The 49,046-nt window shown below is 56.1% G+C and carries 37 protein-coding genes and 8 pseudogenes (1 of these 45 only partly in view); 20 read left to right on the forward strand and 25 right to left on the reverse strand.

Features of this window, described 5'->3' with window-relative positions:
- Positions 1–821, forward strand: partial view of an ammonium transporter gene (locus tag ACR0JI_RS13535; RefSeq protein WP_480494493.1) — the 3' portion only. Its footprint begins 505 nt before the window's first position; only the last 821 of its 1,326 coding nucleotides appear in the window; the start codon falls outside the window, past its left edge; the stop codon is at positions 819–821.
- A 72-nt stretch (positions 822–893) separates the two neighbouring features.
- On the opposite strand, the gene ACR0JI_RS13540 is transcribed toward ACR0JI_RS13535, so the two are convergent.
- The 4 genes from ACR0JI_RS13540 to ACR0JI_RS13555 all read right to left on the reverse strand — a co-directional run bounded on the left by ACR0JI_RS13540 (position 894) and on the right by ACR0JI_RS13555 (position 3,855).
- Positions 894–2,078 (reverse strand): amino acid aminotransferase, encoded by a 1,185-nt coding sequence (locus ACR0JI_RS13540; protein ID WP_480474685.1) that lies wholly within the window; start codon positions 2,076–2,078, stop codon positions 894–896.
- A complete protein-coding gene (gene sseA, locus ACR0JI_RS13545) occupies positions 2,078–2,932 on the reverse strand; it encodes a 3-mercaptopyruvate sulfurtransferase (RefSeq protein ID WP_480494491.1) in 855 nt (284 codons plus the stop codon). Before sseA ends, ACR0JI_RS13540 begins: the two co-directional genes overlap by 1 nt.
- Positions 2,933–3,025: 93 nt before the next feature.
- On the reverse strand, positions 3,026–3,295 hold the full coding sequence (locus tag ACR0JI_RS13550) for a CBU_0592 family membrane protein (protein ID WP_480474683.1): 270 nt from the start codon (positions 3,293–3,295) through the stop codon (positions 3,026–3,028).
- The gene (locus ACR0JI_RS13555) at positions 3,292–3,855 is read right to left on the reverse strand and encodes a helix-turn-helix domain-containing protein (protein ID WP_480474682.1); all 564 of its coding nucleotides are present in this window, start codon (positions 3,853–3,855) and stop codon (positions 3,292–3,294) included. Before ACR0JI_RS13555 ends, ACR0JI_RS13550 begins: the two co-directional genes overlap by 4 nt.
- Before the next feature lie 108 nt (positions 3,856–3,963).
- Between ACR0JI_RS13555 and ilvD the strand changes: the two genes are divergently transcribed.
- Entirely contained in the window at positions 3,964–5,796 is a 1,833-nt protein-coding gene (gene ilvD, locus ACR0JI_RS13560; RefSeq protein WP_480494489.1) for a dihydroxy-acid dehydratase, read from the forward strand.
- A gap of 128 nt (positions 5,797–5,924) precedes the next feature.
- Here the strand turns inward: ilvD and ACR0JI_RS13565 are convergent, their stop codons facing one another.
- Complete coding sequence (locus ACR0JI_RS13565; RefSeq protein WP_480494487.1) at positions 5,925–6,743, reverse strand: sulfotransferase family protein; 819 nt, start codon at positions 6,741–6,743, stop codon at positions 5,925–5,927.
- Positions 6,744–6,886: 143 nt separating this feature from the next.
- Here ACR0JI_RS13565 and ACR0JI_RS13570 point away from each other — a divergent pair, with 143 nt between their 5' ends.
- The gene (locus ACR0JI_RS13570) at positions 6,887–8,464 is read left to right on the forward strand and encodes a DUF5928 domain-containing protein (RefSeq protein ID WP_480494485.1); all 1,578 of its coding nucleotides are present in this window, start codon (positions 6,887–6,889) and stop codon (positions 8,462–8,464) included.
- Between the two features lie 318 nt (positions 8,465–8,782).
- Entirely contained in the window at positions 8,783–12,382 is a 3,600-nt protein-coding gene (locus ACR0JI_RS13575) for a flavoprotein (protein ID WP_480494483.1), read from the forward strand.
- Here ACR0JI_RS13575 and ACR0JI_RS13580 read toward each other — a convergent pair.
- The 3 genes from ACR0JI_RS13580 to ACR0JI_RS13590 form a co-directional block, all read right to left on the reverse strand.
- Positions 12,379–13,542, reverse strand: coding sequence for a hypothetical protein (locus ACR0JI_RS13580; RefSeq protein ID WP_480494481.1), 1,164 nt, complete (start codon positions 13,540–13,542; stop codon positions 12,379–12,381). The genes ACR0JI_RS13575 and ACR0JI_RS13580 overlap by 4 nt on opposite strands.
- Before the next feature lie 20 nt (positions 13,543–13,562).
- Entirely contained in the window at positions 13,563–16,838 is a 3,276-nt protein-coding gene (locus ACR0JI_RS13585) for an ATP-binding protein (protein ID WP_480494479.1), read from the reverse strand.
- A gap of 96 nt (positions 16,839–16,934) precedes the next feature.
- On the reverse strand, positions 16,935–17,840 hold the full coding sequence (locus tag ACR0JI_RS13590) for a LysR family transcriptional regulator (RefSeq protein WP_480474676.1): 906 nt from the start codon (positions 17,838–17,840) through the stop codon (positions 16,935–16,937).
- 103 nt (positions 17,841–17,943) lie between these two features.
- Between ACR0JI_RS13590 and ACR0JI_RS13595 the strand changes: the two genes are divergently transcribed.
- From ACR0JI_RS13595 to ACR0JI_RS13615, 5 genes are read left to right on the forward strand one after another with little or no spacing between them, the layout of a single operon-like run.
- On the forward strand, positions 17,944–19,386 hold the full coding sequence (locus tag ACR0JI_RS13595; RefSeq protein ID WP_480474675.1) for an aldehyde dehydrogenase family protein: 1,443 nt from the start codon (positions 17,944–17,946) through the stop codon (positions 19,384–19,386).
- Positions 19,386–20,360: a membrane dipeptidase gene (locus tag ACR0JI_RS13600; RefSeq protein ID WP_480474674.1), complete on the forward strand. Its 975-nt coding sequence runs from the start codon at positions 19,386–19,388 to the stop codon at positions 20,358–20,360. The genes ACR0JI_RS13595 and ACR0JI_RS13600 overlap by 1 nt, the downstream gene beginning before the upstream one ends.
- A 4-nt stretch (positions 20,361–20,364) precedes the next feature.
- Positions 20,365–22,053 carry a hypothetical protein gene (locus ACR0JI_RS13605; RefSeq protein ID WP_480474673.1) on the forward strand — a complete coding sequence of 563 codons (1,689 nt, stop codon included), beginning with the start codon at positions 20,365–20,367 and terminating at the stop codon, positions 22,051–22,053.
- Positions 22,050–22,679, forward strand: a complete 630-nt coding sequence (locus ACR0JI_RS13610; RefSeq protein ID WP_480474671.1) for a DUF3726 domain-containing protein — start codon at positions 22,050–22,052, stop codon at positions 22,677–22,679. The genes ACR0JI_RS13605 and ACR0JI_RS13610 overlap by 4 nt, the downstream gene beginning before the upstream one ends.
- A gap of 11 nt (positions 22,680–22,690) precedes the next feature.
- Positions 22,691–23,710, forward strand: coding sequence for an Ldh family oxidoreductase (locus tag ACR0JI_RS13615; RefSeq protein ID WP_480494477.1), 1,020 nt, complete (start codon positions 22,691–22,693; stop codon positions 23,708–23,710).
- 41 nt (positions 23,711–23,751) lie between these two features.
- Here the strand turns inward: ACR0JI_RS13615 and ACR0JI_RS13620 are convergent, their stop codons facing one another.
- Positions 23,752–25,059, reverse strand: a complete 1,308-nt coding sequence (locus tag ACR0JI_RS13620; RefSeq protein WP_480494475.1) for an aminotransferase class I/II-fold pyridoxal phosphate-dependent enzyme — start codon at positions 25,057–25,059, stop codon at positions 23,752–23,754.
- A 141-nt stretch (positions 25,060–25,200) separates the two neighbouring features.
- Here ACR0JI_RS13620 and ACR0JI_RS13625 point away from each other — a divergent pair, with 141 nt between their 5' ends.
- Positions 25,201–26,034 (forward strand): LysR family transcriptional regulator, encoded by an 834-nt coding sequence (locus tag ACR0JI_RS13625; RefSeq protein ID WP_480879862.1) that lies wholly within the window; start codon positions 25,201–25,203, stop codon positions 26,032–26,034.
- 409 nt (positions 26,035–26,443) lie between these two features.
- On the opposite strand, the gene ACR0JI_RS13630 is transcribed toward ACR0JI_RS13625, so the two are convergent.
- From ACR0JI_RS13630 to ACR0JI_RS13665, 8 genes are all read right to left on the reverse strand, one after another.
- Complete coding sequence (locus tag ACR0JI_RS13630; RefSeq protein ID WP_480494473.1) at positions 26,444–27,961, reverse strand: aldehyde dehydrogenase family protein; 1,518 nt, start codon at positions 27,959–27,961, stop codon at positions 26,444–26,446.
- Positions 27,962–27,995: 34 nt separating this feature from the next.
- Positions 27,996–28,340 carry a cupin domain-containing protein gene (locus ACR0JI_RS13635; RefSeq protein ID WP_480474664.1) on the reverse strand — a complete coding sequence of 115 codons (345 nt, stop codon included), beginning with the start codon at positions 28,338–28,340 and terminating at the stop codon, positions 27,996–27,998.
- On the reverse strand, positions 28,337–28,702 hold the full coding sequence (locus tag ACR0JI_RS13640; protein WP_480494471.1) for a cupin domain-containing protein: 366 nt from the start codon (positions 28,700–28,702) through the stop codon (positions 28,337–28,339). Before ACR0JI_RS13640 ends, ACR0JI_RS13635 begins: the two co-directional genes overlap by 4 nt.
- Positions 28,699–29,985, reverse strand: coding sequence for a glycosyltransferase (locus ACR0JI_RS13645; protein ID WP_480494470.1), 1,287 nt, complete (start codon positions 29,983–29,985; stop codon positions 28,699–28,701). The genes ACR0JI_RS13640 and ACR0JI_RS13645 overlap by 4 nt, the downstream gene beginning before the upstream one ends.
- A 24-nt stretch (positions 29,986–30,009) precedes the next feature.
- A complete protein-coding gene (locus ACR0JI_RS13650) occupies positions 30,010–31,023 on the reverse strand; it encodes an ABC transporter ATP-binding protein (protein ID WP_480474658.1) in 1,014 nt (337 codons plus the stop codon).
- A 44-nt stretch (positions 31,024–31,067) separates the two neighbouring features.
- Positions 31,068–31,850 carry an ABC transporter permease gene (locus tag ACR0JI_RS13655; RefSeq protein ID WP_480474656.1) on the reverse strand — a complete coding sequence of 261 codons (783 nt, stop codon included), beginning with the start codon at positions 31,848–31,850 and terminating at the stop codon, positions 31,068–31,070.
- Positions 31,850–32,704 (reverse strand): ABC transporter permease, encoded by an 855-nt coding sequence (locus tag ACR0JI_RS13660; RefSeq protein ID WP_480474654.1) that lies wholly within the window; start codon positions 32,702–32,704, stop codon positions 31,850–31,852. The genes ACR0JI_RS13655 and ACR0JI_RS13660 overlap by 1 nt, the downstream gene beginning before the upstream one ends.
- 78 nt (positions 32,705–32,782) lie before the next feature.
- Entirely contained in the window at positions 32,783–33,853 is a 1,071-nt protein-coding gene (locus tag ACR0JI_RS13665) for a polyamine ABC transporter substrate-binding protein (protein ID WP_480474652.1), read from the reverse strand.
- A gap of 178 nt (positions 33,854–34,031) precedes the next feature.
- On the opposite strand from ACR0JI_RS13665, the gene ACR0JI_RS13670 reads away from it, so the two are divergent.
- The 6 genes and pseudogenes from ACR0JI_RS13670 to ACR0JI_RS13695 all read left to right on the forward strand — a co-directional run bounded on the left by ACR0JI_RS13670 (position 34,032) and on the right by ACR0JI_RS13695 (position 39,154).
- Entirely contained in the window at positions 34,032–34,955 is a 924-nt protein-coding gene (locus ACR0JI_RS13670) for a GntR family transcriptional regulator (protein ID WP_480474650.1), read from the forward strand.
- Positions 34,956–34,962: 7 nt separating this feature from the next.
- Positions 34,963–36,252 carry a nucleotide disphospho-sugar-binding domain-containing protein gene (locus tag ACR0JI_RS13675; protein ID WP_480474648.1) on the forward strand — a complete coding sequence of 430 codons (1,290 nt, stop codon included), beginning with the start codon at positions 34,963–34,965 and terminating at the stop codon, positions 36,250–36,252.
- 178 nt (positions 36,253–36,430) lie between these two features.
- Positions 36,431–36,592: pseudogene (locus tag ACR0JI_RS13680) on the forward strand (IS5/IS1182 family transposase); the annotation flags it as partial.
- A 52-nt stretch (positions 36,593–36,644) separates the two neighbouring features.
- Positions 36,645–37,295, forward strand: a pseudogene (locus ACR0JI_RS13685) (IS3 family transposase); the annotation flags it as partial.
- Positions 37,296–37,411: 116 nt separating this feature from the next.
- Positions 37,412–38,496, forward strand: a pseudogene (locus ACR0JI_RS13690) (Mu transposase domain-containing protein).
- Positions 38,480–39,154, forward strand: a pseudogene (locus tag ACR0JI_RS13695) (ATP-binding protein). The pseudogenes ACR0JI_RS13690 and ACR0JI_RS13695 overlap by 17 nt, the downstream one beginning before the upstream one ends.
- A gap of 115 nt (positions 39,155–39,269) precedes the next feature.
- Here ACR0JI_RS13695 and ACR0JI_RS13700 read toward each other — a convergent pair.
- From ACR0JI_RS13700 to ACR0JI_RS13710, 3 genes and pseudogenes are all read right to left on the reverse strand, one after another.
- A pseudogene (locus ACR0JI_RS13700) lies at positions 39,270–39,431 on the reverse strand (transposase); the annotation flags it as partial.
- A 168-nt stretch (positions 39,432–39,599) separates the two neighbouring features.
- Positions 39,600–41,627, reverse strand: coding sequence for an oxidoreductase (locus ACR0JI_RS13705; RefSeq protein WP_480494468.1), 2,028 nt, complete (start codon positions 41,625–41,627; stop codon positions 39,600–39,602).
- A gap of 266 nt (positions 41,628–41,893) precedes the next feature.
- A pseudogene (locus tag ACR0JI_RS13710) lies at positions 41,894–42,508 on the reverse strand (DMT family transporter); the annotation flags it as partial.
- An 85-nt stretch (positions 42,509–42,593) separates the two neighbouring features.
- Between ACR0JI_RS13710 and ACR0JI_RS13715 the strand changes: the two are divergent.
- Positions 42,594–43,944: pseudogene (locus tag ACR0JI_RS13715) on the forward strand (IS3 family transposase).
- A 62-nt stretch (positions 43,945–44,006) separates the two neighbouring features.
- Here ACR0JI_RS13715 and ACR0JI_RS13720 read toward each other — a convergent pair.
- The 5 genes and pseudogenes from ACR0JI_RS13720 to ACR0JI_RS13740 all read right to left on the reverse strand — a co-directional run.
- Positions 44,007–44,459: pseudogene (locus tag ACR0JI_RS13720) on the reverse strand (IS6 family transposase); the annotation flags it as partial.
- A gap of 241 nt (positions 44,460–44,700) precedes the next feature.
- Positions 44,701–45,192 (reverse strand): VOC family protein, encoded by a 492-nt coding sequence (locus tag ACR0JI_RS13725; RefSeq protein ID WP_480474644.1) that lies wholly within the window; start codon positions 45,190–45,192, stop codon positions 44,701–44,703.
- 9 nt (positions 45,193–45,201) lie between these two features.
- A complete protein-coding gene (locus tag ACR0JI_RS13730; RefSeq protein ID WP_480474642.1) occupies positions 45,202–45,552 on the reverse strand; it encodes a nuclear transport factor 2 family protein in 351 nt (116 codons plus the stop codon).
- Between the two features lie 30 nt (positions 45,553–45,582).
- Positions 45,583–45,891, reverse strand: coding sequence for a putative quinol monooxygenase (locus ACR0JI_RS13735; RefSeq protein ID WP_480474640.1), 309 nt, complete (start codon positions 45,889–45,891; stop codon positions 45,583–45,585).
- A gap of 77 nt (positions 45,892–45,968) precedes the next feature.
- Positions 45,969–46,826 carry a helix-turn-helix domain-containing protein gene (locus ACR0JI_RS13740; protein WP_480474638.1) on the reverse strand — a complete coding sequence of 286 codons (858 nt, stop codon included), beginning with the start codon at positions 46,824–46,826 and terminating at the stop codon, positions 45,969–45,971.
- A gap of 99 nt (positions 46,827–46,925) precedes the next feature.
- On the opposite strand from ACR0JI_RS13740, the gene ACR0JI_RS13745 reads away from it, so the two are divergent.
- From ACR0JI_RS13745 to ACR0JI_RS13755, 3 genes are all read left to right on the forward strand, one after another.
- On the forward strand, positions 46,926–47,507 hold the full coding sequence (locus ACR0JI_RS13745) for a TetR/AcrR family transcriptional regulator (protein ID WP_480474636.1): 582 nt from the start codon (positions 46,926–46,928) through the stop codon (positions 47,505–47,507).
- Between the two features lie 107 nt (positions 47,508–47,614).
- The gene (locus ACR0JI_RS13750; protein ID WP_480494465.1) at positions 47,615–48,160 is read left to right on the forward strand and encodes a thioredoxin family protein; all 546 of its coding nucleotides are present in this window, start codon (positions 47,615–47,617) and stop codon (positions 48,158–48,160) included.
- 17 nt (positions 48,161–48,177) lie between these two features.
- Positions 48,178–48,858 carry a glutathione S-transferase family protein gene (locus ACR0JI_RS13755; protein ID WP_480474632.1) on the forward strand — a complete coding sequence of 227 codons (681 nt, stop codon included), beginning with the start codon at positions 48,178–48,180 and terminating at the stop codon, positions 48,856–48,858.
- The last annotated feature ends 188 nt before the right edge of the window (positions 48,859–49,046 follow it).

Consider the following 49,046-nt stretch of genomic DNA (forward strand, 5'->3'; position numbering starts at 1 on the left):
TCGTCATCGTGCTGACAGGCATCATGTACCCGATTTCCGGTTCGTGGAAATGGGGTGGCGGCTGGCTGGATGCCAAGGGCTTCTCGGACTTTGCCGGTTCGACCATCGTACACTCGGTCGGTGGCTGGGCTGCGCTTGCAGGGGCCCTTATCCTAGGCCCGCGGATCGGCAAGTACAAAGATGGCAAAGTTCACCCGATGCCCGGCTCCAACCTGGCGCTGGCAACCCTGGGGACGTTCATCCTGTGGCTGGGCTGGTTCGGGTTCAACGGCGGCTCGCAACTGGCGATGGGAACCGTGGGCGATGTATCGGACGTGTCACGCATCTTCGCCAACACCAACATGGCGGCTGCTTCGGGCTCGGTTGCAGCGCTGGTCCTGACCCAGGTTCTGTACAAGAAGCCCGACCTGACGATGGTGCTGAACGGCGCACTGGCGGGTCTGGTCTCGATCACGGCCGAACCGCTGGCCCCGACCCTGTTCGGTGCCCTGTGGATCGGTGCCGTGGGTGGTATCATCGTGGTCTTCGCGGTCCCGATGCTGGACAAGTTCAAGATCGATGATGTTGTCGGTGCCATCCCGGTTCACCTGTTCTGTGGCATCTGGGGTACCATCGCCGTCGTCTTCTACGGTGACGCGAGTCTGGGCGCGCAGCTACTGGGCATCGCCGCATACGGCGTTTTCACCTTTGTCGGCGCACTGTTCCTGTGGACGATACTGAAATCCACCGTCGGCATCCGTGTCAGCGAAGAGGATGAGATCAACGGCCTCGACATGGCTGAACTGGGAATGGAAGCATATCCCGAATTCTCGAAAGGCTAAGCCTTGCCTTCACCTGACAAAAAAACCCGGGCGTTCGCGCCCGGGTTTTCGTTTCGAATGTCGCGTCGGCATCTAAACCCCGACATCCACAATTGCTTTGGCCAAAATCGGCACAGTCACTGCGTTCAGCCCGGCAATGTTCAGTCGACTGTCACCGACCATGTAGATACCGTGTTCAACGCGCAGTTTCTCGACCAGTTCCGGTGCCGCCCCAAGGCGTGAGAACATGCCGCGGTGCTGGGCGATGAACCCAAACCGGTCGGATCCGGCCAGACGCTGCAACTCGTCAGCCAGTTGCTGGCGCAGGCCCAGCATGGAGAGGCGAACCTCTTCCAGCTCAGTTGCCCAGTCTGCCCGCAACGCCTCATCCATAAGAATGGTCGTCACCACGCGCGCGCCGTGGTCCGGCGGGAAGGAGTAGTTCTGGCGATTCAAAAACGCCAGCGTGGCCTGATTCAATGCGGTTTCAGCCGCGTTGTCACTGACGGCCATCAGCAACCCGGTGCGCTCACGATAGACGCCGAAATTCTTCGAACATGACGCCGCAATCAGGCATTCCTTGACCGATGAGGCCACCAGCCGCACGCCTTGCGCATCCTCTTCCAGACCGTCACCGAAACCCTGATAGGCAATGTCGATCATCGCAACGAGGCCCAGCGCATTGATCAGGTTCACGACCTCCTGCCATTGCACCATGTTCAGATTGGCACCGGTCGGATTATGGCAGCAGCCATGCAGCAAAACCACGTCACCCGCTTTGGCGGTTTTCAGGTCTGCGATCAGCCCGTCGAAATCGACGCCCCGGGTCTCTTCATCGAAGTAACGATACTGAACCGTTTCCATCCCCAGATAATTCAGGATCGACAGGTGGTTGGGCCAGGTCGGGTTCGACACAAACACGCGTGCCGAAGAGTTCGCCATCCGGATCAACTCGAACGCCTGACGGCAGGCGCCGGTGCCTCCGGGTGTCGCCACTGCGGCGATGTTGCCGCGCGGCACCGAAGTACCCAAAATCAATCCGATCATCGCATCCGCATATGCCGGATCACCGGCCAGACCGGTATAGGCCTTGGTTTCCTGTTCTTCCCAGATGCGCTGTTCGGCGGCTTTCACCGCGCGCATCACCGGCGTCACGCCTTCGGCATTCTTGTAGACACCAACACCCAGATCGATCTTCTGATCACGCGGGTCTTCGCGGTACATCTGCATCAGCGCCAGAATCTTGTCGGCGGGCTGCGGTTTCAGGTTCTCGAACATCAGTTCTCTCCGGTTGCGACGGGCAGGGTCGGGAAGGCACCCCATTCAGCCCAGGAGCCGTCATAAAGCGAGTGGTCTTTCTTGCCCATGCGTTCCAACGCAAGGCTGAGAATGGCGGCCGTGACACCTGAACCGCAAGAGGTGATAGCCGGTTTAGACAGATCGACGCCTGCAGCCTCGAATATGGCGCGGCAGTCCTCGGGCGACTTCATTGTTCCATTGGCGTTCAACAACTGCCCAAAGGGCACATTGCGCGAGCCCGGAATGTGGCCCGAACGCAGCCCTTCGCGCGGCTCGGGTGCGGTTCCGGCAAACCGGTCGGCCGAGCGGGCATCGATAATTTCGTGATCTGCCAGTTTGGCGGCGGCGGAAACTTGCGTGACATCCCGGACAAGCTGGTTTTGCACGCGAACAGTCATGTGACGGTCGCGAATGACCGGAGGCAGATCCTCGATCTCGCGCCCCTCGGCCTGCCATTTTGGCAAACCCCCATCCAGAACCGCGATGTTTTCCTGACCCATCAGACGAAACAGCCACCAAACGCGCGCTGCGGACATCAGCCCGGCACCATCATAAACCACAACCTGATGACCATCACCGACACCCATGGCCCGCAGGCGTGACATGAATTTTTCGACCGGTGGCGCCATATGAGGCAAGTCGGAACGGTGGTCTGATATCTCATCAATATCAAAGAACCGTGCTCCGGGGATATGCCTGGCATCATATTCGGCCTTGGCATCACGGTTTTGCGCCGGCAAATACCACGACCCGTCCAGAATCCGCAGATCCGGGTCTTTCATATGCGCGGCCAGCCATTCGGTGGATACGAGGGTTTTTGGATCGTCCTGCATCAAAGCCTCCCCTAAGCGAGCTTGGGGTTTCCCTATACCCCGTGGCATGGGCGTTCAAGGCTGGATAGCGCTAGCGCTTGTTGACCTCAGGAATTATCGCGCCTTGCGCAGGCGGAAATGCTGGATGATGCCGATGACACTGATCAAAATCCAGAACCCTTCGATCAACATCGAGGCCAGATTGAAATTCTCAAGCAGCGAAAAGACGATCAGGACAGACCCCAGCAGGTTGATCATCGGAAAGGCCAGATCATCGGAATTCATCATCCGCATCTGCGTTGCGAAATACGCGGCCACCACGATCAGCGCCCCGAATGAGCCGAAGGCATCCACGATGGTAAGAGTGTCAAAAATGGCAGTCATGAAGGTGCCTTACCGATTTCAGGAGTTTCTGTGTGTTGGGAATAGTGATGCATATTCAGAAACGCAGCCCCTTGCGAACCAGCACGATACCCGTGCGGCAGGTCCGCAGCAAAGCGCAACCCCTGCCCGGCCTGCAACGGCACCCATTCCTCGCCACGCAGGATTTCCAAAGTGCCGCTGAGGACAAATACTTCCTCGGTCACCCCGGCGGCATGAGCCGGGGATTCGTGGCTTTGGTTCGCGGCAAGGTTCACATGAAAGGTCTCGGCACCCAGCGCGGGATCGAAGGGAAAGACAATCTTGACCTCGATACTGCCGGGAAAGGTTACAGTCTGAAAGACCGATGGATCGCCCAGAGTCGTGTCGATCAACCCGCTGAGCGGTATCTGAAAGCCCTTGGCGATTTTCCAAAGCGTCGCGATCGTTGGGCTTGATTCGCCGCGTTCAATCTGGCCCAGCATGGCTTTGCTGACACCGGTCATCTCGGCGACTCTGGACAGGCTCAACCCCGAGGCTGCCCGCACATCCCGTAATTTCAGCGTAATGTCGTCCATAGCCATACCCGCGCTCTGCGATTTACCTTGTACGTTATAACGCACATGTGCTACGTGCGCTATAACGTACGAACCCCGAATTATGCAACCCGAGGCAACAGGGAAAACAGCATCATGCCATTGTACCGATCCAGAACCTCTACCCATGGCCGCAATATGGCTGGCGCACGCGGCCTTTGGCGGGCCACAGGTATGGGTGATGACGATTTCGGCAAACCTATCATCGCCATCGTCAACTCGTTCACCCAGTTTGTGCCGGGTCACGTGCATCTGAAGGACCTGGGCCAGATGGTCGCGCGCGAGGTCGAAGCCGCAGGTGGTGTGGCGAAAGAGTTCAACACGATCGCTGTGGATGACGGCATCGCCATGGGCCATGACGGGATGCTGTATTCGCTGCCCTCACGCGAAGTGATAGCCGATTCGGTCGAATATATGGTCAACGCCCATTGTGCGGACGCGATGGTCTGCATTTCGAACTGCGACAAGATTACCCCGGGTATGCTGATGGCCGCCATGCGTCTGAACATCCCCGCCATTTTCGTCTCGGGCGGTCCGATGGAGGCCGGCAAGATCGATATTGCCGATCTGGAAGCCAAGAAGATTGACCTTGTGGACGCGATGGTCGCCGCCGCAGATGACAAGTTCACTGACGAACAGGTTCAGCACATCGAAGAAAACGCTTGCCCCACTTGTGGCTCATGCTCGGGCATGTTCACCGCGAACTCGATGAATTGTCTGGCCGAGGCGCTGGGACTGGCCCTGCCGGGCAATGGGTCGACTCTGGCGACACACGCAGACCGCAAAGAGCTGTTCCTTGAGGCTGGCCGCCGGATCGTCGAGATCACCAAGCGCCATTACGATCTGGACGAAAAAGGCTTTCTGCCCCGTGAGATTGCCACCTTTGATGCATTCGAAAATGCCATGAGCCTCGATATCGCCATGGGTGGATCAACCAACACGGTGCTGCACCTGCTGGCCATCGCGCATGAGGGTGAAGTTGACTTCACCATGGCCGATATGGACCGCCTCAGCCGTCGTGTTCCCTGCCTCTGCAAAGTCGCGCCCAATATCGAGAATGTGCATATGGAAGACGTCCACCGTGCCGGTGGTATCTTCTCGATTCTGGGTGAGCTCAGCCGCGCGGGCCTGCTGCACAACGAATGCAGCACAGTGCATTCGGCCACGATGGGCGAGGCGATTGCCAACTGGGACATCACCATCGCCAACAACCCCAAGGCACAGGAACTGTTCAAGGCCGCCCCCGGCGGTGTGCGTACCACACAGGCATTCAGCCAGTCGAACCGGTTCAAGGAACTGGACACCGATCGCCAAGGCGGCGTGATCCGGTCCAAGGAACACGCATTCAGTCAGGATGGCGGTCTGGCGGTTCTGTTCGGCAACATTGCCCGCGACGGCTGTATCGTGAAAACCGCTGGTGTGGATGCCAATATCCTGCAATTCACCGGCTCGGCCTACGTATGCGAAAGCCAGGATCAGGCTGTTAGCGACATTCTCACCGGCAAGGTGAAAGAGGGCGACGTGGTGGTGATCCGCTATGAAGGCCCGCGTGGCGGTCCGGGGATGCAGGAAATGCTGTACCCAACGTCTTACCTGAAGTCGAAGGGTCTTGGCAAAGCCTGCGCCCTGCTGACCGACGGGCGGTTTTCGGGCGGCACTTCCGGTCTGTCGATCGGCCATGTCTCGCCCGAGGCGGCCGAAGGCGGAGAGATTGGTCTGGTACAGAATGGCGACACGATTGAAATCGACATCCCCAACCGCTCGATCAATCTGGCCGTCTCAGATGAAGAGCTTGCGGCCCGGCGCGAAGCACAGGACGCAAAGGGCTGGGTGCCTGCTGCGCCGCGTAAACGCAAGGTGTCTACTGCGCTGAAGGCCTATGCGAAACTGACCACCAGCGCGGCAAAAGGAGCCGTGCGTCAGGTCTAAACTGATAGATTACCGGTCTGCTGACGCGGCAGACCGGTAAGTCGATCATGCACAGGCGCACCCGGGCGCAACCAGATTAAATGTTTCGCAAGAAACGTTGACGATGGACGGGTCATCCTGCCTAAGGATCAATCGCCCAGTTTGGCGTGAATTTCATCCAGATCGATTTCGCCAATCGGCATCTTGTTGGCCGGGTTTTCGAAATCGTATTTGAACAGCTCAAAATCCTGCTTGTAGATCTCATAGACCAGATGCATCGACAGGTCGTCGAAATAGTCTTCAACCGGATGCGCGCGCTTGGGTCCGTGGCCTTCGGATTCGTTGAACCGGGGTATTTCGGACAGCGAAACAGAATGCTTCTGCTTGGTATTGTCCAAGACACCCTGCATCCCGTCGTTGAACGCTTCGGTCCAGAAGATCCGATCATAACGACCACCGTTCACGATGAAGGTCGACACGTGACCAGACATGGCTGACCAGTGAATGTCCGGGTCCATCGGACGCCGCCAGCGGATGGTATCACGCGCAAACAGCAGGAACCGGCGAAAGCTGGCGATCTGGTCAAACTCTCCCTTTCCATCGTCTCCGCCGACCTCGATCCCGTAATTGTAGATCAGCGTCGGCACCAGATTGCCACGATACCGTTTGCCGTTGCGCTGGATCCCGCAGATCTTGTCGAAAAACGAGCTCAGAATACGCGTGTATGGGTTGCGCACACAGGTAAAGGAATACGAGGCATGATCGCGCACATTTTTGGAAATCAGATCCTGGCTCTGATCAAAGGCCCATTTGTGCATGCCATCCTTGGCGTCATGGATGTCACCGTCAAAGAACTGGCCGTGATCCGAATAATACATGATCTGCCCAATGGTCGAGCAGGCGCATTTGGGCACGACGCGGTACACCATGCTTTCGCTCTCGGTCATCCAGGTACCGGGAAAACCCATCTGCTGTGCCTCCTACGCTGGTCTGGTCTCAAACCGATATGCCAGCTTTTGATAACAAGGAACCAAAATTATTCTGTTTATTCAATCGCTCATCCTCAGTATCACGGTTGAAACCGGGCAGAAACGGAAATTACCTAACCTCGATGGCGAAGATTGCCTATATATTGCTATGCCATAAAGACCCTGATGCAATCATTGCACAGGCCGAACAGCTGACCGCTGCGGGCGATTGCATGGCCATCCACTTTGACGCCCGTGCCAGCGCCGAAGGCTACGGGCGCATTCGTTCCGCGCTGGATCAAAATCCGAACGTGACCTTTGCTAAAAGGCGCATCAAATGCGGCTGGGGAGAATGGTCGCTGGTGCAGGCCACGCTGAACGCCTTGCAGGCCGCCGTCGAAACCTTCCCCCGCGCCACGCATTTTTACATGCTGTCCGGTGATTGCATGGCGATCAAAACGGCAGAATACACCCATCGGTTTCTGGATGATCACGACAAGGATTTCATCGAAAGCCACGACTTTTTCGAAAGCGACTGGATCAAGACCGGCATGAAAGAAGACCGGCTGATCTATCGCCATTATTTCAATGAACGCACCCAGCCAAAACTGTTCTACACCGCCTATGAAACGCAGAGGCGTTTTGGGCTGACGCGGCAGATTCCCGAAGACCTTCAGGTTATGATCGGCAGCCAATGGTGGTGTCTTCGCCGCCGAACGGTCGAGATGATTCTGGACTTCCTGCGACAGCGCAGGGACGTGATCCGGTTTTTTGCAACCACCTGGATACCCGATGAAACCTTCTTTCAAACGCTGGTACGCCACCTGATCCCGAAGGGTGAAATCGAAAACCGTACACCGACATTTCTGATGTTTTCGGATTATGGAATGCCCGTCACGTTCTACAACGATCACTATGACATGCTTCTGGGTCAGAACTATTTGTTTGCCCGCAAGATCAGCCCAGAGGCGCATGAGCTGAAAGAGCGTCTCGGCTCACTTTATGCGAGTGAGGGCATCGACTTTCCCATCTCGAACGAGGGGCGTAGCCTTTATGCGTTTCTGGCTGGCCGGGGGCGCATCGGGCGCCGGTTCAGGCAACGCTTCTGGGAGGCTGGAAGTGTTCTGGGCCCCGACCGAGAGCTGTTTGTGATCGTGTGCAAAAAGTGGCATGTCGCCAAAAGGCTGGTCGATCAGATCGCGTCTGAAACAGATATCCCCTGCGTCGAATACCTGTTTAACGAAGAGGATACCCAACTGCCTGATCTGGGCGGTATTGAAACGACGCTGACCAAGCGCTCGCGCCATCGGCGGGCCGTTGTACGAATGCTTTTCGAAAGTTTCGGATCAGACCAGTTGGTTCTGTGCCTCGACCCGGCCAATCTGGACGTTGTTCAGGATTTCAGCGGTGATCAGGCCAAAACCCATGTGCTTGAGATCGAATGCGAATACTCGGACGAATACCTGATTGGCCACGCGCGGCGCGTCGGATTGGCGGGTGACAACAGCCCGGTTGAGACTGTTTCCCATCTGCTGCCGACACTTCGCAACGACCTGAGTTACGAGTCCCAACAAATCCGCGCCGCCGGTTTGGACAATTACCTGCGACTGCGGGAAACCGCCCAGCGCGCCGAAAACATAGCTGTCATATCCGAATTTCTTGGGGTGGACAAAGAAAAGGCCGACGCGGTGATGCGGCTGGACTACCTGTTCGCCGACTAAACGGAAAGTCAGCCTGACATCCGACAGCTTTTCGGCCCCCTTTGCTGCATTGGGTGCACCGCATATTTGCCTGTCGGAAAGGACAGCCTAAAACCCAACATCACTGCCATCGTGATTTTTATTCAAAAATCGGATACTGTACAGCCAATTGGGCCAATTTGCTTATACTTTTTCTCTTTGGCAGGCCGGCCCTGGCCAGTGAAAGGCAAAAACAGACGCGTCCTTAATTCTGAATGACGGGTATCTGCGCATCGAAAACCCGAAAGCCCCTGCTGGCCGCAATTAGACATTTGAAACGCAACTCCGGGGGGAACAGTTGTGCTTATAGATCAAATTGAAACATCCAGATCATATATCCCAAATGACGCAGACTGGAACCTGATATACAAGGTTCTGCCGGGCGAGGCCAAGATTGCCGACCCGTCAGTCATCAACCGTCATTTCGAATGTATCGAGGTGACCGACAACACGGTTCTGCCAGCAAGCGGCATGTATGTTGTTCTGCGCGGTGTGGTTCAGCTGCGGCAGAACGGTAATCCTTTGGCCAGCGCGGATGTCGGTGACTATTTCTATGAAGAGCACCTTCAGATATCAGACATTCCCGTCAGCCTCGAAGCGCTCGTGCTGGACGGATCGCGAGTGGCTTTTCTGTCCAGCGAGAACTGGCGTCAGATACCAGAGGAAATCCGGCAACCCTGCTTCGCCACGATGTTCGGCGATCTGGTCAGTGTTCAATTGCAGAACTTCCAGCAGCCGATCAATTGTTGCAGCGTGACGGCTGCCGCCCTCAGCATGTCCGCGTTGGGCTTCAGTTGCGAAGTGAACGACATTTTCCGTGAATGCGCGCTGCCTTCGTCTTTCGTCGTCAATGACGGTATCTCACTGGGTGAGCTGTTTGACGTCGCCTGTACCTACATTCATTCGCAGGGCTTGCGGGACAGTGTTCAGGTTCAGGCCTATTTCATGGACGAGGACACGACAAACGTGCAGTTGTTGCTGGATGCGATTGACGAATCCAACCGGCTGGGTGGTGACAATGATATTCTTGTGGCAAATTTTCAGGTCGGCGTCGCCCATGGCAAAGCGAATATGCCGGGCGGGCATTTTGCCGTAATCGCCAAGTGCAACCCAAGCACTGGGCTGGTGCACATGATGGACGTACATCCTGAGAAATACGGCAAGCTTTGGGTTACAACCGCAGACCGGCTTTGGAAGGCGATGTCGGACCGTGACGGAACCTCGATGCGGTCGCGTGGCATTTTGCGCTTCTCGGCGCGTGCCGCGGTCAAGACGCATCTGAAGACATTCAAGCAACGATGCAACTATGTCGACAGCACGCTCTATCTGGCAAAAGACCCCAAGAAACGGCGCAACCTGTTCCGCCGCGCCACTCCGAACATGAACTCCTTAGGTGTGTTGGTGGAAAGCCTGGCCATTCACGGCGATGACAAGGTGGACGAAGACGAGCTGCTGCGGGCCACCGAAGCCTCTTTCACGGATGTTGTCTCACGGGTGGCCACGGCCGCGGACATGCACAACATGGCCCAGAAATATCTGAACGCGGCTGAAAACATACACCTGAGCAGTTCACTTCGCAGTTTCGGAACGCGCGAGGACACATCGATCCTTACCCCCGAAGACTGGTTCAAGATGCAACTACAGGGCCTGGACGCCAACACGGACCGTCACCTGATGATCAATATCGACTTTAATCGGGTAACCGGGATCGAAGCCATCCGCCCGCCGGTAAACGTTTACCGGGAAACCGCGTTGCTCGAAGAATTCTGGTGCCTGTGTATCGCATATGATGAAGCAACCGACCTTGTGACGATCGTCGACATGAGCCCCGCAACGTCACAGGTCTGGCAAGCCCCTCGTGGCAACATCTTCCGCGGCTTGCGCGATCTGGAGGACCCGGCTTTGCTGGTGATCGAAACAGTTGAGCCGCCCGAAGATCCCGGCGATGTCGCCAGCATTATCCGGAACAACCCCATGGTTCTGTTTTATGAAGATGAAGACCCGTGGTCCTACATGCTCAGAAGTGTTCTTTCGAACATCGGTGCGACCAGCGTAAAGCAGGTGGATGTGGGCGGTCGCGACCCCAACGCGATAAAGATGCGACGTCAGCTGATATCTTTAGGTGAAAAACCCAAAGTTCCCTACCTGTTTTTCCAAGGCCAGTGCATCAGCAAAGGCGAAAAGCTGGAAGACATTGTGGACATGATCAAGGTAGGTCACCTTCAGGACCGCATGATCGAAGCGGGTCTTCCGGTTTCCAAGCTTGAAGAGACACCCAGCCTGAATAAGAACATGTTCGGCTATCCCAAAGGTGTGATGAACGAGGTAAGCAGCGGCAAACGCAACGTGCTGCTTTGTGCCTGCGGGTCATCGGCGGCAGACAAGATACCAGAACTTGTTGAACGCATCGTCGACGCCGGACACAATGTCAAACTGATCCCTTCTACTTCGGCTGAAAAGTTTTTTCGGGACTTCGGCGCTGAACGGATCGACGCCAAGATCACCCATAACGACTATTACCGCGACGATGATGAATGGAATTTCCGTTACATGGAATTCGACATGCCAGTGCGTGCGTCACATCTGGCGCTTTGTGACTGGGCCGATTGCGTGATCGTCGCTCCCATCACCTGCAACACCATGGGAAAGGTGGCAAACGGGATCGCCGATAACCTTCTGACCTCTGTCTTTGTGGCGTGGCAGTACCAGAAGAAGCCCGTGATCCTGTGCCCGGCCTGTAACACGAATATGTGGAACAACATCACCACCCAGAACAATGTCGCAAGGCTGAAGACACTGGGCATCGATTTCATAGGCCCTCGGGAGGGCCGCCTGTCCAACGGCCGGATGGGGATTGGTATGATGGCCACGCCCGACCAGATCATGGAAGCACTGGGCGAGGCATTCGAAGAACTGGACGACCAGAAATACCGCGTGTGCAAATGGGCCCGAGAGGCTGCCGCCGCTGATGATATCAATGAATGGAAACGTGTGTTCCGCGCCATCGATGAAGGTGTCGTGGGCATCAATATCGTGGACGAGGCCCACGGCGATTCATTGCTGCATTATGCGGCCGGTGGCGAAGGCGAATTGAACGAAGGCGGTCACGATCTGGGCAAGCCAGACTATGAAGCGGCACAGGATTTGATTGACCGCGATATCGACGTCAATATCGTCAACGACCACGGTTTCACGGCATTGCATGTGGCTGTGATGAACAAAGCCCCAAGGATGGTCGACATCCTGTTGCGCGCCAAAGGCATGGATGCAACCTCATGCATTGAATTTGTTCAGGGCATGGATATCCCGCCCGAAATCCGGACCATGCTGGATGCTTGGGCGCAGGATCACAACCTTAAGATAAAAGATGCGGAACAGGGCCGTGACGAAACCTTTGTTGCCATCCAGGAACCCACCTATCTGTATTTCACATACGGCTCCCTGAAACAGGGGTTCCCGAACCATGAGGCACACAACCGGGTTTTGAATGACTTTGTCGGGCCTGCCCGCACGCGGCAACCAATGCCCCTGATCGTTCCAAATGAACCGTTCTGCGACAATCCGAACTGTGGCTTCCTGCACCGAATGGCAACCCTTGTCGATCAGCAGGGCATGGGCAAACAAGTAAGCGGAGAGGTTTATCGGGTGACGGAATCGGGCCTGCACGAACTGGACAAACTGGAAGGCTATCATGGTCCGGGCTCACCCAAGAACGTCTATATCCGCAAAAAGATCAACGTGATTGTGGACGGGGTGATGAAACCCGCTTACGCCTATGTGATCGCCGATCCTGAAAAATACCTGCAAGACTGGCGTGACGGCAAATCCGAAGTCATTAGCGACTACACGCTGGATATGGCGCAGGGTGAACCCAAGCCCGGATTTGCGCCGGCCATCTAGTTTTCCGCTGCGCTGACTTGTGGCGGTTTCGGGCTTTCCATGGAGCTAAGGTTATAGGCCGTAATCACCACCATACAAAGCAGCACGAACGGCCAGAACCCGGCCTTGGGAATAAGGTTGTCCCGATAGTGGATGATCCGCAACGACGACTCTACGTCAGACGCAAACAGGTATGTATTGACCGAAACTGCCAGCAGCATGAAGTACATAAGGAAAAAGAACGACTCCATGTAGATCACGGGAGAGCCCGCGAACCCTTCGCGCAGCTGCACATGGGCCAGCAGGATCACGAAAAACAGAACCGAGCATGTTCCAATCACACTGGAGGTGCTGAAGTCATGCCGATCGGCCAGCCCCTCGCGGCGCGTGACGGTCATCAGCGCCCCAAACAGCAGCATTGTCACGACAAGCAGCGGGACCATGTGCACGATGAACGCGTTTGCGAAATTGCGTTTGATGACAAAGTTATAATGCAGCTCGGGCATGTTGGTTTGATAGGCGTTCTGAGCGATGCCCAACGTCGTATCCAGGCTTGACAACTTATAGTCGAAATAGGTGTTCTCACGTTCCCACGTACCCATCACGATCTGACTGTCGATGCCGAAAATATCATCCGGGCCGGTCGCGGAATAAGCCTCAAAGTCAGGAACCAGCGCAACATTGATGTCAAAAGATGCGGGCCAGAAGCGCACCCAGACCGTTTTGTGATCAAAGGGGTAGCGGGTGTAGTCAAAACTCTGCCGAAGGGTTTGTTCAAAGTACCACCCGATCAGCAGGCCATCCTTTTGCGGTAGCCGATAGGCCTCTTCGATCAGACCATTTGCTGTATCGACCGCTTCGGGCAGAAGGAAACCGATCTCTCCCTCGGCTGGGCGGATCCTGTCATGTTCACCGTCGATGTAGTGCTGCCAGATGTAGCCAGTGACCTGAACATCGCTGGCACCAAGAAAGCTGAACGATTTGATGAAGATCCCCGTTTTGACGCGGTAATCTGGTGCCGAGTCCAGCTCACCGAGAAAGGCATCCACTGATGCCTGATCCGGAAGCTGCGTTGGGTCGCCTTCAAAATGGTTCAAGTCGATCCAAAGCCTGAGCAACAGACCGGCCAGCCCAAGGGTCAGCAAGCCAGAAATCAGCCACACCTTTCTTTCAACGCTCATTCAGCCTCCTGCCTTGTCGCCTAATCAGCCAGAAACCCCACTGAACCCAGAAGGGATTGCGTGATACCCATAGCGGTAAACTGCGTTGTCAGATCGGCATACCCCCCGTGTTGTTTGGGCAGAGTGTTCTGCTGTCCGCTTTCAGCCAGCAGGCGTGTTTGACGAATGGACAGATCGACCATTGGCAAAGGCTCGGAGGTCGTGAAGGCTGCAAGCCCGTCCGCATATTCAAGTGCTGCGTCCCAATCGCCGCGCGCCAGCATGACGGCGCAGGCGTCCGAGTAAAAATGCAAGTGACTGTGCCCCACACATCCCTCGGCAATGATTTCAGACCCCAGGTTCAACAAGCGCGTTTGCTCATCAGGGTTTGTCTCGGCCATTGCCAGAGCCGACAGAGCTTTGGGCCCTACAAAGTTCCGCCCATGTTCAAGCGCGATTTCAACCGCGCGACGACCGGCCGTACGCGCGCGGTCTGACTGTCCGGCATAAACCTGTGTTCGCGCCAGATGTTCAAGGGCCTGCGCTTCGAGTCTTTTTGCCCCGACGCGTTCCGCAATTTCAGCTGAAACACTGAAAGCGTCCAGCGCCTGATCAAGGTTGCCCAGAAAGGTCTCGGCCACGCCCAGGCAGGTCTGTGCAACGCATTCCGGAACAAAGGCAAAGTACTTTTGCGAGACTTCAATAGCCTCGATGGCATCCGCCTTGCCCTGTGCGACCTCCCCGGTGTAGCTGCGCGCCACGCTTAGATTGTGCAGATTGGCAGCCAGATCGCGGACCAGCCCTTTTTCGCGCGCCCGCTCAACAGCCTGCGTATAAAAGCCTGTCGCTGTCTTCATGGTGGCTTTCATGAAGTTTGCATCACCAAATCCGCTTAGCGCCCCAACCTCGAGGCGGGCAGATCCAAGTTTGCGGGCAAGCGTCAGGGCGCGTTCATTGGCGCTTAGCGCTTCCTTGTCCCGACCCAGAGGGAAAAAGACATTACCGCGCACATAATTGATCTGCGCCACATCCCGCTCTGACCCGCAACGCTCGGCGGCGGTTTCAGCCATATCGAGTGCCTCCAGCGCGTCCTGATACAGGCTGGCTTGCCGCGCAGCCTGCGCCAGCCCGATATGCGCACGGCTGATTTGCTCATCAGTTTCGGCAACACGGGCAGCTTCCCGAAATTCACGCAGTGCGTCGCCGGACAGACCCTGAAGCCTGTGCGTTTCAGCCCGTGCGCAAAGCAGATCGAACCGGACACCTGCAGGGGACGGCAGTTCCAGGGCACGTTCGATCAATGGGCTGGCATCGTCGAACCTGAAGGCCTGGATCAGTTTGTCCGCCGCTTCCAGATACGCCTGTGCAGCGTTATTCGCCCCGGCCCGATCCAAATGTTGTGCGCACAAGGTCGCATCGCGATCCTCGAACCACTTGGCGGCCTGCCTATGCAGGCGCGCACGCTCGGATTTGACCAACGTTGCATAGGATCCATCCCGGATCAGCGCATGGGCAAACATGAGGTCAGGCCCTGCCTCTCGGACTAGCGCGGATCGGATCAGGCTGGTCGTATCCAGATGCCCTTCACCCAGAATGAAGTTCAGCACTTCTGCCGAGAACCGTTGCCCCAGTACCGATGCTGCCTGAATGGCGGCGCGGCTGGTTCGATCCAGTGCATCCAGTCGGGACTGAACGATCCCCTGAATACTGCCGGGCACGCTTTGTTGGGTAAGTACATCTGTATTGCGCAACAACTGTTCAAGAAACAGCGGATTGCCCCCGGCGCGTTTGACACAGGTTTCCAGCAACTCGGGGTCGATGGCCGTGAATTCTTCGACCAACAATCTGGCCTGTTCCTCGCCCATCGGCGCCAGTTCCATCTTGGACACCGGCGCGCCATCGGTTGCCATTTGCCAGTCCCGGTCAATCGGGTCGCCTTCAGCCCGGCTGGTCATCATCAACACGCAAGGGATATTCCGCGTCGCCGCCGCAATATGAGAGCAGGTCACCAGGATCTCGGGCGAGGCCCAGTGGATGTCCTCGATCTGAATCAGTAGAGGGGCTTCCCGGCTGCTGGCCGACAGCAACTCTTCAATGACCTGCCGCCTTCCGCGCAAGCGGGTCTTGTTGTCCATCACCGCAAACACCTCGGCCAGACCGGAGTCCTGCTCCAGCTCAAGCAGCGCGTTGAGGTGTGCGGCGTTCGCGGGGCTGACCCAGCCCCTGGCGATTGCGTCCCTGGCTGCTGCGGCACCCGTTTTTGCACCATCCGACGGGTCAAGACCCAGAATGCTGCGGGCGACCATCTGAATGGCCGAATGCCCTTCGCGCGCGCCGAAATCCATCACGACACCGTTGTGGATCGTGTAGGACTGGCCGGATGCCAGTTCAGCGACTTGCTCGGACAAATGGGTTTTCCCGATCCCGGGCTCACCCAGAATCACATGGACTTCGCCCTTGCCGTGGCGTTTGCATCGGTCAAATGTGGCCGAGAACACCGACAACTCCCGCTCGCGCCCGATGAACTTATGACGCCGTGTGCGAATGTTCCGGGCCAATCGATCCAGACGCCAAATTTCAACGGGATCATTCAGCCCTTTGATGGCCTTCACACCAAGGGATTCGCCAACGAATAGCGGTCCCAACGCGCGCTGAATGTCATGTGAAACCAGAGTCTCGCCGCCTGCGGAAATATCCGTCAGACGGGACGCCAGATTTACCCCATCCCCTGTGACAGTGTATTCTGTATGCGACTGACTTCCGGTCGTACTGGCAATGACCTGACCTGACGCAATACCGATGTGGCAGGAAAGCGGTGGTGACAAAGTCGGTAGAACTGCATGTATCTCGGCGGCAGCACGCGCCGCCCTTTCGGTGTCATTGGTATGTGAAATCGGCGCTCCGAAAACGGCCATAACCGCATCGCCGATATGCTTGTCTATACGACCACCATACTTTTCGACGACATTGTCCACTTTGCTGAAGAATTGATTCAGCAGCGCATGCAGATCTTCTGCATCCAGCTCACTGGATAGTTTCGTGAATGCGGTAAGATCGGCAAACATCACTGTAACCTGTCGGCGCGCGGGCTCGAGCTGTGCAGCAGGTTCAGGCTCTGCTGATGTTTGGCTGGTATCAATCTGTTCGATGGCGCGCAGCAGCCGCCGCCGATCACCGACGGCCGTCACCCCAATTTCGATCAAATCCTCGGCCGTCAAATCAGGCAGGATGGAGAAATCGATTTTGTTGTCTGCGAAGGCCTGCGCGTACTCGTTTAATCCAATTGCGCTCAGCCAGCCCCTAAGGTCCTGAGACATGTTGCCCCTCTGAAGTCCCCCGCTTCATCCTGGACCCTAGCATGTGAGCCGCTTCGAGTCTGCTAGAACCTAATTAATTTGTGTTTTTGAGCAGGGTTAATCCAAAACTGGCTCCTGCACCAAGCCAGTGTTTCCGAAACCGCTCGACAGGATATACGAACAGCAGGCCTGGGTGATCTCGCGGAAGCGGGCTCTTTCCCGACGGTAAAGATATACCTCTCGCTTGTCCGGCAAATCTGAAATCGGGCGAAAGGCGACCGCGTCCGGGATGAATTGCGCGACGGTCTGCGGCAGGACCGTGATCCACTGGCCTGCCCTGACCGTTGTGATCAGCGAGTGCGTGTTGTGAATAGTAACCTCGGCCCGGTCGAGAATTTTTTTGAACGAGGATGATTCAATTATGTCGCACAAGGCGTTTCGCACGAAGGGTGCCGCCATCAGGTCACGGATTTCGGGCGGTTTGGCCTGTGTCATAAGCGGATGATCAGAAGCTGCAACGAGTCCGAACTGATCCTGAAACAGAGGCTCGGTACTGACCCCGTTCAGGGGATGATGGCCGGATGCAATGCCGATATCCGCCTTATCCCCGGCAACGGCATCCAGAACCTGTTGCGAATCCCCGTCTCGCAACTCGATCTTCAATCCGGGAAAGCGTGATGCCATATGTCCCAGCAAGGCGGGAAAGACCAAAGCTCCCACAGACGGTACGGATACGATACGGATCAACCCATGTTCCGCCTGCGCCGCCATTTCTATGTTCAGAACAGTCTGATCAAAATCGCGCACCTGTTTGAGCGCAAGGTCCAGAACCTGCTGACCCAGCGGCGACAGGTGATTTTTCCGTTCACCTTCAAACAGTTTCTTGCCCAGATGATCTTCAAACTGTTTCAGCATCATTGAGACGGCGGATTGTGTCCGACCCAGACGGCTGGCAGCCTCGGCAAGGTTTCCGGTTTGGGCCACGGTACAAAAACACCGCAGCATCTCGACTTTCATCGCCATACTTCAAACTTTCTGAAGTTTACTAAAGTTATTTGAGTTTGACTGATGTTAGTTGAAAGTTCCATCCTTACCCAAATCGAAATTTGCGAATTTGGGGCCTGACGTGACCAAACTGAACCTGATTGCCGGCGAATGGCTGGCGGGCGAAAGCGAAATTGAAAACCGCAATCCTTCGGATTTAAGCGATCTGGTTGGCATGTTCACACAGGCCAGCGCCGATCAGCTTGAGGCGACTCTGGATCAGGCGCGCGTCGCGCAGACCGAATGGGCTGCCTACGGGTTGGAGCGCAAACAGGCCGTCCTGAACGCCATCGGCAACGAGTTGATGGCCCGCGCCGAAGAACTGGGTACATTGCTGAGCCGCGAGGAAGGCAAGCCGCTGGCCGAAGGCAAGGGTGAGGTTTACCGGGCCGGTCAGTTCTTCACTTATTACGCCGCCGAGTGTCTGCGCCAGATCGGTGAAAACGCCGATTCCGTACGCCCCGATATCGAAGTGGATGTGCGCCGCGAAGCCGTTGGCGTTGTCGCAATCATCAGCCCGTGGAACTTCCCCACTGCAACGGCCTCGTGGAAGATTGCCCCGGCGCTGTGCTATGGCAACGCGGTTGTGTGGAAACCCGCCAACATCACCCCCGCCTCGGCTGTGGCCCTGACTGAAATCATCGAACGGCAGGATATCCCGAAAGGTCTGTTCAGCCTTGTGATGGGCTCGGGCCGTTCGGTTGGGCAACGTCTGGTGGAAAGCCCCAAGGTCAATGCGATTTCCTTCACCGGATCGGTGCCCGTAGGCAAAGGTATCGCCGCCGCAGCAATCCAGAACCTGACCAAAGTGCAAATGGAGATGGGGTCCAAAAACGCGCTGGCCGTGATGGACGACGCCGATCTGGATCTGGCGGTGACGCTGGCTCTGGGCGGGGCCTTTGGTGGCACCGGTCAGAAATGCACCGCCTCGTCGCGTCTTGTGGTTCACGCGGGCATCCATGATGCCTTTGTCGAGAAACTGGTTGCCGGTGCGCAGGCAATGAAAGTGGGTCACGCGCTGGAAGCGGGCGTGCAGATGGGTCCCGTCGTCAGTCAGCAGCAATTGAATGAAAACCTCACCTATGTCGACCTGGGCAAATCCGAAGGGGCCGAGCTGGCCTGTGGCGGTCAGCGCCTGGAGATGCCCCATGACGGGTTCTACATGTCGCCGGGCGTGTTCCTGAACACCACCAACGACATGCGCATCAATCGCGAAGAAATGTTCGCACCGCTTACATCCGTCATCAAGGTCGGCAGCTATGACGAGGCGCTGAGCGTGGTCAACGACACCAATTTTGGCCTGACCTCAGGCATCGTGACCAAATCACTGGCCCGCGCCACCCATTTCCGCCGCAACGCGCGCACCGGCGTGGTGACGGTTAACCTGCCCACCGCTGGCACCGATTACCACGTACCATTCGGTGGCCGGGGCGACAGCTCGTACGGACCGCGCGAACAAGGCAAGGCGGCAGCCGAGTTCTATACAACCGTCAAAACCGCCTATATCAGCGCAGGCCCGGTCTGATGCGGATCGACGGCCTGCAATATACCAACTGGTCGGAGAAGATCTTCCGCCAGCTGCGCGAAGGGGGCGTGGACGCGATCCATGTCACCATCTCCTATCATGAGAACTTTCGCGAAACGGTTCTGAATTTCGAGAAATGGAACCGTTGGTTCGAGCAGTACCCAGATCTGATCATGAAGGGCCGGTGGGCCAGCGATATAGACTCAGCCCGTAAAACGGGCCGGACCGCAGTGTTTTTCGGGTTTCAGAACCCGTCGCCCATTGAAGACGATATCGGGCTGGTTGAAATTCTGCACGATTTGGGCGCGCGGTTCATGCAACTGACCTATAACAACCAATCCCTGCTTGCGACCGGTTGTTATGAGGCCGAAGACACCGGCATAACCAGAATGGGCAAGCAGGTGATCAAAGAGATGAACCGCGTGGGCCTTGTGGTGGATATGAGCCATTCGGCAGACCGGTCCACAATCGAAGCGGCTGAGATTTCGGACCGGCCCATCGCAATCACACATGCCAATCCGCACGAATGGTCCCCGGCCCTGCGCAACAAGCGAGATGATGTCATCCGCGCCGTGACTGAAAACGGTGGGATGCTGGGTTTTTCGGTCTACCCTCACCACCTGAAGGACAAGTCCGACTGCACTCTGGAGAGCTTTTGCGCGATGATCGCCCGCACTGCGGACAAATATGGGGCCGAACATCTGGGGATCGGCACTGACCTGTGCCAGGATCAGCCTGACAGCATCGTTGAATGGATGCGTGTGGGGCGGTGGACAAAAGAAATCGACTATGGCGAAGGCTCGGCCTCGGCCCCGGGGTTTCCACCAATGCCGGGCTGGTTTCAGGACAACCGAGACTTTGGAAACATCGAACAAGGGTTACGCGCGACCGGCCTGAACGATGACGAAGTGGCCGGGATCATGGGCAGGAACTGGTATCGGTTCTTTGCCGAGAACTTCGTCCCACAAAGGTAACCAAATGGAACCACACGCGCAGACAGAGATCGCCAGACGTGACCCCGCTATGGTCATGCGACTGTCACGACTGGGATCACTACACCAATGTCGGCTCAGCTTTATGCGGCAACTGACACGCCGCATGGCCGATGAAAACTGGAGATTTTCGCGCCCTGCATTTGAAATTGACGACAAAGGTGTCGGGCATGCGGTCTATACCGCGCAAGGCCCCGATCGCGCCTATTCGCTGGTCGCCTTTGCCCATGACCTGCCTGCCGATCAACGGTCAGACCGGGTTATTGCCGAAGCGTGGGACGCCACCTTTGCGCTGTTCGATGGCATCCCCACGCCAGAAGACATTGATCGCCTGTCCCTGAACGTACCGCTGCAAGAGGCAGGGCGTGTCAGCGAAACCGAATTGTCACTGTCACGCGCCAACCGTTCCGTGCGACTCTGGGCTCATGTGGTGGATCGTCTGGCTGCGGGCCAGCAACCGGACCTGGAACAGATTTATCAGGTCGGCTATCTGATGAGGACCACGGCTGTTTACGGGTCGGGCAAATTCGGCGCTGCGGATCGTGAGAAAACGGCGGACCGGAATGAGGTCAGTGGTCCCTTCCAGATCGAAATGCTGTCAGTCTATCTGACCCGAGTTTTTGTACGCGATCTGGTGCAATACATGGCGCAGGTCAAAGGCGGGGATCAGACCTCTGCGCTTAATCCTGAAATCGCACGCTGGCTGGGCATCGGAAATTCCACAGGACTGGGAATGGCGCCGTTCATCGTGAACCATCCCGTTCTGTTCAACAACTGGATCATGGCGCGGGAAGAGGCCATCTCGCGCGTGCGGTCAATTGAGACAGCAACCGAAAAAGACGCGCGTGTCTTTCGCGACGTTTTCGCGCGCAGCAAACAGTCAATCACGTGGTGGCAATCTAAACACCCGATACAGGTTGAAAAACTCGCTGCGCTAAAGGACGACCTGAATTCAATCAGCGCATTTCTGGCTACGGACGACCTGACACAAGACCATCCGTGGGATCGAATGATCCGATGGTCGGAAACTGCGCTCAGCGAAGAAGGCCAGGAGTTGCTGGCCTCGCTGATCCTTGAGCCTTACGGAGATGTCGTGGACGGGCTGTCCAGCTGCATGGCGGACACAAATGCGGCTGCACAGGTGATTGATGGAGCGATGCGGGTATCCGATGTGCGCGACTTGATCCGCCAAAGCTTTGACTGGGCGCTGGACCTTGATTGGAGTGATCCGAAAAACTGCGCGCGGGCCTGGTACGTTTCCGAAGAGAAACTGGAACCCCGACTGGGTGAACGGTTTGAAGAACCGATTGCAGACTATGAACAACCGCTCGCGCCCGCGCGTGATGCGGCACTGGCTTTCAAGGCTTTGCAAGAGTGGCCGGATGATGCGCCGATAGCAGAGTTTCTTATGCGCCACCCTGAGCACCGCCACACCTTACGCCGCGCACAAATCAGCCGTGTCGCGCCATATGGTGAGATCCATGACAACACAATCGGCGCGAATGTGATGCCCATCGATATGTTGCGCGCAAAACTATCCTTCTTTGGCGCAACGCATTTCGACCCTCGTTCAGATCGCTGGGTCCGCATCTGCATGTATGCCGGCGCCCCCTACCCCGATGAGCTAAATACCGCGAACGCAGATTTGTGGGTTTATCCGGAGGTTGCGCAATGACCTTTTCATTGAACGAAGTCGAAGCAACAGCCAAACGCGCAACCCGTGGCGCCGGATATGCCTGGGGCGTGGCGGAAGAGGCTGCGAAAGCCACCCGGTGGCTAAGCGCCCAAGGGTTCGACGGGCCCGCCATTCTGGCCCAACTGCTTAAACGTGAATATGCGCCCTGTCTGGAACGCCACATTCCTGTGCTTCAGAACGGAGTATGGGTTGGCCAACAAGACCTGTGCCCCCTGATGACCGGAGCTGCGATATCGGATTCACCGACCGTCCTGTCCCAAGGCACCATTTCGATTTCAAATCTCGCGGCACCGCTGCTGTTGCTGCCCTTTGTCGCTGCGGGGGCCAAAAAACTGGGAACGACAGTAAAAGTCACCTTTGACGGGTATGCTGCGATAACTGATGGTGTTCATTTAAGCTGCGCAGACTGCAATTTAGACCGCGCTGATCATGTTGAGATAACTGAGGGCGGCCACATTCAAAACAGTCGTCCTCTGCAAAGCCGTGCCGCTCCAAATGCAGAGGTGTGGCGGATCCTCAACTCCATGGCGCACCGTACATATGCCCCTGCAACCGAAGAATCCCGACTGCTTGGCGCTGGTTCCGGCCTGTCGGACAATGACTGAAGGATCATCAGATGACCGAGACCCAAACCTTGTCGCTTGCCGAAATCGAAAAGCTGTCCTTCACCGCGTTGGTTGCCGCTGGCACAAGTGAAGAAAACGCGCGCCCTCTGGCCGTGGCCACGGCGGCAACCGAAGCGGATGGGGTGGCCAGCCACGGCCTGGCTTATATCCCGATTTACTGTGAACATGTACAATGCGGGAAGGTCGACGGTCAGGCAGTACCGACGCTGGAAACCCCGCGCCCCGGCCTTATCCGTGTAGACGCTGCGACCGGGTTCGCACATGCAGCCATTGACCTGGGCTTCGAAGCATTGATCACGGCGGCACGCGAACAGGGCATCGCGGCCCTTGCGATCACCAACAGCTACAATTGCGGTGTGTTGGGTTATCACACGTATCGACTGGCACAGGCGGGTCTGGTTGGTCTTGGATTCACCAATGCACCTGCATCCATTGCACCTTCGGGCGGATCGAAGCCCGTTGTCGGCACCAACCCGTTCTCTGTTGCGGTACCGGGTACAGACGGACTACCCGCGTTGCTGATCGACCAGAGCGCCAGCACCATCGCCAAAAGCGAAGTGATGAAACACGCCAGAGAAGGCAAAGCCATTCCGGTCGGCTGGGCGCTGGACCCGGATGGAAACCCGACAACAGACCCGAATGTCGGTCTGAAAGGAAGCATGGCCCCATCCGGCGGATACAAAGGTGTGGGTATCGCTTTGCTGACTGAAATCATGGCGGCAGCTTTGACGGGGTCTACACTTGGGCTGCATGCCTCTCCGTTCTCGGGGACGGTCGGGGGTCCACCGAAAACCGGGCAGTTCTTCATCGCTATTGACCCTGCGGTTTCGTCAAATGGACTGTTTTCAAACGCAATTTCGGACTTGGTCGCGTCGATCAGAAATCAGGACGGCGCGCACCTGCCCGGAGATGGGCGCCGTGCATGTCGCCTTGCGGCAGGTCAAAAAGGTGTCGCCGTCAACTCTGCTACATTGGCCAGAATTGAGGCGATTATTCAGGAAAACAGTTAAGAGCAGCCACCAGACCGGGCGATTGTGGTGGCCGCTTGCGCCTAGTTCACGAAATGCAGCGTGTCGAATTCACTGCGCCAGGCAGAGACTTCCAAAGCAACAGGCTCGCCGTCCAGACCTCGCCTGATCAAATCGGCGAGGCGCTCGGCATCTTGAGAGGTCATGCCCCAGCGAACCAATTCAGGAGTGCCGATCCGCAACCCATTCAAGTCCCCTTCAACCGGCTTGACAGGCAATCCGATGCCGCACGCAAGGAACCCGCTTTCGCGAAGTTTCTTTGATGCGGCCTGCCCTCCGCCATAGGGATCTGCCAGAACTGCGAATTGATGCGAATTGGTGAAGCCTTCCGCACCCGCATAAACGCGAACGCCCCGCGCATCCAACGCGGCGGCAAGTGCTTTTGACAGTGCAATCATCTCGTTTGCGTACACCTGGCCAAAATCTATCCAATCCAGCATCGTAACCGCAAGCGCGGCCGTTTTGGCGGCATCGAAATTGGCCGTCATCCCGGGAAAAGCAATGGCATCCAATGCTTTGGCGATGTCGACATCATTCGACACGATCAATCCACCTGCTGGTCCACCAAGGCTTTTATAGGTGCTCATGGTCATGAAATGCGCGCCCTCATTCAACGGGTTCGACCATGCACGCCCCGCGATTATCCCGCACTGATGCGCGGCATCGAACATGACTTTCGCGCCAACTTCGTCCGCAATGGCCCGCACCTCGGCAACAGGGTGTTCAAAAAGGTTCAGACTTCCACCGATCGTAATCAGCTTGGCGCGCTCAACCCGCGCCAGATCGCGCAGCTGGTCCAGATCGACGGTGTAACCTTTTGTGTTAACCGGGGCCTCGATCGTGCGTAGCCCGAACAGCCCTGCACAGCCCGCAGTATGATGGGTCACATGGCCGCCGATCGTTGCAGGCGGAGCGATGATTGTATCCCCTGGCTTACAGGTCGCCATGAAACCATAAAGATTTGCAATTGCGCCCGACGGCACGCGAACCTCTGCAAACCGGGCATCAAAGACCTCTGCGCAAAGCTCGGCCGCGATGACTTCGATTTCTTCGATTGCTTCCAGCCCCATTTCATATTTGTCACCGGGATAGCCCAGCGATGGCCGGGATCCGATACCCGACGACAAAAGCGCCTCGGCCTTGGGGTTCATGACATTTGTCGCGGGGTTGAGGTTGAAACACTCTTTCTCGTGAATGCGGCGGTTTTTCTCTGCCAGATGCGCGATCCGGCCCAGTAGGTCGCCGGACGATGCTGATGCTGTCTTTGTTGAGATACTGTGAACCAGCGTTTCGCTTGCGGCGGGCACCCAGTCTCTATGTGCAAGTGTCATCTGACATCCTCCTTTTTCTTCCACTGTGGCCGCTGCTGCGTGACTTCGCAAAGCAGAATTGTTATTTCTTGGCGTAGAAAAACTAAGGCTATGATGATGAGCGTTTCCCCAAAGCGCCCCAAAGGGCCCCCACTGAACGCAATGCGCGCTTTCGAGGCGGCGGCGCGCCACATCAGCTTTGTCGCCGCGGCCGAAGAGTTGAACGTCACACCGGGCGCCATCTCGCAACACATCAAAACGCTGGAAGGCTGGGCCGGTGCACCCCTTTTCCGACGCAACGCACAAGGCGTAGAACTCACGCCCGAGGGGCAATCGCTGGTTGCTGGATTTACTCGGGCTTTTGACCAATTGGCCGACGCGACCCAGGCGCTGCGCAACCTTAAACCCAATGCAGATTTTCATATCGCTGCCTTGCCGGCCATTGCTCAACTCTGGCTCCCCAAAAGGCTACGCCAGATCCGATCTCATTTTCCCGACATCAGTTTTTCCGTCACAGCGCTGGAAGCGCCGCCGAGCCTTGGGCGCGAACTGTTCGACCTGTCAATCTTCTTCGCTCCACCGAACGACACGGCAAATCAGGTGATTGTTTGCCCGGACGAGATCGTGCCGGTTTGTGCCCCGACGCTTAAGGACCAAATATGCCGCGCAAACGGTTTTCGGGATTTACCGTTGCTGCACGATCTGGTGTGGAGTGAAGATTGGACCAAATGGGCCCAGCACTCTGGCTATGACCTGCATAATGCCAAAGGTGGTGCTCAATTCTCCCTCTACAGTCTGGCCGTAGAGGAAGCCAAGGCGGGCGCAGGAATACTGATGGGACACCTGTGCCTGATCGAAGACGCCCTGGCCACGGGCGAGCTGATCGTTGCGCATACCAAGTCGTTTCAAACCAACCGAGGACTGGTGATTCAATTGCCACAACGCACGCGCAGGAGACTGGAAACGGACCAGATTGTCGCCTGGTTGTCCAGTTGACCGAAGCCATTGACTTTCGGTTTATGAGGCTGACGAGATGAGGACGTTAAGCAATTGATCGAGTGGATCAATTGTAGTCTGAACTGCCTGTGTAGAGATTATTCGACCTGGTTGCGGGAGCCGGATTTGGCCTATGTCGAACGTCAGAGGAACTATTAATCTAACGGACCAACTGTACACATTCCCGGTTGTTTAGATAGATGACCTTATTGGGACGGATGGAAGACCCACAGTAGAAAAGCGCTGAAGATGTCTTGCGGATTTTCCAGCCATTGGCCCGCTTGTGCCGGAGGGCCGCGGACTGCCCGAACCGGACATTCTAAAATAGACTTTGTAGTTCCGGTTGGCGCGACTATCCTGCCGTTAGCTCATCATCCTTTGTAGAGTCGATCACGTCGCACCGATCACCCTAACCGGTGTGCTTTCTCCCGCCTTGTACGTCATCTGAATAGAACCAGTCATCGGGATATGGATACCACCAGTCCGCCTCTTTCGCCTTCGGGTCGATCACGACCATCTTGGATCGCCTGAATGCCTCGAGCCCCTGAAGGCCTAGCGTGCGTCCAAGTCCGGAATTCTTGATGCCGCCAAAAGGCAAGGCATCGTTGTCCACCAGCGGGTTGTTGACCCAAACCATCCCCACCTGTAGTTCATTCACCCCCTGAAATGCCTCCTCCAAGTCGCTGGTAAACAGGCATCCGCCAAGGCCGAACTGCGACGCGTTTGCCAGTTCAAGTGCTTGGTCAAAGTCGCTAACCCGAATGACCGAAGCGACCGGCCCAAAGACCTCTTCCTGAGTTAGCAACATGTCCGCCGTCACGCCGGTCAGGATCGTTGGTTCGAAAAACCAACCTGGCCCTGCATCATCCGGGATACAGCCTCCTACTTCAACCACCGCGCCTTTCTCCATTGCATCGCGCACCAGCCGCACGACCTTATCTCGCGCTTCCTTGGAGGCCAGAGGTCCAATTTCCGCCACCCCCATGCCGTCGCCGATGCGCAGTTTCCGGGTTCTGGCCACGAACTCGTCGACAAAATCGTCATATACATCATCGACCACAAAAACCCGTTCAGACGATGTGCAAACCTGACCCGACTGCAAAAAGGCAGCAGTCACTGCTCCGGCAGCAGCGACCGCGATGTCGGCGTGTTTACTGACGATAAGTGGATCGCTCCCGCCAGCCTCGATAATTGCCGGTTTTAGACTCTCTGCTGCGGCCACCGCGACTGCACGACCTGTCGGCACGGACCCTGTAAAGGCGACCACATGGGTTTTGGGGCTGGCAATCAACTGTTTACCCACGTCTGCCCCGCCCGGCACGCAAGCAATAAGATCTTGTGGCAGCGCCTGAAAAAACTCCATGAACGCCATCGTGCACAAAGTTCCTGCGGGTGAGGCTTTCAACACAACACCGTTACCTGCCGCAAGTGATGCGGCCATCGACCAGCAGCCAAGAATGAGGGGGAAATTATATGGAACCACATGCACGGACACGCCGTAGGGCTCGTATGTCTGATACTGAAAAGATCCAGTTTGCATGGTGCCCGCGATCTTGCCCGCGTCATTGCGCGCCATCTCGGCATAGTACCGGAAAACCGGCGGGATATTCGCAATCTCGCCGATCGATTCAGGGTAAGGTTTGCCCGTTTCCAATGTCATCAAACGGGCGACCTCAGTCATGTCGCCGCTTTCGATCTCGTTGGCGATCTGATGCAATACCCGCGCGCGAGACTTGCAGTCCGTTGCAGACCATTTCCTTTGCGCCGCATTGACCCGATCCAGAACCTGGTCCACGATCTGCGGCGACGGTTCACCAAAAACCCCGACGGGCTGCAAGGTAGACGGGTTGACCAGCGTGGTCCCACTACCCTCCAATAGGACATGCCGAGGGTTTAGGTAGTAGCTGGATTTGAACGGGTCACGCATTGGGCAGCCCCCTTGTTTAACAGGCATTGCGCCGTTAGCGGATCATGTACACTTTCTTGACCGTCTCGTGGACAGTGCATACGCCTTTCCAGTCCTGCGGAAAAAAGGCCGCCGTATCGGGCGTAATCTCAATTACCTCTCCGTTTTCATGGACATAGGTACAGCGGCCTTCCAGAAAGTGGCAGAACTCGTCCTTGGTGACGTGACATTCCCACTTACCGGGAGTGCAGACCCAAAGGCCGCATTCGGACCGGCCGTCAGGCCCCTTGTGGATCAGCTTTCCCGACGTGCGGGATTGCCCTTCAATCATCGTCGGGATTACCCCCCAATCGACAAGGTCAGTCTGCTGGAGCGGGTTTTGCATACTTGGCGTGGTCATGATTCAGGTTCGCGATCCGTTAGGTAGTAAGTGTTGCGCAATGCTTCCACGACCGTGCATTCCCCTACCCAACCGGCGGGGAATAGTACGGCCGTTCCGGGCGTAACTTCGATGCTTTCGCCTGCATCCGACTGATACACCGCGCGGCCCTGCACAAAATAGCAAAACTCGTCACGCGGGATCGTTAGGCGCCAACGGCCTGGAGTACAGACCCATGCGCCGATCTCCGGCCGATTGTCCGGGCCTTTGTGAACCAGCAAGCCCGATGAATGCGACTGGCCTTCAATCATGTCCGGCTGTAACCCCCAGTCCGTAAGGTCGGTGCGGGTCGAGATTTCGGAAAGATGCGGGGCGCTGCTCATTCCGCGGCTTTCAGGATGTCGTCGAGAATGCCAGCTGCCTTGGTCGGGCCATGCCGTGACTGCATGTGAGCAGAGGTTGCCGCCATCTTCGCCTGCATTCCTGGATCGTTGATACATTTGTCGAGGGCAAAAGCCAATTCATCATCGGTCCAGTCGTATCGGTGAAACCCGAACCCGTGGCCTGTTTCCTGAACACGAGTGGCGTTATCGTGGCCGTCCCAGACATAGGGCATGATGATTGCTGCTTTGCCGAAATACAGGCACTCGGTGAACGAGTTGTTACCGCCATGATGTATCACCGCGTCAACCTGCGGAATTACCGAAGGCTGGGGATACCAGCTCTGTATGTGCACGTTGTCGGGAATGTCTGTGTATTCGTCCATGTAATCCCCGACATTTACGAGCGCCCGGTAGGGCAACTTGGAAATGGTCGAAATGATCCTCTTTAGCAGGTCGGTGTCACCTGCACCAAGCGACCCGAAAGATATATAGAGAAGTGGTTTGTCATTGTTGGACTTAAACGTTGGCACCTCAAAGGGTTCTTCTTCGCGTACGCAACCTTCGAGATACTGGAACCTGTTCGGGTCCAGTGGGTTCTGCCGTTCGTACTTTGCCGGCTCGGGATAAAGCAGAAGGTTCATTGTGGGCGACGCTTCGAAAAACTCTCCGATCGGATAGGCGTCTTCGTTGCATCTGGCCAGGAACGCATTGTAGTCGTCGTGGATCGGCTTGATCACCTCGTGGAACTTTGCCTCATAGGCCTCCATGCCCTCGCGGTCATCCACCCGGCAGCCCGATAAGTGCGGCGGCACAATCGGGTCTGGGATTTCGTTTTCGGAACATGAGATGATCCGCACCCACGGTACGCCGAACTGCTTGATGGCTGGGAACATAATGACATTATCCACGCAGATCATATCTGGTTTGATTTTTGCCAGTACCTCGGGCAGATCTTTTTGCGCCCATTTTGCGCTGTCGACGATCGCCTCCCAGCAATCCTTTACGTAGTTATCGATCTGGTCAATCGGGCTTTTGCGAAAATTTGGGATGTGACCGTTGATGAAATCTTCCCAGAACTTTGCCATCACCTCGGGTTCCATCGGCTCGGACAGGGCAACAGGATGCGCCTCAAACCCATAACCTTCATATACCTCGACAAAGCCGGGATCGCTTAGAAATACGGCCTTATGGCCCAGTTTCTCGCAGGCCTGCGCGATGCCAACCGAATTCAGCGCAGGGCCAAAGGCAGCTTCGGGGAAGAAGGCGATGGTTTTCTGTGACATTGTAGGTCTCCGGTTAGATTTGGCTTAGCAGTTGGGCAGGATGCGGGAATGTTTGGCGTCCCATACGCAGTGGACATCCTTACCCGGCTGGATACTTTCACGGTCGGCTTGGCTAGCGGGCACACGGGCGGAAAGGATGCTCCTCCCGCCGCGAACGCGTACATGCACACCCAGGTCTGACCCGTGATAGGCGACTTCTTCGACAATGCCGGGAAGGCAGTTGCGTTCATCTTGAGGGGCGGTCTGCATCAGGCTTACCCGTTCCGGGCGCACAGCAATTGTGGCAGCACCGCGCAGCTCGGAAACACCCCTCAGCATTCCCACCCCGTCGACATCGACACCGCCGTCGACGGCGTTTCCATCCAGAAAGTTCATCACGCCGATAAAATCTGCAACAAAGCGCGATCCGGGTTGTTCGTAGAGCTCGTGAGGAGTACCGACCTGCGCCAGCTTACCGTCATGCAAGACCGCGATCCGGTCGGCCATAACCAGGGCCTCTTCCTGGTCATGGGTCACAATCAGAAATGTAATCCCTACCTCGTGCTGCAACCGTTTGAGCTCCAGCTGCATCTCTTCTCGCAGTTTCTTGTCCAGAGCTGAAAGGGGCTCATCCAGCAACAGGACCTTTGGCCTTTTGATCAACGCGCGCGCCAAAGCAACCCGCTGTCGCTGCCCACCGGAAAGCTGATCCGGCTTGCGCCCGGCGAAGCCCGAAAGTTTCGCACTTTCGAGAACCTCGGCCACTCGCGTTGCAATTTCGTCCTTGGGCAATTTCTCCATTTCTAACCCATAGGCGATGTTTTTTTCGACGCTCATGTGCGGAAACAAGGCATAGGACTGGAACATCAGGTTCAGGGGCCGCCTGCTGGGGCGTATATTTGTCACATCCTGCCCGGCAACGATTACCTGTCCTTCCTGTGGTGTTTCGAACCCGGCCAGCGTCCGCAGCAGTGTGGTCTTGCCGCAACCCGATGGGCCCAGAAGTGCAAAAAATTCGTTGTCGCGAATATCCAGCGAAACGTTGTCAATCGCAGTCACCAAACCGTATCTCTTGGTTATATTCCTGAGTTGAATCGCTTGGCTCATCGGCTGAAAACCTCTTTGTCGGCACGCTGCGCGAAGAAGACCAGCGTGAACGATACAAACATGACGATGGTAGCCATCGCATTGATTTCCGGCGTTACGCCAAAGCGGATCATTGCGTAAATCTGCATCGGCAATGTGGTCGAGGATTGCCCGGCACCGGCGGTGAAAAAGGCAATAATGAATTCGTCCACAGACAGGGTGAAAGACAACAGCGCCCCGGCGATAACCCCCGGCGCGATGGCGGGCAGCAGAATGCGACGAAAGGTGGTGAATTCGCTGGCCCCAAGGTCGGCACTGGCCTCAAGTATCGAATGGTCGAAATTGCGCATCCGCGTTCGCACCACGGCGACAACGAACGCAATGTTGAACACGACATGGCTCAGAATGATCGAATGAAGCCCGAGCGTCATGTTGAGCAGAGTGAAAAAGGACAACAGCGCGATGGCCAAAACTATGTCCGGGATGATCATCGGCGCGAACAGAACCGCGTCTAGAACCGAAGAATTACGCCGTGTCTCGACACCGACCGCCAAAAGCGTGCCGATTGTTGTCGCCAGAACGGTCGAGATTAAGGCCACGATTAGCGTGTTGCGCGCCGCCGACAGTATTGGATCCGCGGCAAACAACTTGCCGTACCATTCCAACGAAAACCCGGTCCATACAGTTGGAAGTCCGGCCCGGTTAAAGCTTAGCGCCATGAGCACAAGGATCGGCACATAGAGAAAGGTATAAAACAATACCAGGTGCAGCTTCAGGCCCATGTTGGATCGGCCCCGCATCAGTCCTGCCCTCTCTGTCCCGCTGCACGATTGGCCAATACCGCCTGTGCGAACAAAAGCCCCATCATAATCGCAATCAGGAACATCGACAGCGTTGCTCCGAACGGCCAGTCGCGGGCGCTCAGGAACTGGTCATAGATCAGGTTTCCAACCATCTGAAGTCGCCCGCCACCAAGCAAATCGGGCGTTATGAAATTGCCGATCGACAGCACAAAAACAAAAACACCACCTGCCGCGATGCCGGGAACGGTCTGTGGCAGTATCACCCGGTAGAAAGTGATCCAAGCGGGCGCTCCAAGATCTTCCGAGGCTTCTATGGTTTCGACATTTATGCGGTTCAGCGATGAATAGATCGCCAGAACCACAAAGGGTGTGTAGTTGTAGACAAGTCCAACGATCACCGCGAAATTGTTATAAAGCAGAGACAGCGGCTCATCGATCAAGCCTGCCCTCTGGAGAGTATTATTGATCAAGCCCTCGCGGTTCAGCATCACGATCCAGGCGTAAGTGCGGATTAGGTAGTTGGACCAGAACGGCAGGATCACCAAGATCAGCAAACCGATCTGCCAACGGCGCGGTGCCAGCGTGATGGCATAGGCCGCCGGATAGGCGATAAGGATCGCGATTATGGTGGCCAGAAATGCAATCTTGGCCGAGCGCAGGAAGATTCCGAGGTATAGTGGGTCGGCGGCCCGCACAAAATTTTCAAACGTAAAGACGTAGTCGATGCCGCCATAGATACCGCGTTCAAAGAACGCATAGGTAAAAATAAGACCACACGGCACCACCATAAGAAGCGCAAGCCAACCCAGGCCCGGCCCCAGCAAGATCACCGATTTCAGTCGATTGGTCATATACTTGGCAATCTGTGGAGTGATATCGTATCGGCCCGACCCTTTGTTCGGGTCGGGTTTTGCTCAGGGTTTGATCACTTATTGTGCGGCCATAATTTCGGTCACGGTACGTGCAAAGGGTTTCTGGCCATTGCCGAGATCGCGCAACTGCTCGTACTTGGTAAGGTCTGCGGGCGACATTCCCATGTTCGGGAAGGTTTCGATCAAGGACGGGTCCAGCGCCGCCATCGCAGCCTTGTTCGGCGTTTTGTATAGGATATTACTGGCAACCCAGACACCGACATCCGCGCCCAAGACATAGTTCACAAAGGCATGCGCCGCGTCTTTGTTTTCAGATGCATCCGTGATGACTAGCGCATCTACCCACAGATCCGATCCTTCTGATGGGATCGTATACTTGATGTCTGCGTTCTCACCGATGCCGTAGTTACACCAGCCATCCCAGGCGTGAACCATCGTTGCCTCGCCCGATACCAACTTCAGATAAAAAGTTGCATCGTCGTAGGCCAGCAGATCCTGCTTCGCCGCAACCAGCAGGTCCTTTGCAGCCGCCAACGTCTCATCCGACGTATCGTTCAGCGACTTTCCGAGGGCTAGCGCGGCAGCTCCCATCAGCCAACGATCCGTCGAGAGCATTGTCACTTTGCCTTTCAGGTCGTCAGAGGGTTTGAGCAGATCATTCCACGAAGTCGGTTCTGCCATCAGGTCTGACCGGTAGCATAAGCCCGTCGTGCCCCAAGCGTATGGCATTGAATAGTTGTTGCCCGGATCATGAGCCAGTTCTTTAGCTTCGTCATACAAGTTGGACGCATTCGGAACCTTATCGTGGTCGATAGCAGCCACCAGCCCCAAGTTGTTTAATGCTTCGGCAAATGGCGACGAGACGAAAAGAACGTCATAGCCCTTGCCCCCACCGGCTACGACTTTGCCCATGATTTCTTCGTTGGTGCCATGCACCGAAAGCTCGGCCTCGATACCGGTTTCCTTGGTGAAATTCTCCAGCAGGTCCGGCGGCATGTAACCGTCCCAGTTCGAGATCACGATTTTTTCTGCTTGGGCCGCTCCGGCGAATACGCTGAGAGCGCAGACCGCCCCGGCTGTGAGCCAAGCAAATGGCAAACGGAACGAATTGGTGAACTTGTTGGTCATGTCTTCCTCCCTTGACATCCGCGCTCGCTTCTGGGGCGAGATATGTGATGCAATCACGGTATTTTTTGATTAAATAAAACTCAACAATTTTTTGAATCATTTTTGTGTGGCCCGATGAAGACATTTAAAGTACCGTTTTTATTGTATATTAATTAAGAATGACGAAAGCCGCCTTGTTATGTCGCCAAGCAAACACTTGAAACTTGCTCAAAAAATACTGGACGTTGCGATGGATCTCGACTTGCATCAGGGCGACAGGCTGGTGGAAAAAACCCTTGCTGATTCGTGCAGCGTCTCTCGCACTCCAGTTAGATCCGCATTGAGGCTACTGGAAAAAGAGGGGATGGCACGCAAAGCGGCAGAAGGTGGGTTTGTCCTAGAATGCGAACCCGAAAAGGGGCATTCGATACTAAACCAGCATTCGGTTGGAGCAGGTGCCGATCTCGCTGGTGACATCCTACGAGATCGCGGAGCCCGACGCCTGGACGGCGCCATCAATGTCACAGACCTGATCCGGCGATATTCAGTTTCACGCAGCGCTGCACAGCGTGCGCTCGAAGCTCTCCTAGCCCAAGGCGTGATTCAGAAAGCCGAAGGCCAATCCTGGGTGTTTACTCGCATGCCAGGAGACCGTTCAGGACGGATTGAGAGCTACGAATTTCGTCTAATACTGGAACCGCAGGCCATTCTGTCCGACGGTTTCAAGTTGGACACCAAGCGCGCCGATCTGGTCCGCACCCAAACCGAAGCGCTTCTGGCGCAGTCGGAAAACTCCTTCAACAGCCAGGAATTCCAAGACGCGGATCTTGCCTTTCACAAGCTTATCGCTCGTTCGTCCGGCAACCAGTATCTAGCTTCTGCTCTCATTGCCCACCATGGGTTGCGCCACCTGCCAGGCGGATCGTTCGGTATGATCGACTTTCGGATGAGGCAGGCGCTTGAGGAACATCTGCGCATACTTGATTTCATCGAGCAGGGTCATTTCGATCTTGCGGCGGATCAGATGAGGGTTCATTTGCGGCTTTCAATGAACCAAAGACCCAGCGTCGCCAATCGTGGCGCGCCGGCGCTTGTCCAAGCGACCCGCGGGTCAATCCGATGAGTGAATGATGAACCGCGAGGAAGCACCTTTAATCGCTTTTTTCCCTGAAGCTAGTTTTGGGGCTGCACTGAATTGTGTGGGGATCGCTCAGGAGCTTCGCGCAATGGGCGCACTCCCCGTTTTCCTGACCCACGGTGGCTTTGGTGGCGTATTCGCAGATTACGGTTTTGACGAGTTCGCCGTCCCAGTTCAATCAAAGTTGACAGAAGAGGAAACCCAGACCTATTGGCAGGAATTCCTGAGTCATCACCTACCGCATTTTAGCATGCTCCCAACTGACCAACTGGCCACCTATGTAGAGCCCGTTTGGAGCGCAATCGTCGAGACTGCGGAATCGGTTGAGCAGGGGTTGGAAACGGCGCTAGAGCGGATCAACCCGGATGTCGTCGTTCTCGACAACGTCATCATGTTCCCAGCCATCGTACGATCCGAGCGCCCATGGGTCAGGGTCATTTCATGCGCGGAAACCGAGTTGCCAGACAACTGCCTACCGCCGTACCTGTCCGGCCTGCCGGCATCTGACGTGGCCGGGTGCGCGGCATTCCGGGACCAGTACCTGGAGACCCTTGGCCCAATTCATGCTCGCTACAACAAATTTCGCCAGGATCGGGGACTTGAGCTATTGCCTAATGGTGAGTTCCTAGAAACATCACCGCATCAAAACCTTCTTTTGGCGCCATCGATAATTCGCCACGATCGTGATCAGGCGCTGAGTCCTGGACAATTCACCTTCCTCGAAGGCTGCGTACGCCAAGAAGGTCCCTACCGTGTACCTCAGATGCCCCGTAACGACGGGCCTCTGGTGTATGTGAGTTTTGGTAGCCTGGGTGCTATGGATGTCACATTCTTTGAAAGCCTGTTCGACGTATTCAAGACAATGGACATGAGGTTTCTGGTCAATGTCGGGGCCCAGATCGATGCCTATTCCAGAGTACCAGACAATGTTCATCTGCAGGAATGGTTCCCGCAGCCTTCCGTGGTTGAACAATGCGATCTGTTTATTCACCACGGCGGTAACAACAGCTTTTGCGAAGCGCTGTATTTCGGGGCCCCGTCGCTGATCCTCCCCTATTGCTGGGACGGGCACGATAACGCCCAGCGAGCAGTTGAAACCAGTGTCGGACTCAGGTTAAATCGGTGGGATTGGACGCCGGAGCAGTTGGAGAATGCGATTAACCGACTACTTGGGGACGCGGAGCTAAAGGCCCGGCTGGCTGCGAACTCAGAGTTCATGCGGTTGAGAAAGTCGGTTCAGTTAGCTGCTCAGAAAATTCTGGATTGTGTAAAACCTAACTGAATCTAGTTTTGTCCCGTCGGTCATCCGTTTTGTAATTAAGGATGGAAGGGAACATCGCAACGAACTCTTAATCACTGTACCTAAAGTGTAGGTTTTGGGCTTATTCTGGCGAAAAACTATTCGTTGATTGACGCACAAATCGCTGATTCAATTTCCGTACTGAACGGGGGAATGAGCGATGAAGGGGCCAAGGCAGCAAACACAAGGGTCACTGTTCTACGAATTCTCGATTGAGGATCATGTTCCGCAAGACCATATTCTTCGAGGTACAGACCGGTTCGTCGAACTGTCTGATATCCGTCGGCACCTTGCTCCGTTCTACAATTCGACTAGCCGACCGTTGAACCGCTCCGGGTTTTCCGGAGGCTCCAAATCGAGGAAGGATTGGAGCCATGGAAAGAGACAACAGAGCGAACCGCTATTCACCTGAGACGCGCGCAAGGGCCGTGCGGATGGTGCTTAACAATCAAGGCAGCTATGAGAGTCAGGCGGCAGCGATCAAGGCGATTGCGCCGAAGATCGGCTGTGGCCGGGACACATTGCGGCGTTGGGTTCAGCAGGAGGAAACTGACCTTGGCCACCGGGATGGTGTGACGTCGGAAGAGCGGACCAGGATCATGAAACTGGAACGCGAAGTGCGGGAGCTGCGTCAGGCCAATGAGATCCTAAAAAAGGCCAGCACGTATCTTGCTCAGGCTGAGCTCGACCGCCCACTGAAACGATGATCGGGTTAATCCACTGCCCGGCTAGGCATTGCGGGACGCAATGTCCCGAGAGGGGGCGATCACCGGGCCGAGTATTGGGTCGAGCCGATCTGCCGGGTTTTGCCGATCGCCCCTTCGACCTTCTACGACCATCTGGCCGTTGTCCGTGATCCGGATCGTGCATCTGATCGCGCCAAACGGGATGCCGTCCTGCGGTGCGAAGTGCACAGGGTGTGGGATCAGAACTTCAAGGTCTACGGGGTGCGCATGGTCTGGCATCAGATGCGCCGCGAAAGCTTCGATGTGGAACGCTGCACGGTGGAACGGCTGATGCGACAGTTTGTGAACCGGCATGCAAAATTGACCCCTGTATTGGGGTAATCGGCGTCCAAAAGTGCCCCCCCTGATATTTCTGTTCAGAAGCTTCCTCGAAGATATGAGGGAGCGATTTGGGGATGTTGGTTGTGGAAACGATTGCGAAGATCAGGCGGGCGTATTTCATCCAGAGGAGGTCGATCAAGCAGATGAGCCGGGAGCTTCGGGTATCGCGGAATACGGTGCGCAAGGTGGTGCGATCCGGAGCGACGGAGTTCAGTTATGACCGGTCCACGCAGCCCCGCCCCAAGATTGATCCCTGGCGGTCTGATCTGGATGAGATGTTGGCGGAGAACGCCCGGCAACCGAAACGCCAACGTCTGACCCTTTTTCGGATTTACGAGGACCTGCGCAACCGTGGTTTTGGTGGCAGCTATGACGCGGTGCGGCGCTATGCGGCCCGTTGATCGAAGGCAACGCGGGAAGCGTCTGCGGCGGCCTATGTGCCGCTCAGCTTCGATCCCGGCGAAGCTTATCAGTTCGACTGGAGCCATGAGATCGTCATCCTCGACGGCGCGACCGTGACGGTGAAGGTTGCGCATGTCCGCCTGAGCCACAGCCGGATGCCGTTTGTGCGGGCCTATGCGAAGGCGAACAAACATCCGGAGCTGCGGGACAAGATCATCTGGGAGGTGTTCGAAGAAGAGCGTCCGAGCCTTGTTCCCTATGTCGGCCCATTCGATGGATTCCATGCGGTTTCGGCCTCGGTATCAAAGACCTGCCTCGTGCGGTTCGACAAGAACCGATACTCGGTTGATGCTCGTGCCGTGGGACGGCCGGTGGAGATCAGGGCGTATGCCGACCGGCTGGAATGTTGGCAGGATGGCCGGATTGTCGGCAGCCATCCCCGGGCGTTCGGGCGGGACAAGATCATCTTTGATCCCTTGCACTACATACCTGTTCTGGCCCGCAAACCCGGCGCTCTGCGCAACGGGACACCCTTCAAGGAATGGGACCTGCCGGTGTAGTTCTGAACATCTTGGCCCGACACAGCGAGCCGCCACCGCCCCTGACAATCACCACCCCGGACGCCCTGCGGCTGGCCTGCGAACCCATTGCCGACTGCAACCGATATGACAGCTTGAGGAGAACACAGAATGGAACGCTCAGACGTGATCGACGCGATGGGAAAACTGAAGCTCTACGGGATGCGCGCCGCTTATGACGAGGTCCTGACCACGGCCGTCAAGCGCCAGCACGAGCCCCAGCAGATCATCGGCGACCTTCTGACCGCCGAGATCCGCGAGAAGCAGGCACGGTCGGTCAAATACCAGATGACCATCGCCAAGCTGCCGCTCGCCAGGGAACTGGAAGAGTTCGACTTCGAAGCTGCCGAGGTCAATGAGGCCCTGATCCGTGACTTGGCCACCGGCGACTTCCTCGACCACCAGCGCAATCTCGTCCTGATTGGCGGTACAGGCACCGGCAAAACCCATCTCGCGTCAGCATCGCCCGTGCCTGTATCCGGGCCGGACGCCGGGGTCGGTTTTTCAATGTCGTCGACCTGGTGAACAAGCTTGATGCAGAAGCCCCGCAGAACGCCAGGGGCGAACCGCAGACCTCTTCTCCCGTCTCGACTTCCTGATCCTCGATGAATTGGGCTATCTGCCCTTCGCCCAGACGGGGGCCAACTCCTGTTCCACCTGATCAGTAAACTCTACGACCGAATCTCGATCATCGTCCCCACCAACCTGGCCTTCGGCGAATGGTCCAGCGTGTTCGGCGATGCCAAGATGACAACCGCGCTGCTCGACAGGCTTACCCACCACTGCGAGATCGTCGAAACCGGCAACGAAAGCTGGCGCTTCAAGAACCGAGCATAACGCCAATCCGAAACACCGCAGGCCTGCCGCCGCGGCGCTATGTGAGGGCTACGCAGCCCCGGGCCAGCTCAGCATAAAGGGGGGCAATATTGGATGCCGATAGGGGGTCAGCTTTGAATGCCGATTGACAGTCACGCCACCGCAACCCATTGCGATTGATGAAGATAATCCCGCTCAGCACCCTCTTGCCATCGACCCGCGGCTTGCCATGAGACCGCGGGAAGAAAGGGGAAAGTCTGGCCATCTGCTCGTCAGTCCGCCAGAAAAGGTCGCTCATATCACCGCTCCGTTTTTCGAACCGTGAATCATGCAGCTCTTTGAAAATCAACGAATCCTGAGCCTAGGGCCGTTCGATACCTATGAAAGTGGATGCTTTCCTGTCATAAGTTGAGCCAGAACTGATAGTCCGCTCCCATCCTTAATCGGCAGAGCGGCTTGGTTTCTTTCAGATCTGTGCACAAACACGCAAGGCATCGAGAATTGCGGCGTGCATATTTCGGCTTGTAACCGCGTCGCCAATGCGGGCCAAATAGAACTGACCGCTCCGATTGGTATCAGGAAATGGAAGCGTCCCGCCAATGAGCGCTTGGTGTTCAACCTGCCCAAGGTTGCACGAGATTGGTTTGAGGTCGTGATAGAGTTCGGCCATAGGGGACAGACCATGTTCAACGACCACATGATCTACAAGACGTTCAATGACGCCCCCCGTCAACGAATGACGTAGGCTGGCAAGAACCCGATCGCCTTCGTGCGAAAGGCAGGTGAGCTCCTGGAGGCAAGTGAAGGCGACTCCATTAGCGGCCAGATCGCGTAATGCGACAGCAGAGGTCGTTGGGCCAAGGTCATGCAGAAGAGCCCGATCTGGGGTCACCAGATTGACACTGCAACCGTTACCAGCCAGCACGTCAGCCGTGACGGCCGCAGGGTGGTCGCCGATCTCGTCAAACAATAGCACCTCGCCCGAGATACGCACCTCACCGGACAACACGTCCCAACTGGAGATTGCCAGGTCACCGCCGGGGATGGTTAAGGTACCGGGCCAACCACCTGTCGCAATGATCACGACATCAGGGACTTCGGACAGCACATCTTCGGCTTCGGCATAGGTGTTCAGGCGGATATTGACCCCAAGCACCGTCACTTCTGAAATCAACCAGTCAGCAACGCCCCAGACCTGCCTGCGCGTCATCCCCTTGGCGGCCAGACCCAACTGTCCGCCCAGACGATCCGACGCCTCGAACAACACCACGTCGTGGCCACGCAGGGCACAAATCCGCGCGGCCTCCAGCCCTCCGGGCCCGCCACCGACGATAACCACTTTTTTGCGAGTGTCGCTGGGGATGATGATATGAGGCAAGGTCTGCTCACGTCCCGTCGCAGCATTGTGTCCGCACACGGCAGGTTTGCCCTGATTGACACGGTCCACGCAGTAGCCCAAGCCGACACAAGGGCGGATACGCTCTTCTTCCCCGCGTGCGAGTTTTTCCACCAAATAGGGGTCGGCTATCTGTGCGCGGGTCATGCCCACCAGATCGACATGGCCGCCAGATACCGCGTGACGGGCCGTGGCAATATCCGCAATCCCTCCTGCGTGAAGGATCGGTAGATCGACCGCATCACGTATGCGTCCGGCCACGGTGACGTGCGGGGCCGCAGGCAACCCCATGGGGCGCACCCACTCGGCCAGACCAAGATCATCGTAGGGTGCGCCGGCAAGGATATTGAGAAGGTCGACATGGCCGGAATTTTCCAGCATCCGGGCGGCGGCTATGCAATCTTCGGCACTCAGCCCTCCTTCGGTTTGTTCATCGCCGGTGATGCGCATCGACAGGATGAACTCGGGGCCGACTTCAGCGCGCACCGCGTCAAGCACCTGCAGGCTCAGGCACATGCGGTTCTCCAACGTCCCGCCATAGTCATCGTCGCGCTTGTTGGTAAGTGGGGACAGGAATTGCCCCAGAAGGTGTGAGTGGGACAGAAGCTCGATCCCGTCGAACCCGCCCTGCTGACAGCGTCGCGCGGCAGCTGCGAAATCGCGGATCACCCGGTCGATATCCTCTTGTTCCATTACTTTTGGAAAGGCGCGGTGCGCGCGCTCTCGGATACCGGACGGAGCCAGAACCGGAAGCCAATACCCATCATCCCAGGCTGTGCGCCGCCCCATATGGGTGATCTGGCACATGATGGCGGCACCATGTTCGTGTACGCCATCCGTCAGTTTCCGGAACCATGGGATAATACTGTCATCGCCGGCATAGAGCTGGCCAAACACTGATGGGCTGTCAGGGGCGATATTGGTTGACCCGCCGACCATGGTCAGGGCGACTCCGCCCTTGGCCTTTTCTTCGTGGTACAATCTGTAACGGTCCCGGGGATGGCCATCTTCGACAAAATTCGGTGCATGGGAAGTGCTTACGATACGATTGCGCAAAGTGAGATGTTTCAATTGAAACGGATCAAGTAGGTTTGCCACTTTCGTATCCCTTAGGCCAAATCTGTTGACAGAGAACCGTTCAAGGTCGGGCCCTCTGGTCAGATTTCACGCCCGATGAAGTTTGTTTTCGAAAGTATTTTACATGGGAAGCAACACGCAAGAATTCGCAGCTTCCGACATAGCTGTGTGAAAAGGCGACCCGGCCAAGAGACTTCTATGTGGAAAACTCGTTGAGCAGAGACGGGGACCTGATAGGTGCCTCTCAATCCACCAGGGTCAGCTAAGGGCCACGAGCACGTGTAGTCTTAGATTGGAGGTGCTGCGCGCTCAGTGACCAACTGTCTAGCTATAACCCTTTCGCGATGGATCATGTACAGCCCGGCACTGATGATGATGGCAATACCAAGCAGGCTAAGCATGTTAGGGAAGTCATTGAAGACAAGATAGCCAAACAGGGCCGCTACCGGCAGCTCAAAGTACTGCAGGGGAGCCAATGTAGCCGAAGGTGCAAAGGAAAGGGCATAGGTCATCATCAGGTGGCTCACCGTTGCGAAAAAGCCCGCCCCCAGAAGCCACAACAGCGCGAGGCCTGCCGGCCAGACAGGATCGAACAGCTCGGAGCCGGAACCTTGGGCAGCTATCAGTACGGGAATGCAAAACAGACTGGCAATCAGGCCAGTGTGGAATTGCAGAGCCACGGGGTGCATCCGGCGTGACAATCCCCGCGTCACAAGAATGTAGAAAGCAAAGGCGACCGCGGTACCAAGAGGGATTATGGCAACAGCGCCAAAGGCCGCGAAGCTGGGCTGGATAACGAACAAAACCCCAACAAATCCCACAAGAGCCGCTCCCACTCGACGAGGGCCGACATCCTCGCCAAGATAATACTTGTCGACCAACAGGACAATGAACGGGGCCAGTGTCTGACGTCAGCGCCTACCGGAAAGATTTAGGGGTTTGAGCAACGGAGGATTTCTGGTTCATCGAAGCCATTATGGAGCGAAGATGAACCAGAAGTCCGGAACATCGAAGGACGCCGCTGACAAGTTGGTCAGCGGCATCAAACGCAAGACCCGCAAACAGTAATCGGCCGAGGAAAAGAACAGGATTGTCCTGGCTGGCCTGCGGGGCGAAGAGAACATCGCCGCGCTATGCCGCCGCGAGGGCATTGCCGAGAGCCTGTACTATTCCTGGTCGAAGGAGTTCCTTGAAGCTGGGAAGAACCGGCTGGTCGGTGACACCGCCCGCCAGGCGACGGCACCTGAGGTCAAGGATCTGCGATCTGAAGCATTGGCCCTAAAGGAAGTCGTTGCTGAGCTGACGCTCGAGAACCGACTGCTCAAAAAAAGCATGATCGGGGATGGGGAGGACTACGCATGAGATACCCCGCCTCAGAGAAGCTTGAGATCATCCGCACGGTGGAAGCTTTGCACCTGCCGGTCAGGCAGACGCTGTCGATGCTCGGTATCCCCAGAGCACCTACTACGATTGGTATGCGCGGTGGGTCGAAGGCGGCGTTGATGCACTGGCAGACCGATCTCCCCGACCGAAGTCGGTGTGGAACCGCATCCCGGACGACATCCGCGAGGACGTTGTCGAGTTTGCCCTGGAGCACGAAGACCTGACGCCACGCGAGTTGGCGGTCAAATACACTGATGAGAAGCGCTACTTTGTCTCGGAGTCATCCGTGTACCGCTTCCTCAGCGCCGAGGATCTGATCACCGCACCGGCTCATGTGGTGATCTGTGCCGCGGACGAGTTCAGGGACAAGACAGTGCGCCCCAACGAGCTCTGGCAGACCGACTTTACCTATCTCAAGGTCATCGGCTGGGGTTGGTTCTATTTGTCCACGATCCTCGACGACTACAGCCGTTACATCATCGCGTGGAAACTCTGTACGACGATGAAGGCAGCCGATGTGATCGACACGCTGGAGCTGGCGTTGGAAGCATCAGGGTGTAATCAGGCCGGGGTCGTCCAGAAGCCACGATTGCTCCGTGATAATGGTTCATCCTACGTCGCTGCCGACCTGGCCGACTACCTTGATGCCAAAGGCATGGATCATGTTCGCGGCGCACCGCATCACCCGCAGACCCAGGGCAAGATCGAGCGGTGGCATCAGACGATGAAGAACCGTGTTCTTCTGGAGAACTACTACTTGCCTGGGGACCTCGAACGACAAATCGGCACCTTCGTCGACCACTATAACAACCATCGCTACCACGAGAGCCTGGCCAACCTGACCCCGGCCGACGTCTATTACGCCAAGGGTGCGAAGATCCTGAAAATGAGAGAGGAGATCAAGAAACAGACATTCCGAAAACGTAGGTTGCAGCACCAATCCGCTGCCGCTTAAACTCAAACAGAAACCGAACCAGAGCCTCCGTTACGAAAACACCAACCCATTCCGAAAAACTCTGACAACGGACACTTGTTGATGGCCTTGATTCCGGCGGTGTTGGCACCGTTCTTGTCGATGACGGTCTTGCTCGGGATTCCATTTGAAGACAGAGCTTTGGCAAAGAACCTGACGGCAGCTTGACGGTTCTTGCGCTCGGACAGCATGAAATCAAGGGTATTTCCTGCCTTGTCGACGGCCCTGTAAAGGTACATCCAATTGACGCGAACACGAATATAGGTCTCGCCCATGCACCAGGAGTTCAGCGTTGGGCGTTTCTTCGATTGCGCTCTTGCTGCGATCATGGTGAATACTTCACAACCCACCTGTTGAGAGTGGCATGGTCCACCTGAACGCCGCGTTCTACCAGGATTTCTTCTAAGTCCCGATACGACACCGTGTATCGCAGATAGAAGTACACAGCATACAAAAACTGCATCCTTGGGGAAAAGACAGCCCTTCAATGAGATCATGCTCAAAAAAACCTATTCGAAAACTATTCGACGAGTACAAACCTCAGATCACGCATGCACGTCACCTAAACCCCAGAGTTTGCGACACATCCCCGAAACGAGCACATGGAAGGCGCAGAATTCAACAGATCATTTTTGTCAATGCTTCGAATACCCCACCATTCCGCATTTCTTCCAGTTAAGCATCTCAGATTACATACCAAAAGAGCCCACCCGCTGGGCAGGCTCCCTTGCTTTAGCGTTAGTCCTGCCCCCAGTGCGCGACTGAAGCAGGATCAAACCACTGTCCGCCAGCACGGGGAAAGTTCTCCGGGTTTATTTCCGGCAGTGGTTCTTCGCTGTTCGAGTTGAAATTCAGTTCGATCTGAACTCCGTTCGGATCGTACATGAACATCTGCACCAGTGTCAGCGAAGGAATGCGCCGTTCCCGGTAGTCTACACCAAGACGCTGACAGCGTTCGCGCATTTCCTGAAAACCATGCACAGAGAATGCAAAATGGTCGATGCAGCCAGTCCCTTCCGGTGCTGATCCATCATTGTTCAATGCCGCGTCACCGGTATAGAGGTGGATCGGCACTTCTCCAACCGAAGTGTTGAGTTTCAGCCAAAACCCAGGAAACTCGAATGGCGGACGAGGAGCTTCTTCCATACCAAGAACTTCGGTATAGAAACGCATTGTCGCATTAGGCTTCTGGGTCTTGATCGAAATATGGAACACGCCTGTGACTTGCATCGGAACACCTCAGATCCCTGTGCGGATCAACGGCGCATAAGCCGTTTGAACGCGGATCATTCCGTCCTGGAAGACAAATGTATCAACGCCCGATGTCACGTTATGAGTGGGCGACTTCGCGCTCCACTCGATATAAAGCGTGTCCTGTTCGTAAATCTCCTTGTGCAGGCCCCATTCCGCCTCTGGCAGGTGGGCCAGCAACTTGGTGAAGAACTCGTGAATCTCCGCCTTTCCCTTGTAGACGCGTTCGCCGGTCACGACCACGGACTCATCGGTATAGTCGGCGACGATTCCGTCGACATCGCGCCCACCAAGGGTTTCCAGGTGGTGCATGAATATCTCTTTCGGTGTACGAGACATCTGTAGTTTCCTCCCTTTTTTCGCTTACGTTCAGAGGCTTGAGTTGACCGGATCCAAATTGAGCGTGTGCAGTTCGAACCCATCGACCAGGTCGTCCATGACCGCTTTGAACCCTTCGAGATGCGGCGTTTCCATATGTGCTTCCCAAAGAGGTTTGCTGGCCCATTGCTCGGTGAAGACATAAGTCAAACGGTCGTCCGAAACGTTCATCTCATATCGGATGCAACCTTCTTCGGCCCGGGTCGGTGCGACCAGGTCGACCAGAAGATGGTACAACTCATCCGCTTTTTCCGGCTTTGCCTTGACGATGGCGATGACGACGAGAACATCGTTGCTCATTCGTATTTCTCCTTAAGAGCCAATGTTGAGTTCTCAAGGCTAATAAAGTTGAGATGGGCAGTCTTTAGCTGTTTGCGTCAGAGATTTGCCATTTTGCTGCGATATTGGCTGGGTGACATACCGTGTTGCGCCGAAAACGAGCGCGAAAACTGTGCTTGACTGGAATAACCCAACTCGTCACTGATTTCGGCGCAGGTTTTTTTGGAAACCAATAACAGACGCTCCGCTTCTTTCAGCGTCCGAGCCCTGATCATATCGGCCGGAGAACAGCCAGCCCGCTTCTGTACAATCCGCAAAAGCCTGCTTCGACTGACGGACAACGTATTCGCATAATCCTGCACACCCCATCGCAAGTGGTGTTTACGTTCCAGAAGCGTCAGGAAAGCGCCAAACAGATCCGGCCTAGTCTGCCTTCTTTGAGCGGCTGGCTTTCGCATATTCTGTTCAGAGGCCACACAATCAAGAAACAGCCGCCATTGCTGCTGCTGTAACGGTTGACGGCGTTGCGCGCGGCTCTCATCCTCCTCCGTGATCCAGTTCATCAGCGACAGCAGATGCCCGCGCAGACGTCGCGGTAAGGCAAGGGCGAAAACCTCGTTGTCCGAAAGAACGGGCATGTGAAAACCGAGATGCAAAGGGACGCGGGCCACAAACCCATCGAGTTCCCGACGGTCAGTCCAGCCATGCACAACACCGGGCGGCAACGTTAGAACCGTACCGGGGTCAAGTTGGTGATCTGTGCCCTCTATAGAACAGGTTCCGCCACCATCGCTCAGAAGAAACAGTTCAAAATAATCATGCCTGTGAAGTTCATTCGGCCGATAGTGTGCATCCCGGAAGGCCGCTGCCAGCCTCTGCGCCAGCGGACGCGTCGCAAAATGGCTTGCTGCATGCGCCTTCAGCTTGTGCAGCGGAATGATGTTTGGCCTAGTCATGCAACACCTCCCTTCAAAGATTTCCCGCCAATATACTATTGATTGTACCGATCAGTCAAAATATTGTCGGATAACCACTACTGTTCCGGAGTTCGCTCAATGCCCTGGCAGAAAAATTTCGACGAAGAACAAGCCGTGGACAAAGCAACCGCTCTGTTTTGGAAACACGGTTATGACGCGACATCGATTTCCGACCTTGTTGAAGGCACGGGTATCAACAAAGGCAGCCTTTACAATGCGTTTGGCGGCAAGAGAGAGCTGTTCTTGCGGGCTCTGCTTAAATACGACCGCCAAAACAGGCGCGCAGGGCTGACGCGCCTGTCGGTGGAAAACACCCCTCGCAATGCTATTATTGCGCTAATGAATGGCACTGTGAAAGATACGCTCGCCGACACCCAGAAACGCGGTTGCTTTCTGGTGAATACGCTTGTCGAACTTCCGACTCATGGGGATGACGTGCGCAATGTGGTGATGAACGGCCTGCATGACCTCGAAGATTTCTTTTTACAGAATTTTCGGGCGGGGCAAGTGACAGGTGAAATATCGTCTGAGGTCGACGCCGAGGCCGCGTCCAAAGCGCTGATGGGTGCCGTGCTGGCCATGCGCGTTATGGGCCGAGGCGATTTCACCCAGGAAACACTGCAAGCCGTCGCAGATCAGGCAAAACGTTTGCTCGACTGATCATCGGGAACTTGATTTGACCGATCGTTTTAGACTTTACTTGTTTATACCGATCGTTCTAAAACTGCGAAAACCTGTTCCACTCCAGCATAAGGAGTATTTCCGCGATGCTACTTGATACCCCCATCTGTGAATTCGGTTGGAAAGCTCCAGCCTTTACCCTGCCGGACCCCCAGGGGGAAATACACAGCCTTTCCGATCACCTGACCCCCAAAGGGCTGCTGGTCGCATTCATTTGCAACCATTGCCCCTATGTACAAGCCATTGCCAAACGACTTGCGGAAGACACATCCGTGCTGATGGATAACGGGATCGGTGTTTTGGCCGTGATGTCGAATGATTTCAGCTATGCCCCCTCAGACGCCCCCCCCATGATGACGAAATTCGCAGCACATTTCGGGTTCCGCTTTCCCTATCTGGTCGACGAGGATCAAAGTGTCGCCAAAGCATATGATGCGGTCTGCACTCCTGATTTCTTTGGCTTCAACGGCAAGGGCGAACTGCAATATCGCGGTCGGATTGACAGCGCGATGATGGGTGATCCGACTGGTCGCAACCCCGAACTTTTGGATGCCATGCTGATGATCGCCAGGACCGGACAGGGACCACGCCGGCAAACGCCCAGCATGGGTTGCTCAATCAAGTGGCGATGACAGGCTAAGGACGGAAAATGATTGATCTTTATACTTGGGCAACTCCAAACGGCTGGAAAATCTCCTGCACCCTCGAAGAACTCGGCCTGCCCTACCAGGTCCACCCAATCGACATCACGACCGGCATTCAAAAAGAGCCGGACTTTGTCGCGATCAATCCCAATGGTCGCATCCCTGCGATTGTCGACAACGACAATGGTGGTTTCCAGATTTTCGAATCCGGAGCGATTATGGTTTATCTGGCCGAAAAGGCCGGAAAACTGATGCCGACCGACGTAAAGGGACGTTCAGAAGTGCTGCAGTGGCTGATGTTCCAGGTTGGCGGGTTGGGGCCAATGCAGGGTCAGGCGAATGTTTTCTACCGCTACTTCCCCGAGAAGGTACCAGTGGCGATCAAGCGTTATCAGGATGAAACCCGGCGGCTGCTGGAAATTCTCGACAAGAGATTGGCAGATAACGATTATCTGGCAGGAGATTTCTCCATCGCCGATATCGCTCATTGGAGCTGGGCGCGCATACATGACTGGGCTGGCGTTCGCGCGGACGACCTGAACAATCTGCAACGCTGGATTTCAGCCATTGCTGTGCGCGAAGGATGTTCCAAAGGTGTTCAGGTCCCGCATGCCACACAATATCATTTGCCTGACAGCGTCAAAGAAGAAACCCTCACTGCGACACGGTCAATTTTTGCAAAGTGACGACAAAGGAGACCGGGCTGCCATTTGGTGTTCGGCCTGGTTTCCGATCCAACCAAGTGCTTTGCCCTGACCTGCCCCCCGAGGCTCCCTCATTCATAACGTGAGTCTGCGGGTCTGGCTTTCATATTCCTCGGTTTCGGTCTGGGCAAGCGCGCCGGGCGCGGAGCCCTCAAATTGCTCAAGCGTCC

Source organism: Ruegeria sp. N10 (assembly GCF_056531545.1).

Excerpts from the sequence above, each read along its gene's own strand:
- ACR0JI_RS13610 (WP_480474671.1), top strand. The coding sequence starts at position 22,050 with ATGACCTTTTCATTGAACGAAGTCGAAGCAACAGCCAAACGCGCAACC.
- ACR0JI_RS13540 (WP_480474685.1), bottom strand. The coding sequence starts at position 2,078 with ATGTTCGAGAACCTGAAACCGCAGCCCGCCGACAAGATTCTGGCGCTG.
- ACR0JI_RS13645 (WP_480494470.1), bottom strand. The coding sequence starts at position 29,985 with ATGTCACAGAAAACCATCGCCTTCTTCCCCGAAGCTGCCTTTGGCCCT.
- ACR0JI_RS13635 (WP_480474664.1), bottom strand. The coding sequence starts at position 28,340 with ATGACCACGCCAAGTATGCAAAACCCGCTCCAGCAGACTGACCTTGTC.
- ACR0JI_RS13740 (WP_480474638.1), bottom strand. The coding sequence starts at position 46,826 with ATGACTAGGCCAAACATCATTCCGCTGCACAAGCTGAAGGCGCATGCA.
- ACR0JI_RS13755 (WP_480474632.1), top strand. The coding sequence starts at position 48,178 with ATGATTGATCTTTATACTTGGGCAACTCCAAACGGCTGGAAAATCTCC.
- ACR0JI_RS13565 (WP_480494487.1), bottom strand. The coding sequence starts at position 6,743 with ATGGGTTTTCCCGGTACCTGGATGACCGAGAGCGAAAGCATGGTGTAC.
- ACR0JI_RS13670 (WP_480474650.1), top strand. The coding sequence starts at position 34,032 with ATGTCGCCAAGCAAACACTTGAAACTTGCTCAAAAAATACTGGACGTT.
- ACR0JI_RS13725 (WP_480474644.1), bottom strand. The coding sequence starts at position 45,192 with ATGCAAGTCACAGGCGTGTTCCATATTTCGATCAAGACCCAGAAGCCT.
- ACR0JI_RS13590 (WP_480474676.1), bottom strand. The coding sequence starts at position 17,840 with ATGGCGATGAAAGTCGAGATGCTGCGGTGTTTTTGTACCGTGGCCCAA.
- sseA (WP_480494491.1), bottom strand. The coding sequence starts at position 2,932 with ATGCAGGACGATCCAAAAACCCTCGTATCCACCGAATGGCTGGCCGCG.
- ACR0JI_RS13600 (WP_480474674.1), top strand. The coding sequence starts at position 19,386 with ATGCGGATCGACGGCCTGCAATATACCAACTGGTCGGAGAAGATCTTC.
- ACR0JI_RS13735 (WP_480474640.1), bottom strand. The coding sequence starts at position 45,891 with ATGAGCAACGATGTTCTCGTCGTCATCGCCATCGTCAAGGCAAAGCCG.
- ACR0JI_RS13620 (WP_480494475.1), bottom strand. The coding sequence starts at position 25,059 with ATGACACTTGCACATAGAGACTGGGTGCCCGCCGCAAGCGAAACGCTG.
- ACR0JI_RS13675 (WP_480474648.1), top strand. The coding sequence starts at position 34,963 with ATGAACCGCGAGGAAGCACCTTTAATCGCTTTTTTCCCTGAAGCTAGT.
- ACR0JI_RS13745 (WP_480474636.1), top strand. The coding sequence starts at position 46,926 with ATGCCCTGGCAGAAAAATTTCGACGAAGAACAAGCCGTGGACAAAGCA.
- ACR0JI_RS13640 (WP_480494471.1), bottom strand. The coding sequence starts at position 28,702 with ATGAGCAGCGCCCCGCATCTTTCCGAAATCTCGACCCGCACCGACCTT.
- ACR0JI_RS13625 (WP_480879862.1), top strand. The coding sequence starts at position 25,201 with ATGCGCGCTTTCGAGGCGGCGGCGCGCCACATCAGCTTTGTCGCCGCG.
- ACR0JI_RS13550 (WP_480474683.1), bottom strand. The coding sequence starts at position 3,295 with ATGACTGCCATTTTTGACACTCTTACCATCGTGGATGCCTTCGGCTCA.
- ACR0JI_RS13585 (WP_480494479.1), bottom strand. The coding sequence starts at position 16,838 with ATGTCTCAGGACCTTAGGGGCTGGCTGAGCGCAATTGGATTAAACGAG.
- ACR0JI_RS13605 (WP_480474673.1), top strand. The coding sequence starts at position 20,365 with ATGGAACCACACGCGCAGACAGAGATCGCCAGACGTGACCCCGCTATG.
- ACR0JI_RS13750 (WP_480494465.1), top strand. The coding sequence starts at position 47,615 with ATGCTACTTGATACCCCCATCTGTGAATTCGGTTGGAAAGCTCCAGCC.
- ACR0JI_RS13655 (WP_480474656.1), bottom strand. The coding sequence starts at position 31,850 with ATGCGGGGCCGATCCAACATGGGCCTGAAGCTGCACCTGGTATTGTTT.
- ACR0JI_RS13580 (WP_480494481.1), bottom strand. The coding sequence starts at position 13,542 with ATGAGCGTTGAAAGAAAGGTGTGGCTGATTTCTGGCTTGCTGACCCTT.
- ACR0JI_RS13730 (WP_480474642.1), bottom strand. The coding sequence starts at position 45,552 with ATGTCTCGTACACCGAAAGAGATATTCATGCACCACCTGGAAACCCTT.
- ACR0JI_RS13555 (WP_480474682.1), bottom strand. The coding sequence starts at position 3,855 with ATGGCTATGGACGACATTACGCTGAAATTACGGGATGTGCGGGCAGCC.
- ilvD (WP_480494489.1), top strand. The coding sequence starts at position 3,964 with ATGCCATTGTACCGATCCAGAACCTCTACCCATGGCCGCAATATGGCT.
- ACR0JI_RS13630 (WP_480494473.1), bottom strand. The coding sequence starts at position 27,961 with ATGCGTGACCCGTTCAAATCCAGCTACTACCTAAACCCTCGGCATGTC.
- ACR0JI_RS13615 (WP_480494477.1), top strand. The coding sequence starts at position 22,691 with ATGACCGAGACCCAAACCTTGTCGCTTGCCGAAATCGAAAAGCTGTCC.
- ACR0JI_RS13660 (WP_480474654.1), bottom strand. The coding sequence starts at position 32,704 with ATGACCAATCGACTGAAATCGGTGATCTTGCTGGGGCCGGGCCTGGGT.
- ACR0JI_RS13665 (WP_480474652.1), bottom strand. The coding sequence starts at position 33,853 with ATGACCAACAAGTTCACCAATTCGTTCCGTTTGCCATTTGCTTGGCTC.
- ACR0JI_RS13570 (WP_480494485.1), top strand. The coding sequence starts at position 6,887 with ATGGCGAAGATTGCCTATATATTGCTATGCCATAAAGACCCTGATGCA.